General features: G+C 66.7%; 37 protein-coding genes and 2 pseudogenes. 26 read left to right on the top strand and 13 right to left on the bottom strand.

Going from position 1 to position 50,150, the window contains the following annotated elements:
* On the bottom strand, positions 1-1,335 hold a 1,335-nt coding region (locus tag HMPREF2581_RS12930; RefSeq protein ID WP_083329337.1), incomplete at its 3' end, for a RimK family protein.
* A gap of 190 nt (positions 1,336-1,525) precedes the next feature.
* Here HMPREF2581_RS12930 and HMPREF2581_RS12925 point away from each other — a divergent pair.
* From HMPREF2581_RS12925 to HMPREF2581_RS12910, 6 genes are all read left to right on the top strand, one after another.
* Positions 1,526-2,623 (top strand): GNAT family N-acetyltransferase/peptidase C39 family protein, encoded by a 1,098-nt coding sequence (locus tag HMPREF2581_RS12925; protein WP_003139794.1) that lies wholly within the window; start codon positions 1,526-1,528, stop codon positions 2,621-2,623.
* 157 nt (positions 2,624-2,780) lie between these two features.
* Positions 2,781-2,915: a hypothetical protein gene (locus HMPREF2581_RS33550; protein WP_003088290.1), complete on the top strand. Its 135-nt coding sequence runs from the start codon at positions 2,781-2,783 to the stop codon at positions 2,913-2,915.
* 310 nt (positions 2,916-3,225) lie between these two features.
* Positions 3,226-5,121, top strand: a complete 1,896-nt coding sequence (locus tag HMPREF2581_RS12920) for a di-heme-cytochrome C peroxidase (RefSeq protein ID WP_003139800.1) — start codon at positions 3,226-3,228, stop codon at positions 5,119-5,121.
* 178 nt (positions 5,122-5,299) lie between these two features.
* Complete coding sequence (locus HMPREF2581_RS12915) at positions 5,300-6,439, top strand: catalase family protein (RefSeq protein WP_003139801.1); 1,140 nt, start codon at positions 5,300-5,302, stop codon at positions 6,437-6,439.
* Positions 6,440-6,883: 444 nt separating this feature from the next.
* Positions 6,884-7,660 carry a hypothetical protein gene (locus HMPREF2581_RS32050; protein WP_003139802.1) on the top strand — a complete coding sequence of 259 codons (777 nt, stop codon included), beginning with the start codon at positions 6,884-6,886 and terminating at the stop codon, positions 7,658-7,660.
* A 240-nt stretch (positions 7,661-7,900) separates the two neighbouring features.
* Positions 7,901-10,054 (top strand): AAA family ATPase, encoded by a 2,154-nt coding sequence (locus tag HMPREF2581_RS12910; RefSeq protein WP_003139803.1) that lies wholly within the window; start codon positions 7,901-7,903, stop codon positions 10,052-10,054.
* Between the two features lie 883 nt (positions 10,055-10,937).
* On the opposite strand, the gene HMPREF2581_RS12905 is transcribed toward HMPREF2581_RS12910, so the two are convergent.
* The 6 genes and pseudogenes from HMPREF2581_RS12905 to HMPREF2581_RS33835 all read right to left on the bottom strand — a co-directional run.
* Positions 10,938-11,318 (bottom strand): DUF4354 family protein, encoded by a 381-nt coding sequence (locus HMPREF2581_RS12905; protein ID WP_003111130.1) that lies wholly within the window; start codon positions 11,316-11,318, stop codon positions 10,938-10,940.
* Positions 11,319-11,812: 494 nt separating this feature from the next.
* Positions 11,813-14,017: a xanthine dehydrogenase family protein molybdopterin-binding subunit gene (locus HMPREF2581_RS12900; protein ID WP_003139804.1), complete on the bottom strand. Its 2,205-nt coding sequence runs from the start codon at positions 14,015-14,017 to the stop codon at positions 11,813-11,815.
* Entirely contained in the window at positions 14,014-15,003 is a 990-nt protein-coding gene (locus HMPREF2581_RS12895) for an FAD binding domain-containing protein (RefSeq protein WP_003102358.1), read from the bottom strand. Before HMPREF2581_RS12895 ends, HMPREF2581_RS12900 begins: the two co-directional genes overlap by 4 nt.
* Entirely contained in the window at positions 15,000-15,512 is a 513-nt protein-coding gene (locus tag HMPREF2581_RS12890; protein WP_003088271.1) for a (2Fe-2S)-binding protein, read from the bottom strand. The genes HMPREF2581_RS12895 and HMPREF2581_RS12890 overlap by 4 nt, the downstream gene beginning before the upstream one ends.
* A 169-nt stretch (positions 15,513-15,681) precedes the next feature.
* Positions 15,682-16,026, bottom strand: a pseudogene (locus HMPREF2581_RS33840) (methyl-accepting chemotaxis protein); the annotation flags it as partial.
* Between the two features lie 183 nt (positions 16,027-16,209).
* Positions 16,210-16,977: pseudogene (locus HMPREF2581_RS33835) on the bottom strand (PAS domain-containing protein); the annotation flags it as partial.
* 308 nt (positions 16,978-17,285) lie between these two features.
* Between HMPREF2581_RS33835 and HMPREF2581_RS12880 the strand changes: the two are divergent.
* Both HMPREF2581_RS12880 and HMPREF2581_RS12875 read left to right on the top strand, forming a co-directional pair.
* Positions 17,286-17,582 carry a DUF7660 family protein gene (locus tag HMPREF2581_RS12880; protein ID WP_003088248.1) on the top strand — a complete coding sequence of 99 codons (297 nt, stop codon included), beginning with the start codon at positions 17,286-17,288 and terminating at the stop codon, positions 17,580-17,582.
* 46 nt (positions 17,583-17,628) lie between these two features.
* Positions 17,629-18,198, top strand: coding sequence for a GNAT family N-acetyltransferase (locus tag HMPREF2581_RS12875; RefSeq protein ID WP_003139808.1), 570 nt, complete (start codon positions 17,629-17,631; stop codon positions 18,196-18,198).
* 61 nt (positions 18,199-18,259) lie between these two features.
* Here HMPREF2581_RS12875 and metE read toward each other — a convergent pair whose 3' ends face one another.
* From metE to HMPREF2581_RS12845, 6 genes are all read right to left on the bottom strand, one after another.
* Positions 18,260-20,560 (bottom strand): 5-methyltetrahydropteroyltriglutamate--homocysteine S-methyltransferase, encoded by a 2,301-nt coding sequence (gene metE / locus HMPREF2581_RS12870; protein ID WP_003139809.1) that lies wholly within the window; start codon positions 20,558-20,560, stop codon positions 18,260-18,262.
* Between the two features lie 132 nt (positions 20,561-20,692).
* Positions 20,693-22,963, bottom strand: coding sequence for an OsmC domain/YcaO domain-containing protein (locus tag HMPREF2581_RS12865; RefSeq protein ID WP_024082579.1), 2,271 nt, complete (start codon positions 22,961-22,963; stop codon positions 20,693-20,695).
* A gap of 80 nt (positions 22,964-23,043) precedes the next feature.
* Positions 23,044-23,370 carry a DUF2149 domain-containing protein gene (locus HMPREF2581_RS12860; protein ID WP_003088238.1) on the bottom strand — a complete coding sequence of 109 codons (327 nt, stop codon included), beginning with the start codon at positions 23,368-23,370 and terminating at the stop codon, positions 23,044-23,046.
* Complete coding sequence (locus tag HMPREF2581_RS12855; protein WP_003088234.1) at positions 23,370-23,846, bottom strand: MotA/TolQ/ExbB proton channel family protein; 477 nt, start codon at positions 23,844-23,846, stop codon at positions 23,370-23,372. The genes HMPREF2581_RS12860 and HMPREF2581_RS12855 overlap by 1 nt, the downstream gene beginning before the upstream one ends.
* Positions 23,843-27,688: a cobaltochelatase subunit CobN gene (gene cobN, locus HMPREF2581_RS12850; RefSeq protein WP_003139813.1), complete on the bottom strand. Its 3,846-nt coding sequence runs from the start codon at positions 27,686-27,688 to the stop codon at positions 23,843-23,845. Before cobN ends, HMPREF2581_RS12855 begins: the two co-directional genes overlap by 4 nt.
* Positions 27,688-29,649: a TonB-dependent receptor domain-containing protein gene (locus tag HMPREF2581_RS12845; protein WP_003139815.1), complete on the bottom strand. Its 1,962-nt coding sequence runs from the start codon at positions 29,647-29,649 to the stop codon at positions 27,688-27,690. The genes cobN and HMPREF2581_RS12845 overlap by 1 nt, the downstream gene beginning before the upstream one ends.
* A gap of 167 nt (positions 29,650-29,816) precedes the next feature.
* Between HMPREF2581_RS12845 and HMPREF2581_RS12840 the strand changes: the two genes are divergently transcribed.
* The 18 genes from HMPREF2581_RS12840 (at position 29,817) to HMPREF2581_RS12755 (ending at position 50,092) form a co-directional block, all read left to right on the top strand.
* On the top strand, positions 29,817-30,626 hold the full coding sequence (locus HMPREF2581_RS12840; protein WP_003088221.1) for a class I SAM-dependent methyltransferase: 810 nt from the start codon (positions 29,817-29,819) through the stop codon (positions 30,624-30,626).
* A gap of 157 nt (positions 30,627-30,783) precedes the next feature.
* Positions 30,784-32,811: a ribonucleoside triphosphate reductase gene (locus tag HMPREF2581_RS12835; protein WP_003088215.1), complete on the top strand. Its 2,028-nt coding sequence runs from the start codon at positions 30,784-30,786 to the stop codon at positions 32,809-32,811.
* 43 nt (positions 32,812-32,854) lie between these two features.
* The gene (gene nrdD, locus HMPREF2581_RS12830; protein WP_003088212.1) at positions 32,855-33,001 is read left to right on the top strand and encodes an anaerobic ribonucleoside-triphosphate reductase; all 147 of its coding nucleotides are present in this window, start codon (positions 32,855-32,857) and stop codon (positions 32,999-33,001) included.
* Positions 32,998-33,696, top strand: a complete 699-nt coding sequence (locus tag HMPREF2581_RS12825; protein ID WP_003139818.1) for an anaerobic ribonucleoside-triphosphate reductase activating protein — start codon at positions 32,998-33,000, stop codon at positions 33,694-33,696. The genes nrdD and HMPREF2581_RS12825 overlap by 4 nt, the downstream gene beginning before the upstream one ends.
* A gap of 193 nt (positions 33,697-33,889) precedes the next feature.
* The gene (locus tag HMPREF2581_RS12820; RefSeq protein WP_003105844.1) at positions 33,890-35,290 is read left to right on the top strand and encodes an NAD(P)/FAD-dependent oxidoreductase; all 1,401 of its coding nucleotides are present in this window, start codon (positions 33,890-33,892) and stop codon (positions 35,288-35,290) included.
* A 12-nt stretch (positions 35,291-35,302) separates the two neighbouring features.
* Positions 35,303-35,650: a cupin domain-containing protein gene (locus tag HMPREF2581_RS12815; protein ID WP_003139820.1), complete on the top strand. Its 348-nt coding sequence runs from the start codon at positions 35,303-35,305 to the stop codon at positions 35,648-35,650.
* 44 nt (positions 35,651-35,694) lie between these two features.
* Positions 35,695-36,927, top strand: a complete 1,233-nt coding sequence (locus HMPREF2581_RS12810; RefSeq protein WP_003139822.1) for an aromatic amino acid transport family protein — start codon at positions 35,695-35,697, stop codon at positions 36,925-36,927.
* Positions 36,928-36,990: 63 nt separating this feature from the next.
* Positions 36,991-38,538: a PucR family transcriptional regulator gene (locus HMPREF2581_RS12805; protein WP_003139824.1), complete on the top strand. Its 1,548-nt coding sequence runs from the start codon at positions 36,991-36,993 to the stop codon at positions 38,536-38,538.
* Positions 38,539-39,105: 567 nt separating this feature from the next.
* Positions 39,106-40,332, top strand: a complete 1,227-nt coding sequence (locus tag HMPREF2581_RS12800; RefSeq protein WP_003112111.1) for a DUF2599 domain-containing protein — start codon at positions 39,106-39,108, stop codon at positions 40,330-40,332.
* Positions 40,333-40,438: 106 nt separating this feature from the next.
* Positions 40,439-41,119, top strand: a complete 681-nt coding sequence (locus HMPREF2581_RS12795; RefSeq protein WP_003088189.1) for a hypothetical protein — start codon at positions 40,439-40,441, stop codon at positions 41,117-41,119.
* 91 nt (positions 41,120-41,210) lie between these two features.
* Complete coding sequence (locus HMPREF2581_RS12790) at positions 41,211-41,717, top strand: sigma-70 family RNA polymerase sigma factor (protein WP_003088185.1); 507 nt, start codon at positions 41,211-41,213, stop codon at positions 41,715-41,717.
* Positions 41,714-42,664, top strand: coding sequence for a FecR domain-containing protein (locus tag HMPREF2581_RS12785; RefSeq protein ID WP_003139826.1), 951 nt, complete (start codon positions 41,714-41,716; stop codon positions 42,662-42,664). The genes HMPREF2581_RS12790 and HMPREF2581_RS12785 overlap by 4 nt, the downstream gene beginning before the upstream one ends.
* A gap of 207 nt (positions 42,665-42,871) precedes the next feature.
* Positions 42,872-45,286: a TonB-dependent receptor gene (locus HMPREF2581_RS12780; protein WP_003139828.1), complete on the top strand. Its 2,415-nt coding sequence runs from the start codon at positions 42,872-42,874 to the stop codon at positions 45,284-45,286.
* Positions 45,287-45,326: 40 nt separating this feature from the next.
* On the top strand, positions 45,327-46,478 hold the full coding sequence (locus HMPREF2581_RS12775) for a PepSY-associated TM helix domain-containing protein (RefSeq protein ID WP_003088170.1): 1,152 nt from the start codon (positions 45,327-45,329) through the stop codon (positions 46,476-46,478).
* Entirely contained in the window at positions 46,475-46,663 is a 189-nt protein-coding gene (locus HMPREF2581_RS12770) for a hypothetical protein (protein WP_003088166.1), read from the top strand. Before HMPREF2581_RS12775 ends, HMPREF2581_RS12770 begins: the two co-directional genes overlap by 4 nt.
* Position 46,664: 1 nt before the next feature.
* The gene (locus HMPREF2581_RS12765) at positions 46,665-47,876 is read left to right on the top strand and encodes an MFS transporter (RefSeq protein WP_011666695.1); all 1,212 of its coding nucleotides are present in this window, start codon (positions 46,665-46,667) and stop codon (positions 47,874-47,876) included.
* A complete protein-coding gene (locus HMPREF2581_RS12760) occupies positions 47,873-49,513 on the top strand; it encodes an alpha/beta hydrolase family protein (RefSeq protein ID WP_003139832.1) in 1,641 nt (546 codons plus the stop codon). The genes HMPREF2581_RS12765 and HMPREF2581_RS12760 overlap by 4 nt, the downstream gene beginning before the upstream one ends.
* Positions 49,514-49,555: 42 nt before the next feature.
* Complete coding sequence (locus HMPREF2581_RS12755) at positions 49,556-50,092, top strand: HIT family protein (RefSeq protein WP_003139833.1); 537 nt, start codon at positions 49,556-49,558, stop codon at positions 50,090-50,092.
* The last annotated feature ends 58 nt before the right edge of the window (positions 50,093-50,150 follow it).

Genomic DNA, 50,150 nt, shown 5'->3' with positions numbered 1-50,150 from the left:
CTTCAGGTCCACCCCGTAGAGGCCGTCGCCGATCAGATTGGCGGTCTTCACCGCCAGCTCCACCACCTTGCGCGGCGCCTCGTGCACGGGCATGGTGCGGAAATCTCCGCTGACCTCCTCGGCGTCCGGGCTGTGGTCGTAGATCTGCCAGTGGCCCTTGGACATGAAGTACTGGCAGGCGAAGATCGGCTTGCGGTTGAGCACGCCGATACGCCAGTCGTACTCGGTATAGAAGAACTCCTGGGCAAGGATCAGCACCGAGCGCTCGAACAGCTCGGCGCTGGCCGCCAGCAACTGCTCCTGGTCCTCCACCTTGATCACCCCGCGCGAGAAGCTGCCGTCGGGAATCTTCAGCACCAGCGGGAAGCCCAGGCGCTCGCCGACCTTCTCCAGTTCCTGCGGGTTCTCCTTGTAGAGAATCTCCGTGGCCGGCATGCCCAGCTTGTGGCTGCGCAGCAGGTCGGCCAGGTACACCTTGTTGGTGCAGCGCAGGATCGACACCGGGTCGTCCATCACCACCAACCCTTCGCTCTCGGCCTTCTTGGCGAAACGGTAGGTGTGGTCGGCGACATTGGTGGTCTCGCGGATGAACAGCGCGTCGTACTCGGCGATCCGCGAATAGTCCTTGCGCTCGATCAGGTCGACGTCGATGCCGAGGCTGCGGCCGACCCGCACGAAGTTCTTCAGCGCTTTGGCATCGGACGGCGGGAACGCCTCGCCGGGGTCGTGGAGGATCGCCAGGTCGTAGCGGAACGGCTTGCGCGAACGCGGCTTGCGCCAGATCTGCCGGCTGAAGTTGTCCAGGGCGTTGGCGAAGAGGTCCTCCTGATCCTCGCGCAGCTTGTGGATGGCGCCGGGCTTGATGCCCTCGATGTGCCAGGTGCGGTTGCGCTTGAACTCCACCAGCAGCAACGGGCAGGGAAACGCCTCGAACAACTGTCGCGCCAGGTCCTGCAACGGCTCGATGTCGGTACGGCCGAAATACAGGGTCAGGGTGAAACCATCGGTGCTGCCGTAGGGGTGCGCGGCCAGGGCCTTGTCCAGGGTGCGGTCGAGGTCCTCCAGGACCAGGCTGTACAGCGACTTCCTGGCCAGCTCGCTGATGGTCCGCACCGAGGGGATCACCTTGTGCCCGCGCGCCTCGGCGAGCAGCGAGCAGTAGTAGCCATGGCGCAGGTACTTGTAGTGCCGGCACAGGTTGATCACCTGGACCCGCTTGCCAGTGTCGTCGTCGATGGGCAGTTCCAGGTATTCCTGGGCGGTGACCACATCCTCGCTGGGGTAATAGGACGTCCAGTCTTCCTTGCGTTCCACGATGATGAACAGCTTGCTCACGACACCTCCCGGGGGGACAGCGAAACCACGGCGCATTCGGAACCGGCTTGCCGGCGCACGCATCCCGGCCAATACTCGGCGGGAATCCCTTGCGAAACCGCTCTATGGCGCCTGCCAGCAAACCGAAGCGTACAGCACCCATTACAGCACGCCCGCGCGGAAGTTCCCGCCCGCGGCCGTGGAGACCGCTATGAACCTGACCCTCCGCCCGGCCGGCACGGACGACCTGTCCGCCCTGGTCGAGCTGGAAAACCGCTGCTTCGACTACGATCGCCTGTCCCGCCGCAACTTCCAGTGGATGCTCACCCGCGCCCACGCCAGCCTGACGGTAGCCGAGGGCGACGGCGGCGTGCTCGGCTACGCCCTGGTGCTGTTCCACGAAGGCACCTCGCTGGCCCGCCTCTACTCCATCGCCATCGACCCGCGCGCCCGCGGCATCGGCCTCGGCCAGAAGCTGCTGGAAGCCGCCGAGCAGGCCGCGCGGGACAACGACCGCGCCTACATGCGCCTGGAAGTGCGCCCGGACAACCGTGGCGCCATCGCCCTCTACGAGCGCAACGGCTACCGTCCCTTCGCCACCGTGCGCGACTACTACGAGGACCACAGCGAAGCGCTGCGCTTCGAGAAACGCATCCGCAACCCCGGCCACGACCAGCGCCGCCACGTGCCCTTCTACCGGCAGACCACCGATTTCACCTGCGGCCCGGCCTGCCTGCTGATGGCCATGGGCGCGCTGCAACCGGAGCGCCAGTTGACCCGCCGCGAGGAACTGCGCCTGTGGCGCGAGGCGACCACCATCTACATGACCGCCGGGCACGGCGGCTGTAGCCCCCAGGGCCTGGCGCTGGCCGCCTGGCGGCGCGGCTTCCGGGTCAAGCTGGTGCTGTCCGCCAGCGGCCCGCTGTTCCTCGACGGCGTACGCAACGAAGACAAGAAGGCGGTGATGCGCCTGGTCCACGAGGACTTCTGCGAGGAACTGGACGCCTCGGGCGTCGAGCAGAAGCGCTCGGCCAGGCTCGACATCCCGCGCCAGCTGGCCAGGGGCGGCCAGCCGCTGGTGCTGATCAGCAGCTACCGCCTGACCCGCTCCAAGGCCCCGCACTGGGTGCTGGTCACCCACTACGACGAGGACTTCGTCTACCTCCACGATCCCGACGTCGACCACAGCCAGCACCGCCAGCCGCTGGACTGCCAGCACATCCCGGTAAGCCACGCCGAGTTCGACAAGATGAGCCGCTTCGGCCGCAGCAAGCTGCGCGCGGCGGTGATCCTGTTCAACCCGGAATGATCCGCATCGCCCCGCCCTGCGGCGGGGAGATGTTCTCGCCTATCAATCAATTCCATCGATAGTGGCTAGTGAGACTATCCATTTTTCATTCGCCAACGCCGATGTTTACATAGTCGCCAGATCCCCGAATAACCAGAACGGAACTGGAGACGACACCATGAGCTACTCCGCCAAATCCTTCTCGGCCCTGATCAATGCCATGCGCGCCGACGGCATCACCCGCCTGGAACAACTGGCCCGCCAGCCCTTCCGCAACGCCCAGGGTTTCTGGAGCGCGGAGGCGAAGAAATGAAAGCCCTGCTCGACCGCCGTACCGATCCCACCTGGATGCTCTACGCCGCAATCATCGCCTGGCTGGCCTTCTCCGGTCTCTGACCGGCAGGCCGCCGGCGCCTCGCCCTGCCGTTCCACGACGCTCCGGCGGCCGCCTTTCTCCGGTGAAATACCGAGCTTTCGTCGCCAACATCGCCAGGCGAGGCCTGCGCAAACGTTTTACCCGTTCGCTGTCAAGAAAACCTTGTCAAAAAAGCTGATAGCAGCTTGCCAATATGCCAACGCCTTGGCATAACGGTGCCAAAAAAAGGCCTACAAGGACGTTCCTGATGCGCACCGTGAAAAAGGCTCTGCTGGTTGTCGGCGTGATCGTGCTGGCGGTCGTCGGGGTGGTGGTCTACTACGTCGCCAATCCCAACCTGCCCCACTACCAGGCGCCGAGCGAGGTACGCTACCTGCCGCAATGGAAGGACGAGGCCCGCCAGCGCTTCTACTACACGCCCCAGGGCACTCTGGTGAAGGGCCTGCACTACGACTGGTTCACCGCCCTCGAACTGCCCTTCTCCGAAGAACCCTTCGCCGCCCCCGAATACCTCGCCCGCTTCGGCTTCCTCGTCGATCCGCAGCAGAAGGCCAGCGACCTCAACCCCGGCAACCTGCCGGTGGGCTTCAGCCAGCACCGCGACGAGAAGACCGGCACCCGCTACCTGGACATCACCTGCGCCGCCTGCCACACCGGCGAACTGCGCTACCAGGGCAAGTCGCTACGCATCGACGGCGGTGCCGCCATGCATTCCATCGCCGCCACCGTGCCGACCCTGCGCGGCGGCGCCTTCGGCCAGGCGCTCGGCGCGAGCATGGCCGCCACCTACTACAACCCGTTCAAGTTCAACCGCTTCGCCAGGAAAGTCCTCGGCGAACGCTACGAACAGGACAAGTCGCAACTGCGCGCCGACTTCAAGGCCGTGCTCGACACCCTCCTGCGCACCGCCTGGAACGACACCCGCCGCCACCTCTACCCCACCGAGGAAGGCCCCGGCCGCACCGACGCCTTCGGGCGCATCGCCAACAGCGTCTTCGGCGATGCCATCGACCCGGGCAACTACCGCGTCGCCAACGCCCCGGTGAGCTATCCGCAGGTCTGGGACATCTGGAAATTCGACTGGGTGCAATGGAACGGCTCGGCCATGCAGCCGATGGCGCGCAACATCGGCGAGGCCCTCGGCGTCGGCGCGCGCCTGCAGATCTTCGACGAGCACGGCCAGCCGCTGCGGGGCGAGCAGCGCTACGCCTCCAGCGTACGCCTGCACGACCTGCACGCCCTGGAAGAAACCCTGCAACAGCTGAAACCGCCGACCTGGCCGGAAGACCTCTTCGGCCGCATCGACCTGCAACGCGCCTCCCAGGGCCGCGCCCTGTTCGAAGCCAACTGCGCCTTCTGCCATGCACCCAAGGTGCAACCGGCGGAATACGCCGCCCCCGGACGCAATCCCGAGTGGCGCATGCACATGGTGCCGACCGAGGTGATCGGCACCGACCCGACCACCGCCGACAACATCGCCGACCACCGCTACGACCTGCGCAAGCTCGGCTGGAGCGTCGACGAACTGGCGCGGATGAACGTCCAGCTGATCGGCGCCGATCCGCAGCAACTCGACCTCTCGCAACTGTCCTCGGCCAAGGGCCTGGCCTACATCACCGCCTTCGTCGAGCAGCGCGCCTACCGGGACGCCGGCATCCCGCCGGAACAGCAGAAGACCATGAACGGCTTCGACCTACCGATCGGCGTACAGGAACTGCGCGCCTACAAGGCCCGCCCGCTGGACGGCGTCTGGGCGACCCCGCCGTTCCTGCACAACGGCTCGGTGCCCAACCTGTTCCAACTGCTCTCCCCGGCCGCCGAACGCTCGCCGCAGTTCTACGTCGGCACCTTCGAATTCGATCCGAAATTCGTTGGATTCCGCACCGAGAAATTCCCCGGCGGCTTCCTCCTCGACACCCGTCTCACCGGCAACCGCAACAGCGGCCACGAATTCCGCGACGGCTGCCGGCAGAACGGCGTGATCGGCCGCGCCCTCAGCCCGGAAGAACGCTGGGCGCTGGTGGAATACCTGAAGGTGCTCGGCAACCCCGAGTTCGAGCGCCGCCTGGTCCCGGCCCAGACCCCACCCTGGACGCCCGGCCCGAAATGCCCGGCGCCGGAGCAACGGACCGCGCAACGCTGAACCTGGGAAATGGAGAAGCGCGAGGCATGGCGCCGCCGCCCCTCTCCACCCCGAGCAGCCCCTCTCCCTTCAGGGGGGACGCCTAGCCAGAGGACGGGGAGAAGCAATCGTGGCGCACTCCCCGCCCAAGAAGAATAAAAGCCCACAGCCAACGCACACCACCAAGGACACCCACTCCATGCGCGCACTCCTCACCCACGCCTGGCTGTTCCTCGGCAAATGGCTCGGCCGCCTGCTCCTCCTCCTGCTGGCCGTCGGCCTCGGCGGCTGGGCCATCGGCAGCCTCTACTACGCCTGGAAATTCTCCGGCCCGGTGTCCGCGGAAGAGCAGATCGCCCCGGACGAAGCCCGCATCACCCAGGCGATCATCCAGGACGCCATCCGCGTGGTCGAACAGCACCGCGACAACACCCGCGTCCTGCGCGATGCCCACGCCAAGGCCCACGGCTGCGTGAAGGCCGAATTCAAGGTACGCGCCGACCTCGACCCGACCCTGCGTCGCGGCGTGTTCGCCGAAGCGGGCAAGAGCTGGAACGCCTGGGTGCGCTTCTCCAACGGCAACGCCTACCCGCAGTTCGACAGCAAGAACGACGCGCGCGGCATGGCCATCAAGCTGCTCGACGTGCCCGGCGAAAAACTCCTGCCCGGCCGCGGCCATGACGGCGAGCAGGACTTCGTTATGTTCAACCAGCCGGTGTTCTTCATCCGCGACATCGCCGAATACCGGCAGAACTTCGCCGCCCAGGCCGACGGCAAGAAAGCCCTGGCCTTCTTCCCCAACTGGAACCCCACCAGTTGGGAACTGCGCCACCTGCTGATCGCCCTGCGCACCCTCGCCCCCGCCCCGGACAGCCCGCTGCACGCCGGCTACAACGGCATCTCGCCGTACAAGCTGGGCGAACACAACATCAAGTTCCGCGTCGTCCCCGCCCCGGAGAAGTGCCCGGCCTACCAGCTACCGAAGCAGAACCAGGACCTGCCCAACTTCCTCCGCGCCGCCCTGTACCAGCAACTCTCCATCGACCGCACCCCCGCCTGCTACGCCTTCCAGGTGCAGCGCCAGGACCCGGCCAAGTACATGCCCATCGAAGACACCAGCGTCGAATGGAAGGAGTCGGACGCGCCCTTCGCTACCATAGCCGACATCATTGTGCCAGCTCAGGATTTCGATAGCCGGGAACAGAACCTGTTCTGTGACAACCTTTCGTTCAACCCCTGGCACGCGTTGCCGGAGCATCGGCCGATCGGCGGGATCAACCGGTTGCGGAAGGCGGTTTACGAGGCGGTCAGTGGGTATAGGTTGGGGAGGAATGGGTGAGGGATTGGGTGGAAGGTAGCTGCGTATGGAGGCTCTTATTGGTATGGATTTCGCCAATCTGGACTGGCAGAAAACGGCCAGAAGCGGTCTCTCACCTATTCACCCAGCAGCTAAAAAACCGCAGGTTTGCGGTACTCGCATGTCCACCTCAACGTCTGCGCCAACCTCCAATTGCTTTGCTGTCTGACAGTCGCCATTCAGATTTCTGCCATTCTGTCTACGATATCAATGGCTTTTTCTTGCCCACTGCTAGCGATCCGGACTAATTTCGGAATGTTCCAAAACGACCAAACAGGGAAAGGACGCAATGACAGTAGCCTCCCCCCAGTTCTGACTCCAAAAAAACAGGTCTAACGGATCGACACTGGAGATTATGCGACACACCATCGCAATGGAGATTGTAATATACCGTATCAATGACAATTTAGGTTATGGGCGAGACTTATGCCAAGTTTTGTTTGGGACAGAGATACAGAGGAAGCGTGGAGTGAACCCTATGAGTATGGTGGGCAGGAGCAGTTCCACCGAGAGGCTTATAAGGTTCTATCGCTAATAAAACTTCACTATGCAGAAAAAGATATGCACTTTGACCGAGATGAAAAAACTCTCGACAAAGCAATCTGGCTAATACAGATAGATGCTTTAGAAGCGCTAATTGATGCCTTGAAATTAACAGAGGAGAAGAGACACCGAATTGCCTCGCGCTTATTTCGTGATGCGGTCGAGACAATGGATATTTCGGCCTACTTTTATTTGGCTGGTGATGAAGCAAGGAAAGATCTCGCCAAATGGTACAATAACGAAGTGATTCCACATAAGGTTTTTAGAGAATTTATAAAAAAGTATGAATGCCAAGATAAAGCTAAAAATTTAAGCAACCTTTATAGCGATCTCAGCAAGTATACACATCGGACATATAGCGCGATAACCAAAAGCTACCTGCTCGGCAGGAATAACAAAATTGCCTATGATGGATTTTCTGAGGCCGGCTTCAGGGTGCTTCCACACGTTATATCCCTTTCGTATGCAATAATCGCAGCATTGATAAAAAGATTTGTCACGATTGCCGAAAACAGCCAGCAAATTGATTCAGCCAAAATTTGCGATATTTGGGCGGCATCATTGGAGCGAGAGACAGTACCGAGACGCTTTGGCCCAAGGCCAGGTCAGGTGCTCAGAAGTGCTCCTATAGCGTTTGACCTGAGGTTGGATGAAGATTAATTGAGTTGTCGCTACTTTTGCTGATGGATTGAGTGTCTGCTTTTGTCCGGTTGTTGCCTGTCACAATCGGTGGTTTGGGTCGATCTCAGCCTGTCATGACGGTTAGAGTTCGAACCGGAGTTGCCCTTCGCATAGGGTAGGCATCCTGCGAGACCGATCAGACAGCACAGTATCACTACGCAATCACAAATGTTCCATTTAGCTTTGAGTTGGGTCTGCTCACGCCAAGGATTTTGCCGCATGATCGAAAAAATTCTGCTTCGCAACGTCTCCAGCTACTCTCCAGACTCAGCGGTATCCATTGCCCCGCTTAAGCGCGTGAGTTTGTTCTATGGCCATAACGGGACGGGCAAGACCACTATCAGTAACTTCCTTCAGGCCCCTGATGAGGCCTGCTACAGCGTTTGCGGCGTGGAGCCAGTAAAGGTTGGCCGGGAGATCCTAGTCTACAACCATGCATTCATGGAGAAAAATTTCCATGAAGCCGCATCCCAGCCAGGGGTCTTCACCCTCAATGAGGGCAACATTGAGGCGGAAGCTGCCCTCGCAGTGGCCGAGAAAGCAATCGCTGAGCTGACGATCGCCCATGATACTGAAATGGAGAAGGGCATTAACTGCAAGAATGCTCAGCAGCAAGCTCATGAGGCGCTACTGGACAGTGTATGGAAGCCTAAGCGTGGCTTCGATAACACCGCTTTGGCTTACTGCTTCAGGTCGCTCAACACCAAAGAGCGTTTACTTGATGCAGTCCGAAGCGTCCAGCTTGTGGCAACCTCTGACACCGCTCAGGGGCTACTCAGCGAGGCGGCAGAACTTAACGAGGCCAGTGATAAAGAGCTGCCCGGAATCGCGCCAATCACCTTCCAGGCGGGTAAGCTAGAAACCGATCCGATCATGCAGGAAGTCATCACTGGGTCAGGCGATTCCTACCTTTCTGCGTTCATTCAGCAACTGGGAAATTCGGATTGGGTCAAGCAGGCACTGCGCTATGAGGTCGAGGCAAAAGACCAGTGCCCACTATGCCAGCAGTCCTTGCCGCAGGATTTCTATACTGAAATTCGTAAAGTCTTCGATAAAACCTATCAGCAGCGCATTGATTTGCTGCAGCAATTCGAAAGCCAATACCGAGACGCGGTGGATCAATTTCTGCGACGGTACGAGGCTCCGGAATATCAGCTGCAAGCCATAAAGCTCCGTGTCACCAGACTTCACGCTGTCTTCCAGAAAAACCTGCAATCCCTCGCTACAAAGCTCGCCAGTCCATCCCTTATGATTACGTTGGAGTCCACTGCAACATTGGTCGCAGAGTTGAACAGTGAGATCGCGGCTGAGCAACTGAAAATCGACGCTATCAATGCGAGGATAAAAAACAGGAAGCAGCATGAGGAGGACATCAAGCGACGCTTCTGGAGCTGGTACAGAGCTTCGTGCGACGCGGCTTTCGTGGCATTCGAAAAGGTCGATAAGGAGCAGGGGCGCCAACGCCAGGCCGCCAAGGATGAGGTTCAGTCTCTGCGGGATCGCATTCAGGCACAACGCGATATCATTGCCCAATCCAGGGCGGCCATCAGGAACATCGACCAGTCGGTCGAGAGTATCAATAATTGGTTGCGGGTGTTGGGTCTGAAGGGCTTCGCGCTGATTAAAGAAGAGGGCCCGGTGCCACAATATCGTCTTGAACGTCCTGGCCAGACTGAAGGGGTGTTCAGAACGCTAAGTGAGGGCGAAAAAACGCTGATCTCGTTCCTCTACTTCCTTGAGGTCTGCAATGGCGAGCTGGACACAGCTAGTGGGACGCTCAAGCGTGATCGCATCATCGTCATCGATGACCCAATATCGAGCCTCTCCCATAACTATGTCTACGATATTGCGTCGCTGATCAGGCGGCAGGTGCTCATCCCGAGAGACCGGTTCAAACAGGTGATCATTCTGACGCACAACCTTTTCTTCTTCCACGAAATGGTCAAGCTCTTGAAGGATGACGGAGAAAAATCCTTGGCAATGTTCCGGATCACCAAGTCCGAATACAGCTCGGTCGTGACCATGGAAGAGCGCGAAATCCAGAACGACTACCAAGCCTTCTGGCAAACCATCAAGGACGCGTTGCAAGGCCGAACTTCCCCTAACGTGATCCCGAACATGATGCGCAATATCTTGGAGTACTACTTCAGCTTCGTGCATCAGACGCAAAGCCTGCGCCAAGCGTTGACTGATCTTAGCGAGGAGAATCCAGAGTTCAGAGCGCTTTACCGATACATCAACCGTGAATCACATGCTGACTCGGTTAACCTAACTGACTTCGGCGAGATCGATCCGGAGATCTTCGTCGCGCGGTTTAAGGATGTGTTCATCAGAACCAATTTCGAATCTCACTTCGACAAGATGATGGCATAGCTAGCCATGTATTCTGGGATGGCTGCGTCAAGGCGTATGTGTTCGCTCCTTCTACCGGGAACGACCGGATAACCTGGAATTGCAGGAGGGCTGATCTTCCCATATTCGGCATCAACCGATAGCATTTAGCCTGCAGCTACCACCCAAGGGCTCTCCTTCCTGCCTGGCACTCATCTGCTCGCTTTGCACGTGGGGTGTAAAGGCTATCAGCGGCCCGCTGAGATCAGATGGAGAATACGCCATGACCGATCATGGGAAAGTTGTCTTGGTTCGCCAGTACAACCGTTTCCGGTTTGGGCAATGGGAAACCGTGTGCATGCACATGCGCTCCCTACCGCGCCGGTAATTGAACGTACCTAGGTGGTAGCTGCACTTCTTTTTCTAGACCTTCTTCGCTACCTAATCAGCGTTCCTTTCGATTTGCTTCCAACGCGCTATAGACAGGAAATCGAATGACTGCTTCTGGCCGTATACAGCCCCTCCCTAAGCCATAGCCCTTCCCCATACCTGAACGGCACACCTATTGCCACCCGCAAAACCACAACCTCCCCCGCTGCTAACCGCAATAGCTGCGGCTTGAGTGTCGCGGATCGGTTTTTGGAATGTGGTGTTGGCCCTCACCCCAACCCTCTCCCGCACGCGGGAGAGGGGGCCGGGCGTGCCTTGTGGGTCGAGCGCCTCGCTCGGGCGCAGCCTGGAACGATGTCTACCCTCCCCTAGGCCCCGGGTATCTGGAATTCGGCCCCCAGCCCAGGCAACCAAAAGCACCGGAAACGCGCCCTGAATGATTTCAGATTCGCGCCGAAACCTTCGAAAGCCGTTTCCTCGCACCCGAAAGCCGCCGAGGCTGCCCTGCGGCTTTCGCTGCGCAACGGCTACCCGCCTACTTGCACCGGTCGCTCAGCCTGACCAGCGATGCGCCGTACACCGCGTCGTCCTCGGAGGCGAAGATCGCCTCGCCTTCGACGGTGGCCCCCGGCTTGAGGGTCTCGGCGGTGAGTTCCTCGTCCACGGTATCCAGCCTGAAGGACTGGCCGGCGGCGGACTGCGCCACCAGGCAGCTGTTCTTCAGGCTGATCTCGCTCTTCGCCGCATTCACCAGGCGGACCTTGAAGGCCTGGGTGCGGAAGTGCTTGTCGCCGACGGATACGCTGCCCTTGTCGCCCTGGCGGGCGAAGACCATCACTGCGTCCGGCGCGGCGGCGAAGCCGAGGGAAGGAGCGGCCAGCAGGCCGGCCAGGGTCAGGGCCATTGCGTTCTTCATACTGATTTCCTTTGGCAAAGACTGAACGACCCGGTGATTTTCCGTGGGTCTTTTCGCCGCGATCAAGCGCAGTGCCAAGGAATGCGGGGCGCCTCGTGTTCTGCAAGTCGGAGGGTTTCCAGCGGAACTTTTCCCGCAACCGTGCTTCCAGGCGAAAACCGCTCGCTACGCGGAACGCCGGTCTTCGAACCCACACCGTCCTCGCGCCCGCCAGGCTGCCCTCGAACGCTTGCAACCACAGGCCGGACGCTCGGCCCAGGCGATGGCCCAATGGGCGCCGGGCAGGTTCGCTTCGGCGTGGCCGCGATGCAACAAGTGCGCCTGGACCGGCATCGCGGTAGCGCTCGGCGAGGGCGTCACCGAGGCTGTCGGCGGCATGTCGTGTTCGACTCCGTTGCGGGTGGCGAGCGGGGCCTGCGATCTTCCCCTTGGGGGAGAGTCAAGCCCGGCGACCCGGCGGGTGGCCGCCAAGCTGCTTGCGCAGGCTGCCGGGCTCAGCCGAGCAACTTGTCGACGGTCAGCGGGAAGTCGCGCAGGCGGCGGCCGGTGGCGTGGTACACGGCATTCGCCACTGCGGCGGCGACGCCGACGATGCCTATTTCGCCGACGCCCTTGGAGCCCAGTTCGTTAACGATATCGTCGGGTTCGTCGACGAAGATCACCTCGATATCGCCAATATCGGCGTTAACCGGGATGTGGTACTCGGCGAGGTTGTGGTTCATGCAGCGGCCCAGCGCATGGTCGACCTGGGTTTCCTCCTGCAAGGCCATGCCCAGGCCCCAGACCACCCCGCCGAGTATCTGGCTGCGAGCGGTCTTCGGGTTGATCACCCACCCCGCCGCGACCGCGCTGACCACCCGGCTCACACGCAGGGTACCGAGGGCTTCATCGATCCGCACCTCGACGAATACCGCCGAATGGGTCGCGGTGGCGTAGCCTTTGCGCCGCGCCGAGGGTTCAGCTTCCACCTCCACCTGCAACGCGTCTTCCGGCAGCCCTTGCAGCAGGTCGGCCAGGGCGTATCGCGTATCGCCCGCTTCCAGATGGCCACGGCATATGCGGAAGCGCTCTTCGGCGGCGCCGGCCAGCTCCGGATGGCGGGCCCTGGCATGGGCGACCAGGGCCTGGCGCAGGCGCAGGCAGGCCAGGCGGACGGCGGAACCGACCGACGAGACGGTGAACGAGCCGCCCTGCAATGGAGCCTTGGGCAACGCACTGTCGCCAAGCTGGAAGCGCACCTCTTCCGGCGCCATGCCAGCGGCGTCGGCGGCGATCTGGGTCATCACCGTGTAGGTGCCGGTGCCGATATCCGTGGTCGCGCTGGCCACCCGCAGCAGGCCGTCCGCCTCCAGCCGCGCCCTCGCGCTGGCCTTGCTCTGCATGGCCTCCCAGACGCCGCCGGCCATGCCCCAGCCGAGCAACTGGCGCCCTTCGCTCATGCTCCGTGGCCGTGGGTCGCGGGCCTGCCAACCGAAGCGCCGGGCGCCCTCCTCGTAGCAGGCCAGCAGCGCCTTGCTGGAGTACGGCTTGTCCTCGTTGCCGTTGCGCTCGGCGAAGTTGAACCGGCGCAGCGCGATGGGGTCCATGCCGAGCCGCACCGCCAGTTCGTCCATCGCGCATTCCAGCCCGATCAATCCCAGCGCCGCGCCGGGGGCGCGCATGTCCAGCGGGGTATAGACGTCCAGCGGCACCAGACGGTAGGCCAGGGAAAGGTTCTCGCAGCGATAGAGCATGCCGCTCCACTCCACCACGTGCTCGGTGAAGTCTTCGAAGCGCGAGGTCTGCGCTGTCGCCTGGTGGCCCAGCGCAAGCAGGCGCCCCTCGGCATCGGCGCCCAGTTGCAGGCGCTGCAGGGTGCGCGGCCGGTAGCCGAAGGTGAACATCTGCTGGCGGGTCAGCACTACGCGCACCGACCGCCGCAGTTGCAGCGCCGCCATCACCGCCAGGGTCAACTGGTATTGCGGACGCAGGCCGGAGCCGAAGGCGCCGCCGACGTAGGCGGCACAGACCCTTACCTTGTCGGCGGGCAGGCCGAAGACCTTTTGCAGGTAGGCCTGGCTGTTCTGCGTCCCCTGGGTCTTGTCGTGCACCAGCAGGCTGCCGTCGGGCTGGACGATGACCGTGGACGCGTGCGGTTCCATGGGATTGTGGTGCTCGATCGGCGTGCTGTAGCTGGCCTCGACCCGAATCGGCGCGGCGCGGTAGGCGGTGTAGAAATCGCCGCGCTCGGCGGGCAGTTCGGCGGGAGCCTCATGGGCCTGTTCGAGGGCGGCCAGCAGGTCGGTCTGGTGCGGCTCGGGCTCGATATCGATGCGCAGCAGCGAGCCCGCGTAGCGGGCCAGTTCCAGGCTCCGTGCCAGGACCAGGGCAAGGGGCTGGCCGCTGTACAGGACGCGGTCGTCGAACAGCGGGCGGAAGGGTTCGCCTTCGGCGGCATCGGCGTCCTTGTAGGGCTCGTCGTCGCCCGCCATCGGCGGCCGGTTCAGGTGATGCAGTACCGCGACCACCCCGGGTACCGCCAGGGCCGCCGCACAGTCGATGCCGCGCACCCGGCCGCGGGCGACGTCGCTGCTGACCACGCTGCCGTGGAGCAGGTCGGCGGCAGGATATTCGGCGGCGTAACGAGCCTGGCCGGTGACCTTGGCTGGCCCGTCGACGCGATCCAGGGCTTGCCCGGTGCTGTGTGGCAGGCTGCTCATTGGCCGATCCCTCCCGAGTGGGCTTCTTCCAGTGCGCGAACGATGGCGTTGCGCGCCAATCCGATCTTGAAGGCGTTGTGGGCCAGCGGCCTGGCGTCACGCAGCAGCGCTTCGGCGAAGCGGACATAGCTGTCCCGGTTCGCCGGGTGGCCCCTGAAACGTTCCTCCAGCTCTGCGACGCGCCATGGCTTGTGGGCCACGCCGCCGAGCGCCAGGCGCAGTTCGCCAATGCGCTCGCCGTCCGGTTCCAGGGCCGCCGCCACCGAGACCAGGGCGAAGGCGTAGGAGGCCCGGTCGCGCACCTTCAGGTAGTGGCAATGCCGCGCGAAGCGCGGCGCTGGCAGCTCGATGGCGGTGACCAGTTCGTCGACGGCCAGGCAGTTGTCGCGCTCGGGCGTGTCCGCCGGCAGGCGATGGAAGTCGGCGAAAGCGACCCGCCGCTCGCCAGCGCGGCCGCGCACCAGTACCTGAGCCTCCAGCGCCGCCAGCGCCACGCACAGGTCGGATGGATGTACCGCCACGCAGTGTTCGCTGGCGCCGAGGATCGCATGGTTGCGGTTCAGCCCGCTGCGCGCGGGGCATCCGCTGCCCGGCTCGCGCTTGTTGCATGGCGTGCCGGTGTCGTAGAAATACTGGCAGCGGGTACGCTGCAACAGGTTGCCGCCGGTGCTGGCCATGTTGCGCAACTGCGGCGATGCGCCGGCGAGGATCGCCTGGGCTAGCAAGGGATAGTCCGCCTCCACGGCGGGATTCCAGGCCAGTTCGGCGTTGCTGACCAGGGCTCCGACCAGCAGGCCGCCGGTGGGCGTCCGGCGGATGTCGCGCAGCGGGAGGCCGGTGATGTCGATGAGTCGCCGGGGCCTGGCAACGTTTTCCTTCATCAGGTCGAGCAGGTTGGTGCCGCCGGCGATGTAGCGCGACTCCGGGCCGGCGAGGCCCAGCGCCTGCTCGATGTCGGCCGGCTTGGCATAGGCGAAGGGCGTCATGCGCGCTGCCCTCCCTGTCCGTCGCGATCGAGCAGCGGCAAGGCGTCTTCCACGGCGTCGAGGATATTGCCGTAGGCGCCGCAGCGGCACAGGTTGCCGCTCATGCCCTCGCGGATCTCCGCCCGCGAGCGCGCCCGCCCCTCGCTCGCCAGGCCAAGGGCCGAACAGATCTGTCCGGGCGTGCAGTAGCCGCACTGGAAGGCATCATGGCGGATGAACGCCTGTTGCAGGGGATGCAGGCGATCACCCTCGGCCAGACCTTCGATGGTAGTCAGTGCATCGCCGTCGCACATCACCGCCAGCGTCAGGCAGGCGTTGATCCGGCGACCGTTGCGCAACACCGTGCAAGCGCCGCATTGGCCGTGGTCGCAGCCCTTCTTGCTGCCCACCAGGTCGAGCCGCTCGCGCAGCAGGTCGAGCAGCGTCAGCCACGGGGGTACTCTCAGCTCTCGGCGCTGGCCATTGATCAGCAGGCTGATCGGCAGGTCCGCCGGCTCCGGATTGGTCATGGTACAAGCCTCACGGTCGGTGCATCGGCGCGGCGGATGCCGCTTTTTCAGGTCCGACCGAACGGCTCGAAGATACGTTCAAAGTAAATGACGGCCATGGCCATGCCACAAAGGCGGGCGGATGCTCGACGCCTGCGCCGCTATCGGCCGCCGGAGGCCTGCGCCGAGGTCACTTGAACAGGCTCGACACCACCCGCGCCACGTGCTCGGCGCCCTTGCTGATCTCCTGCATGATGCCGGCCACGGTGGTGATCTGGTTGTTGTTCTCCTGGGCGCTGGACTCGATGGTCTGCATGTTGTGGTTGATCTGCTGGGTCAGCTTGACGTTCTCGGTGACCACGTTCTTGATCTCCACCGTGGCGCCGCTGGTGCGCGCCGCCAGTTGCCGCACCTCGTCGGCGACCACCGCGAAGCCGCGCCCCATGTCGCCGGCGCGAGCAGCCTCGATGGCGGCGTTGAGGGCCAACAGGTTGGTCTGTTCGGCGACGCTCTGGATGGTGGTGACGATGTTCTCGATGTCCTTGGTCTGGTGGGTGAGCTGGGAAATCAGGCCGACGGCGGTGTTGACCATCGACAGGGTCTTGGCCGACAGGGCGACGGACTGGTCGAGGGAGTCGATGCCGCGGGTGGAAATCTGCGCGGTCTCTTCCGCGGTGGAGAACGACAGCTCGGCGGCGCGCCGTACTTCCTCGTTGCGATTGACCTGTTCGGTAACGTCGATGGCGAACTTGATGACCTTGATTATCCGCCCCGAACCGTCCTTGACCGGGTTGTAGGTGGCTTCGATATGTACCCGCTCACCGGAGGCGGTGCGGCGCTCGAAATGCCCGCGGGAGAATTCGCCGTGCCGCAACCGGGCCCAGAAATCCGGGTTCTCCCGATAGAACTCGTCGAAGCAGAGCATGCGGTGGTGCTGGCCCTTGAGCGACTTGAGGCTGTAGCCGAAGAGACGCAGGAAGTTTTCGTTGGCATCGAGTATCTCGCCGTCCGGGGTGAACTCGATGACGGCCATGGACTGGCGTATGGAGTCGTTGATCGCGTTGAGCAGGAGCAGTTCGGAATGGTTGCGGGTCACGTCGGCGGCGATCTTCAGCACCTCGACGACCGCCCCTTCGGCATTCTTCACCGGGAAATAGGTGGCCTCCAGCCAGATCGGCGACCCGTCGCGTCGCAGGCGCTTGAACACACCGCGCTGGGGCGTGCCGCTGGCCAGTTCCTTCCAGAAGCGCACGTAGGCGGCAGAGGCCTGGTAGTCCTCTTCGCAGAAGATCCGGTGGTGCTTGCCGACCAGTTCGTCCGCCGAATAGCCGACCGCCGCGAGGAACAGCGGGTTGGCGGACAGTATCTGGCCATCGGGAGTGAATCGGATGGTGGCGACGTTCTGCCCGATGGCCTCGAGTCGCCACGCTACATCTTCATCCTTGGCGGCGCTTTCGACCGCCCTGCTTTTTCTGCCGAAGAGCATCGCGCACGACTCCTTGATGGCACCTGTCCATCGCGAGGGAGTGGAGAACCGGAGATAGTCGTCCTGCCGCTACACGCCAGTGTAGATCGGGGTCCGGCAATTTTCCTCGGCGCCCGCGGCACCGTCCGTCCCCTGCCGGGCGTGGCCCCGCGCCCGCGCCATCAGCCACGCAAGCGCCGGCCCGCGCTATGATCGCTACGCCCTGCCGATCGCGGTGGCCAAGGCCGGCATTGGCCAGAGGCGCCCGGCCTGACCGCGCTCCGACCTCGCGCCGTCGTCCCCCGAACCCCACCTCCAGGAGGAAGCACATGGCAACCGATCTCTACGCGCTGGCCGAACAGGTCGAGGACGAAGCGGGCTACCTGCGCTTCCTCGCCGCGCTGGCGGCGGACTGGGAGGAAGACCGCCGCCTCGCCGCCGCCAACCCGCCGAAGCCGTTCGGCCCCAGCCCGCTGGGTTGGGAGAACGGCAGCATCGGTGGCTTCCTCGATGCCGCCGCGACCTGGGGCGAGGACTCCCGCGACGGCCTGCCGGGCTATTCCAGGCCGGAGAATGCCTGGCGGCGCGCGGCGCAACTGATGCTGGCGGGCAAGTTCTATGAATGACTTCAAGTCCGCCCTGGCGCCCTTCCCGCCCGGCTACCCGAGGGGCTTGCCGGGCAACCGGCGGCAGGTGCCGATACTGCATCGCGACGCGGACTTCCTCCTGCGCGCGCTGCAACCCGACGATTTCGTCCGGACCAGCCGCTACGAGAACGCCAACCGCGAGTACCTGGCGCCATGGGAGCCGCTGCGCGACCCGGCGTATTTTTCCTTGGACAATGCCCGCGCCCGCACCCTGCTACAGGTGGCGAGCATGGACGAAGGCGAGGCGCTTCTCCTGCTGTTGCTCGATCCCGACGACGGCGAGGTGCTGGGGCGCTGCAGCTACACCAACATCGTCCGCGGGGTATTCCAGGCCTGCCACCTGGGCTTTTCCCTGGCCGCTGCGGCTCAGGGCCGCGGCCTGATGGCGCGTGCCCTGCGGGTAGCCAACCGGTATTGCTTCGAGCAGCTCGGCCTGCACCGGATCATGGCCAGCCACCTGCCGCGCAACGCACGCAGCGAGCGCCTGCTGGAAAGCCTCGGCTTCGAGAGGGAGGGCTACGCCCGCGCCTACCTGAAGATCGCCGGGGTCTGGGAAGACCATGTGCTACGGGCGCTGGTGGACGCTCCGCGCTGAACCGACGTGCAAATGCGCAACGGGACGCCAGGCGTCCCGTTCCGCTCACCAGGCCTGCCGGTCAGCCGCGGGCGAGGTCGCCACGCAGTTCGCGGGCGGCGGCGACCATGTTCACCAGCGCTGCCTCGGTTTCCGGCCAGGCGCGGGTCTTCAGGCCACAGTCCGGGTTGACCCAGAGCCGCTCGGCGGGTATCCGCCGGGCCGCCTTGCGCAGCAACGCGACGATCTCTTCCCGGCTCGGCACGCGCGGCGAATGGATGTCGTAGACGCCCGGACCGATCTCGTTCGGGTAGTCGAACTGCTCGAAGGCCTCCAGCAGCTCCATGTCCGAACGCGAGGTCTCGATGGTGATCACGTCGGCGTCCATGGCGGCGATGGACTCGATCACATCGTTGAACTCGCTGTAGCACATGTGCGTATGGATCTGGGTTTCGTCGCGGACTCCGGAGGCGCACAGGCGGAAGGCCTCGGTGGCCCATTCCAGGTAGTGCGGCCAGGCGTTGCGGCGCAGCGGCAGGCCTTCGCGGAAAGCCGCCTCGTCGATCTGCACGATCCTGATGCCGGCGGCCTCCAGGTCGACCACTTCGTCGCGGATCGCCAGGGCCAACTGGCGCGCCTGCACCTCGCGAGACACGTCCTCGCGCGGGAAGGACCACATCAGCATGGTCACCGGGCCGGTCAGCATGCCCTTCATCACCTTGTCGGTAAGGCTCTGGGCGTACCTGATCCACTCCACGGTCATGGCCCGCGGACGGCTCAGGTCGCCATAGATCACCGCCGGCTTCACGCAGCGCGAGCCGTAGCTCTGCACCCAGCCGAAGCGGGTGAAGACGTAGCCGTCCAGTTGCTCGGCGAAGTACTCGACCATGTCGTTGCGCTCGGCTTCGCCGTGTACCAGCACGTCCAGCCCCAGTTGTTCCTGGATCTGCACCGCATGGCGGATCTCGCTGTGCATCGCCTCGATGTACTCGGCCTCGCTCAGCTTGCCCTGCTTGAACGACTGGCGGGCCAGGCGGATCGACGAGGTCTGCGGGAAGGAGCCGATGGTGGTGGTCGGGAACGCCGGCAGGTCGAGCCCGGCACGCTGCCTGGCGATGCGTTCGGCGAACGGCGAGCGGCGCTGGGCGTCGCTTGCCTTGATCGCGGCCAGGCGCGCCTGCACGGCCGGCTTGTGGATTCGCGGCGAGGAAGCGCGGCTGGCCTGGACCGCACGGCTCTCTTCCAGGGCGGCAAGCACCTCGGCGGCTTCCGGCTCAGTGGCGGCACGGGCCAGCACCGCGACTTCGCGGCACTTCTGCACGGCGAAGGCCAGCCAGCTCTTCAGCTCGGCGTCCAGCCCGTCTTCGCGTTCCAGGTCCACCGGGCTGTGCAGCAGCGAGCACGACGGCGCGACCCACAGCCGCTCGCCCAGGCGCTCCCGGGCATGGCGCACCACCTCCAGGGCTTTCTCCAGGTCGCAGCGCCAGACGTTGCGCCCGTTGACCAGGCCCAGCGAGACGACCTTGTAGGCCGGCAGGCGGTCGAGGATGCTCGGATACTGTTCCGGCGCTCGCACCAGGTCGATGTGCAGGCCGTCCACCGGGAGGTTGGCGGCCAGGCCCAGGTTGTCTTCCAGGCCGCCGAAGTAGGTGGCGACCAGCTTCTTCAGCGGTTCGCTCTGTAGCAGGTTGTAGGCGCGCTCGAAGGCGTTCTTCCATGCCTGCGGCAGGTCGAGGACCAGGATCGGCTCGTCGATCTGCACCCACTCCACGCCCTGGCCGGCGAGACGACGCAAGATCTGGCCGTAGAGCGGCAGCAGGCGGTCCAGCAGGTCGAGCCTGTCGAACTCGGCGCCCTTGGCCTTGCCCAGCCACAGGTAGGTCAGCGGACCGATCAGCACCGGCTTCACCTGGTGGCCGAGGGCCCTGGCCTCGTCGACCTCCTCGAACAGTTGTTCCCAGCTCAGCTGGAACTGCTGGTCGGCGCTGAACTCGGGGACCAGGTAGTGATAGTTGGTGTCGAACCACTTGGTCATTTCCTGGGCATGGGCACCGCCGCAACAACTGTCGTCGCTGACGCCACGGGCCATGCCGAACAGGGTATGCAGGGTCGGCCCGGCCTCGCCGTGCGCCCGGAAGCGCTCGGGGATCACGCCGAAGGTCAGCGAATGGGTCAGCACCTGGTCATACCAGGCGAAATCGCCGACCGGCAGCAACTGGATGCCGGCGTCCTTCTGTACCTGCCAGTGGGCGGCGCGCAGCTGCCGGCCGACGGCCCGCAGGCCGGCCTCGTCCAGCTCGCCCTTCCAGAACGCTTCCTGGGCTTTTTTCAGTTCGCGATCGCGTCCGATGCGTGGGAAGCCGAGAGTGTGGGCCAGGGCCATGGGTGTTCCTCCAGTCGAAAGGTCGATGGAGGGATTCTCGGGAGACTCATGCCATGAGACAAACTCAATTTCTTCGTGATGAAATCAAGTTTCCCTCATGATCATCCTCGCACCCTGACCTCGGCGCCCTCCTCACTTGCGCTTGCGGATCGCCATGCGCCGAGGCTTGAGGCCGCCAGCCGCGGCAGCGCCGGCCTCGCCGTCGACCACGGGCTGCATCCTGGCTCGCGCCGCGTGCAGCTTCTTGTAGCTGTCGATCAGCCGCAGGTGCCGGTCGAGCCCTTCCAGCTTCATGCTGGTCGGCGTCAGGCCGAAGAAGCGCACGCTGCCGTCCACCGAGCCCAGCGCGGCGTCCATCCGCGCGTCGCCGAACATGCGGCGGAAATTGGCCTCGTAGTCGGCGATCTCCAGCTCGTCGTCGAGGAGGACCTCCAGCACCACGTTCAGCGCCTGGTAGAACAGGCCGCGCTCGACGCTGTTGTCGTTGTACTGGAGGAACGCCTCCACGCCTTCCTTGGCGTCTTCGAAGCGCTTCAGGGCGAGGCCGATGAGCACTTTCAGCTCGAGGATGGTCAGTTGGCCCCAGACCGTGTTGTCGTCGAACTCGACGCCGATCAGCGTGGTGATGTCGGTGTAGTCGTCCACCTCGCAGTCTTCCAGGCGCTCCAGCAACGCCCCGAGCGCAGCATCGTCGAGGCGGTGCAGGTTGAGGATGTCCTCGCGGAACGCCAGGGCCTTGTTGGTGTTGTCCCAGATCAGGTCTTCCACCGGATAGATTTCCGAGTAGCCCGGCACCAGGATCCGGCAGGCCGTAGCGCCGAGGTGCTCGTACACCGCCATGTAGACCTGCTTGCCCATGGCTTCGAGGATGCCGAACAGGGTCGCGGCTTCCTCGGCGTTGGCAGCCTCGCCCTGCCGGGTGAAGTCCCACTCGACGAACGGGAAATCGGCCTTGGCGCTGAAGAAGCGCCAGGACACCACGCCGCTGGAATCGATGAAATGCTCGACGAAGTTGTTCGGCTCGGTCAGCGCATGGCTTTCGAAGGTCGGCTGGGGCAGGTCGTTCAGGCCTTCGAAGCTGCGCCCCTGGAGCAGTTCGGTCAGGCTGCGCTCCAGGGCCACCTCGAAGCTCGGGTGGGCGCCGAAGGAAGCGAACACGCCGCCGGTGCGCGGATTCATCAGGGTCACGCACATCACCGGGAATTCGCCGCCCAGCGAGGCGTCCTTGACCAGTACCGGGAAGCCCTGCTCTTCCAGGCCGCGGATCCCGGCGAGGATGCCCGGGTACTTGGCCAGCACCTCCGGCGGCACGTCCGGCAGCGCCAGTTCGCCTTCGAGGATTTGCCGCTTGACCGCACGCTCGAAGATCTCCGACAGGCACTGCACCTGCGCTTCGGCCAGGGTATTACCGGCGCTCATGCCGTTGCTGAGGTAGAGGTTCTCGATCAGGTTGGAGGGGAAATACACCACCTGGCCGTCGGACTGGCGCACGAAGGGCAAGGCGCAGATACCGCGCTGCACATTGCCCGAGTTGGTGTCGTACAGGTGCGAGCCGCGCAGCTCGCCGTCGGGGTCGTAGATCGCCAGGCAATGGCCGTCGAGCAGTCCCAGCGGCAGCGCATCGTCGCGGCCGGGCTTGAACCAGCGTTCGTCCGGGTAATGGACGAACGCCGCATTGGCGATCTCTTCTCCCCAGTACTGGTCGTTGTAGAAGAAGTTGCAGTTCAGCCGCTCGATGAATTCGCCCAGCGCCGAGGCCAGCGCGCTTTCCTTGCTCGCGCCCTTGCCGTTGGTGAAGCACATCGGCGACTGCGCATCGCGGATGTGCAGCGACCAGACGTTGGGCACGATGTTGCGCCAGGAGGCGATCTCGATCTTCATGCCGAGGCCGGCGAGGATGGCCGACAGGTTGGCGATGGTCTGCTCCAGCGGCAGGTCCTTGCCCGGGATGCGCGTGCAGCCGGCGGCATCGGTGCCGGGCATCAGCAGCGCCTGGGCGTCGGCATCGAGGTTGTCGACCTCCTCGATGACGAACTCGGGCCCGGTCTGCACCACCTTCTTCACCGTGCAGCGGTCGATGGAGCGGAGGATGCCCTGGCGGTCCTTCTCCGAGATGTCGGCCGGCAGTTCCACCTGGATCTTGAAGATCTGCCGGTAGCGGTTCTCCGGGTCGACGATGTTGTTCTGCGACAGGCGTATGTTGTCGGTGGGAATGTTGCGCGTCTGGCAGTACAGCTTGACGAAGTAGGCGGCACACAGCGCCGACGACGCCAGGAAGTAGTCGAACGGCCCCGGCGCGGAGCCGTCGCCCTTGTAGCGGATCGGCTGGTCGGCGATCACCGTGAAATCATCGAACCTGGCTTCCAGTCGAAGGTTATCGAGAAAATTGACCTTTACTTCCACGGCGAGCACCAAGAGAAACGGAAACCGGCCATTATCCGGGAACTCCGGGCAAAAGTCCCAGCTCTCCGCCGTACGCGTCGCTACTTGCCGGCCTCCCCGCCGCTCTCCGGCACGTAGATCATCCGTCCGTCGGCCAAGCGGTAGGTCACCCCGGCGCGGCTGCCCTGCCCTTCGCCGATCTCGCCGCTGGCCTGGTAGCGCTTCAGCTCCTTGCCGTCCTTGACCAGCATGCGCATGTCCGCCTCGCCGGGATTCTCGACCACCACCACCTTGTCCTGGCTGAACGGGTTGAGCGGGTTCTGCACGATGACGATCAGGAGGATGCCGATCACCACCAGGAACAGGTCGATCAGGTTGACCATCGAGAGGATCGGGTCGTCCGCCTCGTCGTGTTCGAGGAAGCGCATCAGCCGGCCTCCCGCGCGCGTTCGACGGCGCGCAGTTCCTGGAGCAGCCAGCGGCGACGCACGGTGAGGATGAAGAAGGTGATGCTGGCGGCGACCAGGGCCAGGATCACCGCGGAAAACGCCACCACCAGGTTCTCGCCGATCCCCTGGGCGTCGTTGCGGGTCAGCGCCAGCAGCGCCGGCCCCATGGGGATCATGGTCGCCACCAGGCCGAGCATCGGCGCGCTGCGCGAGGTGATCCGCAGCCATTCCAGGCGCTGCATGATCCACAGTTCGAGGTCGTCGCTGTTGCCGCCATGCAGCGCCTGCCAGGCCGCCAGGCGCGAGCGGTAGCGCCCGCGACGGCGCTGCCAGGCTTCCATGGCGAAGCCGCCGAGGGCGACGAAGGCGTAGGCCAGCGCGGCGAGGATCAACAGCAGCACCGGCAGCAGGAACAGGCGGGTGAGTTCGTAGAGGCTGGTTTCCAGACCATTCATGAGCGATTTTCCATCGGACGACGATTGACTACGGATTGCCGGACGGCGCCGGCGGCGAACAGCGCGAGCAGCACGGCGGCGGCCAGCCGGAGCCACGGCTGCGGCTCGCCGGACGGCGGCGGCGCGACTTCTTCGAGGACGCGGCCGCTGACCGTTTCGCCGGCACCGGACGCGGCCGCGCCCTCTGCCTGCGCCGCGGCCTCGCCGAAACCGCCGGCCATCCGTTCGATGAATTCACGGGTGGTCGCCGCGCCGACCTCGCCGGCGCCGGCGGCCGCCAGTTGCCGCCAGCGCTCGGCCAGTTCGCGGCGGGTCTGCTCGCTGGCGTCCCAGTAGCCCTTGCGGATGGCCTCGGCCATGCGCGCGATGATCTGCGCCTGGGCGGTCGGATTGTGCGTTTCGAACCACTCGGCGAGACCCAGCTCGCGGCGGTCCATGACGAAGGTGTCGTGCAACGCCTGCCACTGGTCGGCGCGGACCATGGTGCGATCCGCCGCCTGCCAGCCCCACAGGTTGTTGGCCAGGTCGAGCATTTCCAGGCTGCCGGCGTAGCCCTCGCGCTGCATCGCGGCGATCCACTGCGGGCTGAGGTAGCGCCCGCGCAGCTCGCTGGCGAGGAACTGCGCGGCGGCCGCGGTGCGCGGCTGGCGCTGGCGCAGGTCGGCGATGTACAGCGCCGGGCTGGCGCCGTCGAGGTGGCGTACCGCCAGTGACAGGCCGCCAAGGTATTCGAACGGGTGGTCGGTGGAGAGCACGCCGTTGAGCGTCGAGGAGCGCGAGAGGATCGCCGCCTGTACACCCTTCAACTGTTCGGCGAACAGGTTGCCGCCATCCAGCTTCACGCCCCAGTCGCGACTGCCGTAGGCGTATTGCAAGCGCCCGAGGAACTGCTCGGCGAGCGCCGAGTCGTCGTCCCAGCGGGTGGAGTCGAGGGTCAGTTGCGTGACCCCGGTGCCGTAGTCGCCCAGCGCATTGCCGAACAGCCGCAGGCGCGACAGGCGCTGCGCCAGTGGCGCTTCGACGCCGCGTTCGCGCAGGCGCCGCTCCAGCGCCTGGCTGTTGCGCGCCAGCGGGTTGCCCGGCTCGTCCAGCGCGGCGAGGCGCTCGATGGCCTCGGCGAGCAGGCGCATGAAGCCGTCGAACTGGTCGCGGTAGACACTGGTCACCTGTAGCACCACGTCCACCCGTGGACGCCCCAGTTCCGCCGCCGGCACGATGTCCAGCGCCAGCAGGCGGCCACCGGCGTCCCAGCGCGGGCGCAGGCCGAGGGCGTGCAGCGCCTGGCTTTCGACGATGCCCAGGTGGCGCATGGTTTCCGACGACCAGAGGCTGAAGGCGAGCTTTTCCGGCGCCCTGCCCTGGTGCTCGGCGCGGTAGCTTTCCAGCAGTTGGCCGAAGGCCTCGGCGCCGGCTTCGTAGGCGGCGCGGGTCGGTACCTTGTCGGCCTCGAAGGCGAACAGGTTGCGCCCGCTGGGTACCTGTGGATTGCGGATCGGATCGCCGCCCGGCCCGGGCGCGACGAAGCGCCCGGCGAGGCCGGCGAGCAGCGCCTCCAGTTCGCCGGTGTCGGCGAGCTGGCGGTCCAGTTCGCGGGCGCGCAGCAACTGCTCGCGCAGGCGCGGATCGGCCACCTTGGCGATCTCGCCGCCGTCGCGCAGGTAGCGTTGCAGCGTGCGGTAGGCACGACCTTCCCGCAGCGCCCTGAAATCGGCGGCGAACAGTTCGTCGGGGTCGAGACCGAGCGCGCGGTAGTAGGGCTCGCCGAGCTGCTGCATGACGGTGCCCAGGCGCAGCTCCGGCGAGGCGGCGACACCGAAGGTGTGCAGCCCCAGCGGCATCGCCGAGCCGGCCAGTCGGTGCAGGTGGTCGTGGAGCACGCCGAGGAACGCCGGGAAATCCTCGCGCATCGCTGCCTCGCTCCAGCCCAGGTCGTCGTTCATGTGCGCCGCCCGCACCGCCGCGCGGATCTGCTCGGCGCTGCGTTCGCGCACCGCGCCCTCGTCCAGTTGCTGGTATTCGTGGATCAACTGGTGCAGGTCGCGCAGTTCGTCGTACAGCCCGGCCGGGGCGAACGACGGCGTCTGGTGGCTGACGGTGACCGCGCGCCCGCGCCGGCGCGCCTGGATCGCCTCGCCAACGTTGTCCTGGATGTACGGGTAGAACACCGGCAGGTCGCCGAGCGCCCGCAGCGGGTAGTCGCCCACCGCCAGCCCGCGGTCCTTGCCGGGTAGCCATTCCTGGGTGCCATGGGTGCCGAAATGGATCAGCGCGTCGGCGCCGAAACCCTCGCGGACGAACTGGTAGACCGCCAGGTAGAGATGGTCCGGCGGCACCGCGCTGTCGTGGTAGGCCTCGCCCGGACGGCCGGCGCGCGGCGGCTGCGGCAACAGCAGCAGATTACCCAGGCGCGCCGCCGGGAACACGAAGCGTCGCTGGCCGTCGATATCGCGCAAGGCCCAATGTCGACGCGGGTCGCCCCAGCGCGCGCGCATCTCCTCGCGCAGATCCGCCGGCAGCGCCTCGAACCAGTGCAGGTAGGCGTCCAGCGGCAGGCTCGCGGCGAGGCCGTCGCGATACAGCGCGTCCAGGGTCTGCGGCCGGTAGTAGCCGCCGAGCAGGCGCTGGGCGGTATCGATCAGCGCGCTTTCGTCGCTCGTCGCAACCCGGTAGCCGGCCGCCCGCAGCGCTTCGCCGAGACGGGCCAGGCTGGCCGGTACATTGAGATGCGAGGCGGCGACGTTCTTCTCGCCCTCCGGGTGGTTCCAGAACATCAGCGCCAGGTGCTTGTCCGCCGCCGGCAGGCGACGCAGGCGCAGCAGCCGGTCGAGCTTGTCCAGCAGGGCCTCGGCCTGCCCGGCCATCAGCTTCGGCTCGCCGTTCTCCAGGGCGCTGATCACCAGCGGATCGCTCATTCCCCAGGTTTCCGGCATGCCGAGGAAGGCCGCCGCGGTACGCGGCGCCACCCCGCTGGCGGCGGCCAGCCAGTCGGCCTCGTTGCCGTCGCGGTAGCCGAGGGTCTGCAATACCGGCACGTCCAGCGCGAGGAACTCGGCACGGCGCGCCGGGCCGTTCTGCAGGTGCTGCAGGTTGACCAGCGCCTGGACATCGGCGCCAGCGAAGGACTTCCTCAACGCTTCCGGATCGCTGTCGTCGAACCACACCGCCAGCGGCGCCTGGCCGTGCCGCTCGCTACGCCGCAACAGTTCGTCGATGGCGCCGGTCTGGGCATCGGCGATGGCGCCGCGCGGGATCAGGAAGGCGATGCGCGGGGCGTCGCTGGCCCAGCGCGAGGCGCCCCAGGCCAGGTAGTCGGCGAGGCCGGCGAACGGCGCCGGTGCGTCGGGATGATAGAAGCCGGCCTGCGCCAGGGGCTGCGGCGCCGGCAACGCGTCGACGGGCAGGCCGGCATGCCAGCGTCGGACCGCCTCGAACAGCCGGCGCAGGTTGGCTTCGCCGCCGTTCGCGTAGTAGCCGACCAGGCGCCCGCCCAGCGCCGCCGGCAGGTCGCCGAAACCCGGCGGACCACCGCCGACGCGGATCCAGGGTTGCGTCCCGCCTTGCAAGCGCTCGCCCAGCGCCTGCTCGACCTGGGCGCGATCGGTCGGACGCGGTGTGTCGAGGATCAGCAGGTCGCCGCCGTCCAGCCAGTCGCCGGGCGGCGCCTCGCCGATGCCGAGGCGCAGGCCGCGCAACTCGACACCGGCCTCGCGCGCCCAACCGGCTAGGCGCTGGTGCTTGCCCGGGAGGACGAAATCGCTGCTGAGCAGACGCACCTGGGCCGGCTCCGCCCAGGCACAGAGACTGGCCAGCAGCGCGCCGCAGAAGAGTAGCGAACGGCGCATCAGAAGCTCGCCACCAGGCCGAGATGGAAGGTCCGCCCAGGTTCGGCATAGGTGAAGTGCGTGTCGTCGTCGGCCAGGCGCTGGTCGCCAAGGTTCTCGATGCCGCCGCGCAGCGTCAGGTTCTCGCTGAGTTTCTGGCTCAGCTCCAGGTGCCACAGGCTGTAGGCCGGCAAGGCGTAGCCGACGTTGCTGCTGTAGGCCACCTGGCTGCCGACGTATTCGGTACGCAACTGGGCGCTGAAGCGCGCATTGGGGCTCCAGCGCAATTGGCTGTTGGCGAGGTGCCGGGAGCGGTCGCCGAGGCGCTGGCCGGCGGTGCGGTTGCGCGCGTCGAGGTAGGTGTAGTTGAGTTCCCAGCGCAGGTCCGCCGGCAGGTCCACGCCGCCGCTCAGCTCGAGGCCGCGGATCCGTGCCCTGTCGACGTTCTCGTAGTTGCGTATCTCGCCGCCGCGCACCCCGCAGCGCGCTACGCAGACGGTCTGGATCAGGTCGCGGACATCGTTCTCGAACACCGTGCCCTTCAGCGACCAGCCGTCGCCCTGGTAGTCGGCGCCCAGTTCGTAGGACGTATTGGTCTCCGGCTTCAGGTCGGGATTGCCGTAGATAGTGAAGCGCCCGCCGCCGCCGACCGCCGCATACTCCGGCGATAGCTGCTTCAGGCTCGGCGCCTTGTAGCCGCGGCCGACGCCGGCGCGCAGGGTCAGCGCATCGGAAAGGTGGTGCAGCAGGTACAGGCGCGGACTGCTTTCCCAGCCGAACGCCTCGTGCTTGTCGAAGCGGCTGCCGAGGGTCAGCGACCAGTCCGGGCCGAAGGCGATCTCGTCCTGCAGGAACAACGCCTTGTGTCGCGCGCTGGCGTCGCCGGCGGTATTCACCGAGCGATCCTCCAGTTCCTCCTTGCGCCATTCGCCGCCGAGGGTGAAGAGATGTCGCTCGAAGGCCGGCACGCTGAGGTGGCCGTCGACCACGCTGTCGGTAAGGCGCTGCGGGTTGCTCGGCGGTTGTCCGTCGGAACGCGCGTTGTGCCGCTCCAGGCGGTTGCGGTAGGTGCGCAGCTGGCTGCTGCCCCAGTCCCACTGGCCATTGTGGGCGAGCGACCAGCGCTCGCGTTCGATCACGTCGCGCGACTCGTAGTAGCGCGAGCGCGGCCCCCCGGTCTCGCTGTTGCGCCAGCGTCGTTCGCGCCCGCGCTGGTGGCCGAGGTCGATGCGCTGGGCGTCGTCCGGGGTCCAACTGAGGTTCAGCCCGCCGCTGTCGGCGTTGCCGCCTTCCAGCTCGGAGAGCCGGCGCTCGTCGGCGTCCGGGGTTTCCTGCTGGCGGCGGCTCTCGCCGTTCAGGGCGAGGCCCAGCTTGCCGGGGACCAGCGGCCCGGCGAGATAGGCGCCGAGCTGGTGGCTCTGCCCGCCGAGGCCGTCCTCGCGCACGCCGCCATCGAGCAGGCCGCTGCCCGTCCAGGTATCGGTGGCGCGCCGGGTGATCACGTTCACCACTCCGCCGAGGGCTTCCGAACCGTAGAGCGAGGACATCGGTCCGCGTACCACCTCGATGCGCTCGATGCTCTCCACCGGCACCCAGCCGAGGTCGAAGTCGGAATGGGCGATGGCCCCGGACGAGGTGGAGATCCGCTGGCCGTCCACCAGCACCAGGGTGTGCTCGCTGGACATGCCGCGAACGCTGATGCCCCGCCGGGACATGCCGACGCCGTTGAACTGCAGGCTTTCCGAACCGCGCAGGGCTTCCTGCAGGTCGCGCACCGGGCGCCGCCGCAGGTCCTCGGCGGCGATCAGCGAAACGCTGGCCGGGGCGTCGCGCAGCTTGCGCTCGGTAGTGGTGGCGCTGACCACCGTCGGCTCCAGGTCGACCGGCGCGGCCAGCGCCAGGCAGGGAAGCAGGTAGAGGAACGGCACGGCGCGGGCCAGCCGCAGCGGAGGAAGACGGTGCGGGGAGGAATGGGGGGTCATGGTCGGCAGGTATGAATTATGAATATTTATAAGTTATAACATAACATTTAATCAAATGAAGAATGCCCGCCGTTTCTTCTTCATCGAGGCGAGGGAACGTCTCGCTCGCCGTATCCCTCGAAGCACAGGCCCCCACTCTCAACCGGGCATGCCCCACAGGAGGAAAGATGACCGCAACCGAGCAGATCATGGCGCTCCTCGAACGCTGGGACCGCCAGCAGGAAGGCTACATTCGCCAGCGCGAGGAGCGCTACGAGGCGATGTTCCAGTTGCTCGAAGACCTCTTCGGCCGCGACGGGCGCTTCACCGCCATCGACGCCGCCTGCGGCCCGGGCTCCCTCGGCCGGCGCCTGCTCGAACGCTTCCCGGCGGCGCGGGTGGTGGCGCTGGACGCCGACGTCATGCTGCTGGAGATCGCGCGTACGGCGCTGGCCGGCTTCGCCGAACGGGTCCGCGTGGTGGAGTGCGACCTCACCGATCCAGGCTGGACCGAACGGGTCGCCGAAGCGCGCGAGTCCCTCGCCGGCGAACGGCCCGCGGCGCTGCTCTCTTCCACCGCGTTGCACTGGCTGTCGCCCGCCGAACTCGCCGGGTTCTACGCCCAGGCCGGCGAACTGCTCGCCCCCGGCGGCGTGCTGCTGAACGCCGACCACATGCGCTACGACCGACGCTGGCCGGGACTCGCGGAATTGTCCCGGAAGCACCGCGAGCGGGTCCTCCAGGCGTCCGTGGCCAGCGGCGCGGACAGTTGGGAAGACTGGTGGCAACGCGCCGCGCAGATCCCCCGGCTGGCCCCGCTGAAGGCGCAGCGCGACGCCCATTTCGCGCGGCGCCCGCTCAGGCGCGCCAGCGAAGACGAAGACTGCTCGCTCGATTTCCATCTCGCCGCCCTGCGCCAGGCGGGCTTCGCCGAGGCCGCCACGGTCTGGCAGCAGTTGGACAACTACGTGGTCTTCGCCCGCCTCGCCCAGGCCTGATACGCCGTCACCCGGGCACGGGGAATACCTCCAATGGAACCCGGGCAATCCGCCGGACGTTGACGCAGATCAACGCCGGCTCGGCGTCGCTCGCCAGAATCCACAACATCTTGTTGTTTTGCAAAATCAAAACACATCATGTTGTGGAGAAGTTGAAATGATCCAGCCCCGGAAGGCTACCTGGCCGGCCACCCTGCTCAAGCGCAACGGACGTGAAGTCCCCTTCGATCCCGGCAAGATCGAACGCGCCATCGCCGCCGCCGGCCAGGCCACCGGCGAGTTCGACCCGCAGCAGGCGCAGGCGCTCGCCGAACGCGTGGTGGAACGCCTGCCGGAACGCGCCTGCCTGGATATCGAACGGGTCCAGGACCTGGTCGAACGGGTGCTGATGGAGGCCGGCCACTACCCCACGGCGCGCGCCTACGTGGTCTACCGCGAACGCCACGGCCGGCTGCGCCGCGAGCGCAAGACCCTGGTGGACGTCGCCGCGTCGATGAACGAATACCTTTCCCGCGAGGATTGGCGGGTGCGCGCCAACGCCAACCAGGGCTATTCCCTCGGCGGGCTGATCCTCAACGTATCCGGCAAGGTCACCGCGAACTACTGGCTGGACGAGGTCTACGATGCCGACATCGCCGCCGCCCACCGCGACGCCGACCTGCATATCCACGACCTCGACATGCTCGCCGGCTATTGCGCCGGCTGGTCGCTGCGCACCTTGCTGAACGAAGGCCTGAACGGCGTGCCGGGGCGGGTCGAGGCCGGTCCGCCGAAGCACCTGGGCAGCGCCCTGGGGCAGATGGTCAACTTCCTCGGCACCCTGCAGAACGAATGGGCCGGGGCCCAGGCCTTCAGTTCCTTCGATACCTACCTGGCGCCCTACGTGCGCAAGGACCGCCTCGACTACGCCAGCGTGCGCCAGGCCCTCCAGGAGTTCATCTACAACCTCAACGTGCCGTCGCGCTGGGGCACCCAGACGCCCTTCACCAACCTGACCTTCGACTGGGTCTGCCCGGACGACCTGCGCGACCAGGTGCCGCGCATCGGCGGCGAGGAGATGCCCTTCGCCTACGGCGAGCTGCAGGCCGAGATGGACCTGATCAACCGCGCCTACATCGAGGTGATGCAGGCCGGCGACGCCCATGGCCGGGTGTTCACCTTCCCGATCCCGACCTACAACATCACCCACGACTTCCCCTGGGACAGCGACAACGCCACGCGCCTGTTCGAGATGACCGCGCGCTACGGCCTGCCCTACTTCCAGAACTTCCTCAACTCGGACATGCAGCCCAACCAGGTGCGCTCGATGTGCTGCCGCCTGCAACTGGACGTGCGCGAACTGCTCAAGCGCGGCAACGGCCTGTTCGGCTCGGCGGAGCAGACCGGCTCGCTGGGCGTGGTGACGATCAACTGCGCGCGCCTGGGCTATCGCCACCGTGGCGACGCCGCCGGCCTCTACCGCCAGCTCGACCACCTGCTCGAACTCGCCTTCGCCAGCCTGGAGCTGAAGCGCAAGGTGATCCAGCAGCACATGGATGCCGGCCTCTATCCCTACACCCGACGCTACCTGGGTACCCTGCGCAACCATTTCTCCACCATCGGCGTGAACGGCCTGCACGAGATGGTGCGCAACTTCAGCGACGACCGCGAGGGACTGCACAGCGAAGCCGGGCGCGAGATGGCCCTGGCCCTGCTCGATCACGTGCGCGCGCGGCTGGTGGGTTTCCAGGAGAACAGCGGGCACCTCTACAACCTGGAAGCCACGCCCGCCGAGGGCACCACCTATCGCTTCGCCCGCGAGGACCGCAAGCGCTATCCGCGCATCCTCCAGGCCGGCACGCCGGAGGCGCCCTACTACACCAACTCCTCGCAACTGCCGGTGGGCTTCACCGACGACCCGTTCGAGGCGCTGGAGCTGCAGGACGCCCTGCAATGCAAGTACACCGGCGGCACCGTGCTGCATCTCTACATGGCCGAGCGGATTTCCTCCGCCGAAGCCTGCAAGACCCTGGTGCGCACCGCCCTCGGTCGCTTCCGCCTGCCGTACCTGACCGTCACCCCCACCTTCTCGATCTGCCCGCGGCACGGCTACCTGGCCGGCGAGCACGAGTTCTGCCCGAAGTGCGACGAGGAGCTGCTGCAACGCTCCACGCCCAAGAGCTGTTGCGGCGGCTGCGGCGGTTGAGTCGCCTGTCGTTCCTTTCATCCACCAGCAAGGAGTACCACCGATGAACCCCAACCAGTTGCCCGAAGGCCAGCGCCAGCGCTGCGAAGTCTGGACCCGCGTGATGGGCTACCACCGTCCCGTGGCAGCGTTCAATGCCGGCAAGCAGTCCGAGCATCGCGAACGCCGCCATTTCCGCGAGACGCGATGAGCGCCACGCTCAGGGTCGGGGGCCTGGTGCCCCTGACCACCCTCGACTACCCCGGCCTGCTCGCCTGCGTGCTGTTCTGCCAGGGCTGCGCCTGGCGCTGCCGCTACTGCCACAACCCGGAACTGATCGCGCCGCGCGGCGCGGAGGAAATCCCCTGGCCACGCCTGCTCGACTTCCTCCGCCGACGCCAGGGCCTGTTGCAGGCGGTGGTCTTCAGCGGCGGCGAGGCGACCCTACAGGCAGCCCTCGGCGACGCCATGCGCACGGTCCGCGAACTGGGCTTCCGCGTCGGCCTACACAGCGCCGGCATCAACCCCCGCGCCTTCGCCCGGGTGCTGGCGCAGAGCGACTGGGTGGGCTTCGACGTCAAGGCGCCGGCCGAGGACGTCGCCGCCATTACCGGCGTGGACGGCAGCGGCGCGGCCAACTGGCGCAGCCTGGAATGCCTGCTGGACAGCGGCGTGGCCTACGAATGCCGGACCACGGTGCACTGGCGCTTGTTCGATAGCGAACGCCTCTGGCGCCTGGCGATGCGCCTGCGCGCGATGGGCGTGGAGCGCTTCGCCGTACAACTGGCGCGCCCGGCCCGCCAGCTCGATCCGCAGCTTCTCGCGAAGCCCGCGCCGCAGGGCGCTGCGCAGCTATGGCGAGAACTGGAAGAGCTGTTTCCCGCCTTCGAACTGCGCGACGCCTGAGCCTCCGGTTCAGCGGCGCCGCTCGGGCCTGCCAGCTCGCTCGGACAGGGCGGGCAGTCCCGACCAGGCCTGCCCTTCACAAGACTCATACGATCGTACGAGAGCACCTCCTCGATTCCTAGTTGCGTCCAATTGTCGCGGACGGCGCCGCTCGCCACCCTTGCTCCAGATTCAGCGACCCCGGACCCGCGCCATGAAACTCACGCTCACCCCTCCCCTGACCCCCAGCCACTGGATGCGCTCGACCGACCTGGCCGACGCCGCCAGCGCCCCCCTCGTCGGCACCCACTCGGCAGACGTGGCGATAGTCGGCGGCGGTTTCGTCGGGCTCTGGACCGCCATCACCCTCAAGCAACTGGAGCCGGACGCACGGGTCCTGCTGCTGGAGCAGGACGTCTGCGGCGGCGGCGCTTCCGGCAGGAACGGTGGTTTCGTGATGTCCTGGTGGCCGAAGATCGGCACCTTGCTGGGCTTCTGCAACGAGGCGCAGGCGCGCTTCCTTGGCGAAAGCGCGGAGCGGGCGATCCAGGAACTCGGGGAGTTCTGCGCGCGGCATGACATCGATGCGCACTTCCAGCAGAAGGGCTGGCTGTGGACCGCCACCACGGCGCACCACCTCGACGCCTGGAACGATACCCTCGCCGCCTGCGAACGGCTCGGCGTCAGTCCCTTCGAACGCCTCGACGCCAGCGAAGTGGCACGCCGGACCGGTTCGCCGGTGCATCTCGCCGGGGTCTTCGAGCGCAGCAATGCCACCGTGCAACCAGCCTTGCTGGTGCAAGGCATGCGCCGCGTAGCGCTGGCCCTCGGCGTGGAAATCCACGAGCGCTGTGGCGTCAGCCAGATCGTTCCCGGCCAGCCGGCACAGCTGCTGAGCGCCGGGGCCCGGGTCCAGGCCAAGGCGGTGGTTCTCGCGACCAACGCCTGGTCGGCCGCCCTGCCCAGGCTCTCCAGGCTGATCGTGCCGGTGAACAGTTCCATCGCGGTTACCGAGGCGATACCGCAACGGCTGGAGCGAATCGGCTGGACCGGCGGGGAAGCCATCACCGATTCCCAACTGATGGTGGACTACTACCGCACCACCCGCGACGGGCGCATCGCCTTCGGCAAGGGCACCGGCGCCATCAGCTACGGCTCGCGCATCGGCCGGGTATTCGACGTCGACCGGGAGAGCCTGGCCCTGACCGAGGCCGACTTCCGCCGCACCTATCCCTCGCTAGGCGACATCCCGCTGGTCGACGGCTGGTCCGGCCCCATCGACCGTACCTACGACAGCCTGCCGGTCTTCGGCCACCTGCACGAGAACATCCACTACGGCATCGGCTGGAGCGGCAACGGCGTGGGACCGAGCCGCCTGGGCGGGCGGATCCTCGCCAGCCTCGCCCTCGGCCGCGACGACCCGTGGAGCCGTTGTCCGCTGGTAGAACGCCGCTGCCGGAGCTTCCCCCCCGAGCCGCTGCGCTACCTGGGTGGCTCCCTGGTGCGCAACGCCGTCCTGCGCAAGGAACGCGCGGAACTCGCCGGTACCGCGCCCTCGGCCACCGACCGCTTTCTCGCGCGCTTCGCCCCCGCCGGCCTTGAAGACAAATCCTGAGGAGCCCATGGCATGAACCCTTCGCTCATCCGTCTCGACGACGAAAGTCCTTTCACCTCGCCCACGCCCGTCGGCCAGCCCCTGGGCGAACCGGTAGCCCTGACCCGTACCGCGGCCCACCGCCCGCTCGCCGACGGCAACGGCGTGACCGGCATCTGGGAATGCACCCCGGGGCGCTTCCGCCGACAGGTCGAGCATGCCGAGTACAGCTACATCGTCAGCGGTGAAGGTCGCTTCACCCCGGACGAAGGCCAGGCCGTGGAGTTTCGCGCCGGCGACGCGCTCTATTTCGCCGCTGCCACCCAGGGCACCTGGGACATCCGCCAGACCGTGCGCAAGACCTACCTGATCTTCGACTGACCCCGAAGAACCGAACTCCACCGCCCTGACAGAGGAAACAAGAAATGGGTATGCGAGAAGCGAACGACAACGCATCGGGCCTCAAGGCCCATCCCCTGGGCTCGCTCGAGACGATCGCGATCATCATCGGCACCAACATCGGCGCCGGCGTGCTGAGCATGGCCTACGCCGCCCGCAAGGTCGGCTACGTGCCGTTGCTGGTATGCCTGGCCCTGACCTGCCTCTTCTGCATCGTCACCATGCTCTACGTGACCGAAGCCTGCCTGAGGACCCGCGGCAACAACCAGCTCAGCGGCCTCTCCCGGCGTTACCTGGGCCCGCTCGGCGGCTGGCTGATCTTCATCGCGGTGGCGGCCAACAGCTACGGGGCCCTGGTCGCCTACATGACCGGCAGCGGCAACATCATGCTCGAGTTCTTCGGCCAGTACGGCCTCACGCGCGAGGTCGGCAGCCTGATCTTCTTCGTCCCCTCGGCGCTGGTGCTCTACCTGGGCCTGAAGGCGCTCGGCGTGGGCGAGAAGCTGATCAGCGCCGGCATGGTGGCCATCGTCTGCATCCTCATCGGCGCTACCCTGATGCACGACGACGCCCGTCTCGCCCACCTTTGGCAGAGCCAGTGGCAATACGTGGTTCCAGTGTTCAACCTGGCGGTCTTCGTGTTCGGCGCGCAGTTCCTGGTTCCGGAGCTGGTGCGCGGCAACCTGGCAACCCCCGCGCGCGTGCCGCGCCTGATCGTGGTCGGCATGCTGCTGACCTTCCTGCTGGTGGCGGCCATTCCTGCCTCGGTCATCGCCCTGGTCGGCCCCGACAACCTCAGCGAGGTGGCGACCTTGAGCTGGGGACGCTCCCTCGGCCAATGGGCCTACTACGTGGCGAACACCTTCGCCTTGCTGGCGATGCTGACCTCCTACTGGGGACTCGGCGGGTGCCTGTTCACCAATATCTTCGACCACTTCCGCCTGGGCAGCGAAACCAACCGGCGCAAACGCCTGGCGGTGCTCGCCGCGGTCTCGGTCCCGCCGTTCCTGCTGGCCTATGCGGGGCTCGGCGGCTTCGTGAACGCGCTGTACTTCGCCGGTACCTTCGGCGGCGTACTGATGGGCATCATCCCCATCCTCCTGCTCAACGCGGCGCGACGCCACGGCGACCAACTGCCGGCATTCAGCTGCGGCTGGTATGCCCATCCGCTGATACAGGGGCTGATCGTCCTGGTGTTCGCCTCCAGCGGGGTCTACGCGATCGCCTCGGCACTGGGGATGCTGCCCGCCAGTTGGTGACAGGGCGCGCTGCCTGCGCCCGGGGCGATTACACTGAAGGCCCATGCCTGGAGTTTCCTGGACATGCCGCAGAGCATCCGCCACCTGATCGCCCTCCCCGAACTCCGTTCACGCCTGCTGAGCGGAGCCGGCGGCCTCGACCGCCCGGTTCGCTGGGCGCATGTCTGCGAACTCGACGACCCCACCGAATGGCTCGGCGAGGGTGACCTGCTGATGACCACCGGGCTGGGCATACCGAGCGACGCCGAGCGGCAACGGCGTTACGTCCGAAGACTGGCCGAGGCCGGCCTGGCAGGCATGATGATCGGCGAGAACATGGAAGCCCCGAGCGACCTCGATGCCCTGCGCGAGACGGCCGAGGCCCTGGGCTTCCCGTTGATTCTCACCCACTACGGCGTCCCTTTCGCCGCCGTGACCCGGGCCATCGTCGATGCGGGGCAGAAAGACGAATACGAGCGCCGCAACGCCCTGGCCCGGATATACGAAAGCGCCCGGCTGAGCATGCAGGGACTGGGCCTGCCGGCGCTGCTGCAACGCCTCGGCAAGGACGTGCGGAGCAGCCTCTACCTCATCGTTCCCGACACCCTGGCGGCTTGGCAGCCAGGCCTACCAGGGCTGCCCGTGGAGTTGGCCGACGCGCTGCGCAACCGCCGTCGCGAGCAGGCGGAGCCGCAGCCGATGGTCCTTCGCCATCCGCTCGCGGAAGGTGAAGCGCTCAGCATCGGCATTCCTTCCGACCGGAACTGCCTGCTGATAGCCCTGGGCGAGCGGCTGCCGGACTACAGTCTCCTGCACCACCTGACGGCAGTGCTCGGCATAGAGATCGAACGGCTGCGCGTCGAAAGCGAACGCCACCTGCGCCTGGGTTCGGAATTGCTCGACGACCTGCTGCAACGACGGCTATACCGGGAACAAGCCGAGGAGCGGCTGGAGGAACTGCTGCCCGGGCTCGATCTCGACGATGCAGTCGTTTCCGTGGCAAGTTCCGAGGGGCTCGCGACCGACCCTATCGGTCTTTTCCGGGGCCACGACTCACGCCTGCTGGTTCGCGCGCAAGGCCAGGAAATCATTCTGCTGCACCAGGCCGGCCTCGCCTCGACACTGCAGGAAGCCCTGGACAGCTCGCTGGGAGTGAGCGCTCCGCTCCGTCGTGCCGAACGTTGCGCCGAGGCCTTGCGCGAAGCGCGCCTGGCCCTGGCCCACAGCCATTCCCGGCGGCCGTTGTGTCGCTACGCGGAACTGGACGACGAGGCGCCCTGGCTACCCAGAAGCCTCGCCGAGGCTGAGCGGGCGTTCCGCCTGGTCCTCGGCGCCCTCCACGACTATGACGCGGCCAATGGCTCCGCACTGCTATACACGCTGCAGGTCTTTCTCGAGGAAAACAGGTCCTGGTTGAACGCCGCGCAGCGGCTACACATACACAAGCAGAGCCTGGTCTACCGGATACGCCGCATCGAGGAAATCAGCGGTCGCTCGCTGGACAGCACCGCCGATGTGGCGACCCTCTGGTTCGCCTTGCAGGCAACCCGGCTGTCGCCGGAAGCGAGGGGCAGGACGGCGAAGAGCAGCCTCCTGGAGCAGTCCGCGCACCATGGCGGCGACATGGACTGACGGCGGAGCCCGATACCTGGCGCTTGCAGGACGACGCCGCCGCCAACAGGCGCGGCCAGGAACGGTTGCCTGGCCGCGGCGTGGCCTGTGGATGCCGGACCACGGTGCATCGCAGCGAGCGTCTTTGCGAATGCATTAATCCCCCTTGCTAGCTAGCCACCCCGCCGCTGGAGCGGCGCGGCCCGCGCTTCTAGGCTCGAACGGTAAGACGGAAGCCCATCGGCGCGGCGCAAAGGAGGCCTGCGATGCGTAACGGAGTCCACGCTGTATCCGCCCCGCTACCCACCCTGTTCGTATCTCCGCCGGCGGTCTTCACCGCCTCCCTCGAGCGACTTCCCCCACGCGCTCGGCAGGCCCCCGCCGCCCAGCGCCCGCCGGGGTCGCCCGGCACTCCCGGCAGCGCCCGGTTGCAGACTGGCGCCGCCACGTCCCACTGACGTCCCAACGCCGACGGCCATGCCGTCGCAAGCGCTTCATCCCCCGCGATCCGCCCGTCGCGCTCGTCCCCATCGGGACCAACCGGGCCGCCCCCGGCCCGCTCCTTCGAACCTGCGTGGAGTCCATCCCATGAACGGAAGCAGATCCACCTTTCTCTACCTTCTCGCCGCCGCCGGCCTGGCGCTGACACCCGCGGCCCAGGCCGACCGGGGCAACGACGTGGTCGCCCGGCTCAACCAGTTGTACAACGACACCCGCCAGGATTGCGGCGGACCGTCGAAGCCGGCATTCCTCTGTTCCGGCGTGCTGTTCCGCGCCACCTGGCCTTCGACCGACTACATGTTCTACAGCATCAGTCCGAAGAGCCAGAAAAGCGGCGGCGTCTCCGCCTCCTACCTGCGCAAGGACGCCAAGTACCGCAAGCTCGCCTATGGCCTGAAGAGTGGCTTCATCTTCGACACCATCTTCGGTAATCCGAAGGACCACCAGGACTATGCGGTGCTCTGTTCCTTCCCCATCGACGCCGCCACCGACGACCGCGCCCAGCAGGGTTGCACCGATTCGCGGCGCACGCCGAACAGCGTCGAGAAGTCCTGCCAGGACATCAACGTCAGCACCGCCGAGCAGTGGGCGGCGAACTACCGGCAGAACCGCGGTGACCATTCGCGGCAGTGCTCCTTCGACGTCCGCGACGAGCGCAATACCGCCGCCGGCCCGGCCTTCTACCAGAGCATCCGGGCGATGGCGCAGATCGCCGACGAATCCTTCACCACCCAGAACGAACTGCGCCTGGCCAAGTGGGAGGAAAACCCGCCGAAGTCGCCGTCGATCCTCGCCGCGTTCTACACCGAGGACGCCGGCCTGGAGGGCGCTCGGCTCAACCAGATCCAGTGGTATCAGTCGGTCCAGGCATTCCTCCCGATCATCAACATGCGACTGCCGCAGACCCGCCAGCAGGACGCGCAGTTCGCCTACGACGGGCGTAAGCAGGCGATCTACCCGACCAGCGAGAAGAATGCCTGCGAGCGCTATGTGGAAAGCGCCACCTGGGTGGAGCGCGACGATCCGGGCTTCAGGAAGAAGATCATGACCCTGGAAGTGGTACCGACCGATTGCGGGCGCAAGATCCAGGACAACCAGACCAACAATTTCTTCAACGAGCTGGTGGTCGACCACTACCTGGACAGCGAATGGAAGGACAACCCGGACAACCGCGACAGCAATATCGGCAGCATGCGCCGACAACTGGTCTGCCACTTCAACGTCGCCCGCAACAAGCCCGAGTGGAACCTGGAACCCTCGCGGCCGTACACCTCCAACGAGGACTCCATCGCCAAGGGCTGCAATAACACCTGAGGCCGCTCCGCGGGGGCGCTACGGCGTCCCCTGCGAACAGCGATATGGCCTTTTGATATCACACGCTCTACCATGCCGTCTTTCCAAGCCGCCAGGGAACGAACGCATGGCTTTCGATGCCGCCCGCTATGTCCACCGCTACTACGCCAGCCTGGCGCCCGCCCCGGGCAACGAATACCCGCGCCTGAGGGCCTGGGAGTACCTCTGGGAGTATGTCTGGGACCCCAGTCGCAGCTGGGACGACCTGACCGCCCCCGAACAGCTCGACACCACCGCCCTGCACCTGGGTTTCTACCTGGCCAACTGGGGCATGTTCCGTGGCTCCTCGGGACTGCTGCAGAACAGCAACCTGGACCTGATGAAAGCGCTGGCCCGGCAGCTCTTCAGCGGTGCCGGAGCGGAACTCTTCGAGCTGTCCCTGGTGGATTTCGCCGGCAACGGCGCGCGCCTGGCGCACAACCGCAAGCTGCTGGAAACGGTGCTCGGGTCGATGGATGCCCTCAGCAGCCGGGTGAGCTGGACCGACACCCTGAAGAGCAAGATCCTGCTCGGCGTCTGGGGCGAGTTTCCCGCCCTCGACCGCCACTACCTGGCCGCCTGTCGCGCGCTGTATCCACGCCGGGGCCTGACGAGCGTCAACGGCGGGACCCTCACCGCGCTGCACCGCCTGATCGGCGAAGAAAGGCTGTCGTTCCCGCGCCTGGAGACCGCCCGCAAGGGGCTCCTCTACCCCACCGGGCGCCTGGCCGACATGGCTTTCTTCCAGTACGGCCTGGAAAACGCCTGAGGCGCTGCGCCGCCGATCCGGGGGACTTGTAGGCATGCCCTCGCTGTAAGTAGTATGAGACTCATTCTCAATTACAACAGCGATCCCCTCCATGCCGCCGGCCGACGCCTCCCTGCACGACGCTGTGAGCCATCTCTATCAGGACCACCATGGCTGGCTGCAAGGCTGGTTGCGGCGACGCCTGGGCTGCGCGGAAAACGCCGCCGACCTGGCCCAGGACACCTTCGCCCGCCTGCTCGCCTCGCGCCGGGTACTGGATGCGCGCGAACCGCGCGCCTACCTGACCACCGTCGCCAAGGGGCTGATGATCAACTGGTTCCAGCGCCAGTCGCTGGAGCGCGCCTACCTCGATGCCCTGGCCAACCTCCCGGAAGACCTCGCGCCGCCGCCGGAACAGCGGTTGATGGTGCTGGAAACCCTGCATGAAGTAGACGCCCTGCTCGGCAGCCTGCCGGACAGGGTCCGCCAGGCGTTTCTCCTGGCGCAGATCGAAGGCCTGAAGTACGAAGCCATCGCCGAGCGCCTGGGCGTGTCCCTGGGCTCGGTCAAGCGCTACATGCAGCAGGCCTTCCGCCAGTGCCTGGAGCTGATGGAATGAATTCCGCGGGCGAAGGCCGGATTCCCTCGCCGATCCTCGACGAGGCCGCCGAGTGGCTGGTGCGCCTGCAGGACAGCGGCTGCACCGACGACACGCGCCAGGCCTGCGCCCAGTGGCGGCAGCGCAGCCCACAGCACGCCCATGCCTGGGAGCGCGCCGAGCGCCTGCTGCAATGCCTCGGCCGACTGCCGCCGGCGCTGGCCCTGCCGACCCTCGGCCGCGAGCGCGGGCTGGACCGGCGGCGCGCGATCAAGCACCTCGCCCTGGTCCTCGGCGGCGCCTCGCTGGGGCTCGCCACCTGGCAGGCCGAGCCGTTGCGCGACTGGCTGGCCGACCAGCGCACCGGCGTCGGCGAACAGCGCCGCCTGACCCTGCCCGACGGCAGCCTGCTGACCCTGAACACCGACAGCGCCGTGGACCTGGCCTTCGACGCCAGCCAGCGGCTGGTACGCCTGCTGCGCGGCGAGATCTTCGTCGATAGCCGCGCCGACCCGCGTCCGTTCCGCGTCGCCACCGCCGAAGCGCGGCTGCATGCCGGTGCCGCCCGCTTCAACGTACGCCAGGAGATGGCCGCGACCCGGGTCGCGGTACTCGCCGGGCGGGTCGAACTGAGCCCGCTCCACGGACGCGGGCGCTGGCTGGAAAGCGGCGAGTCGGTGCGCCTGGGCGCCGACGGCGAAGCGCGCCGGCTGGCCTTCGACGGCCTGCCGGACGCCTGGACCCGCGGCATGCTGATGGCCGACCGGATGCCGCTGGCCGAGGTGCTCGCCGAACTCGCCCGCTACCGTCGCGGCTTACTGCGCTGCGACCCGCAACTGGCCAGGCTGGCGGTGTCGGGCGCCTATCCGCTGCTGGACCTGCGGCGCACGCTGGGCATGCTGCAGGCCACCTATCCGCTGAAGGTGCGCGGGGTGACCGACTACTGGATCAGCCTGGTGCCGGCGTGACGGCGCGGCCGCCATCCCCGTGGCAAGCGCCCCTCGCGTCCACCCCGGCAGGCCGTCCGCCGCTGCGCCGGAACAGGCGTTGCCATCGACATACCGTGCTCCGCAGAAAAATAACCGCCTCGACCTGAGACCTTTTTCCTTCTCGGCTGGCAAGTAGAGGAATCCGCCCCGACCCAAGGTCCGCAGAGACCACGAGGAACCCTGTACATGCCCGTACGCACGCTTCGCCCCCGTTCGCTGTCCCTGGCCATCCACGCCGCCGCCATGACCCTCGCCCTCGCCGGAGCGGCCCCCGCCCTGCTTGCCGCCGAGGCGCCCGCCGCCAGCTCGGCGCGCAGCTATGACATCGCCCCCGGCCCGCTCGGTCGCACCCTGTCGGCCTTCGCCAGCGACAACGGGGTATCCCTGGCGTTCGACCCGGCGCTCACCGAGGGTCGCCGCAGCGCCGCCCTGCGCGGCCGCTACGCGCCGGTCGAGGCGCTGCACCGCCTGCTGCTGGGCAGCGGCCTGGAGTTGCAGCAGCGCAGCGACGGCAGCTACACCCTGGTGCCGGCAACCACCGATGGCGCGCTGGAACTGCAATCCTCGCTGATCACCGCCCAGGCCGCCGGTGCCGAGACCCTGCCCGCCGAGTACGCCGGCGGCCAGGTGGCCCGTGGCGCGCGCCTGGGCATGTTGGGCAACGCCGACGTGATGGACGCGCCATTCAGCATCACCAGCTACACCGCCAGGACCATCGAGCAGCAGCAGGCGCGCAGCGTCGCCGACCTGCTACAGGCCAACGATCCGTCGGTGCGGGTGGTCGGCGGGCGCGGCGACCTGGTGGACAGCTACACGATTCGCGGCTTCAGCGTGCAGAACGCCGACGTCGCCTTCAACGGCCTCTATGGCCTGCTGCCGTTCTGGCGGGTACCGATCGAATTCGCCGAGCGCGTGGAAGTGCTCAAGGGACCGAACGCCCTGCTCGGCGGGATTTCCCCCGGCGGCAGCGTCGGCGGCACCATCAACCTGGTGCCCAAGCGCGCCGACGACCAGCCGCTGACCCGCGTCAGCGTCGACTGGACCCAGCGCGGCCAGCTCGGCACTCACCTCGACATCGGCCGACGCTTTGGCGAGAACAACGCCTTCGGCGTGCGCTTCAACGGCGTCTACCGCAACGGCGATACCGCCGTCGACCATCAGAGCCGCGAGTTTCCCATGCTCTCCCTGGGCCTGGACTTCCGTGGCGAGCGCCTGCGCCTGTCCAGCGACCTGCTGTACCAGAAGGAAAGCCTGGAAGGCGTGGTGCGCCCGCTGCTGACCGGCCCGGGAACCACCCACATCCCCCACGCCCCGGACTCGAAGACACGCTTCGGCCTGCGCGATTCCTACCTGGACCAGGAGGACTACTCCATGGTCAACCGCGGCGAGTACGACCTCGCCGACAACCTGACGGCGTTCGCCAGCATCGGCGGCCGCCAGAGCAACTACGAAACCATCGCCGCCAACAGCATCCTCATCGGCAACCAGGGCGATATCGTCAACAGCCTGGCACGCCAGCGCGGCGACCGCCGCACCTATTCCGCCGAGGTCGGCCTGCGCGGCAACTTCGACACCGGCCCGCTCCGCCACGACTGGACGCTCAGCGCCAACCGCCTGCACGAACGGCTGGGCATGGTCTATGCCTTCACCGGGATGCAGCCGGGCAACCTCTACCAGACCTCGCCGCATACGCCGCTGCCGGACTTCTCCAGCCTCGACGGGAGCATTCCGAAGACCAATGAAACCGACCTCGGCGGCGTGGCGCTGGCCGACAGGCTGTCGTTCCTCGAGGATCGCGTGCAGGTCACCCTGGGCGTGCGCCGCCAGCAGATCGAGTCGCGCAACTACGACCAGACCAGCGGCGCGCGCACCAGCCACGACAAGCGGCACGTGTGGACGCCGATGGCCAGCGTGCTGGTCAAGCCGCTGCAGGACCTGTCGCTGTACGCCAACTACATCCAGGGCCTCAGCCAGGGCGAGGCGGCGCCGATGACCGCGGCCAACGCCGGCCAGGTGCTGGCACCGTACAAGGCCGAGCAATACGAGATCGGCGCCAAGTACGACCTGGGCGGCTTCACCACCACCCTGGCGCTGTTCGAGATCAGGAAACCGAACGCCTATACCGACGCCAGCAACGTCTTCCGCGCCGACGGCGAGCAACGCAACCGCGGCGTGGAGCTGAGCCTCTATGGCGAACCGCTGGACGGCGTGCGGGTGATGGCCGGCGCCACCTACATCAAGCCCGAGCAGAACAAGACCGGCGACCCTGCCAGCGAAGGCAAGGACGCGCCCGGCGTGGCCCGCCGCCAGGCCAACCTGGGGGTCAGTTGGGACACCCCATTCGTCGACGGACTGACCCTCGACAGCCGCTGGATCTACACCGGCTCGGCCTACGTGGACAGCGCCAACGCCCTCGCCGTGCCGCACTGGAACCGCGTCGACCTCGGCGCCGCCTACGCCTTCCAGGTCGCCGGCAAGCCGCTGGTGGCGCGCGCCAACCTGGAGAACGCGCTGGGCAAGGACTACTGGACCGCAGCCAACGGCTACCTGTCGATCAGCTCGCCGCGCACCCTTTCCCTTTCCCTCACGGCGGACTTCTGAGTCCGCCCCACCATAACCAGAAACCGCCGATGACCAGCCAATGACCGCGAAAACCCTGCGCACCTGGTACCTGGTGCACAAATGGACCAGCCTGATCTCCACGATCTTCCTGCTGATGCTTTGCCTCACCGGGTTGCCGCTGATCTTCCACGAGGAGATCGAGCACTACTTCGAGCCGCATCCGCAGCTCGAGCCGCTCACTGCCGAGTCGCCGCGCATCGACTACGACGACGTGATCGCCCGCGCCCTGGCCGCCCGGCCGGGCGAAGTGGTGCGCTTCCTGGTATTCGAAAAGGACGACCCGCTGGGCCTGGTGATCAGCGCGCCGAGCCTGGTACCGCCGCCGGAGAACGGTCACATGCAGCCGTTCGACGCGCGCACCGGGGAATTCTTCGACGCGCTGCCGCCGCCGGGCGGCTTCATGTACCTGATGCTGAAGCTGCATACCGACCTGTTCCTCGGCCTGCCCGGCTACCTGTTCCTCGGCCTGATGGGCCTGCTGCTGGTGGCCTCGCTGGTGTCCGGGGTGGTGGTATACACGCCGTTCATGCGCAAGCTGGACTTCGCCACGGTACGCGCCGAACGCAGCCGTCGTCTGAAGTGGCTGGACCTGCACAACCTGCTGGGCATCGTCACCCTGTCCTGGGTACTGGTGGTCGGCGTGACCGGGGTGATCAACACCCTGGCCCTGCCGATCCTGATGCTCTGGCAAGGCGGGCAGTTGGCGGAAATGACCGCGCCCTACAAGGACGCGCCACCGCTACAGCGCCTCGGCTCGCTCGACGCGGCCCTGGCCACGGCACGCCGGGCGGCGCCGGACATGGAGGTCAGCTTCGTCGGCTTCCCCGGCACCCAGTTCAGCAGCCAGCATCACTATGCGGTGTTCATGCGCGGCAACACGCCGCTCACCGAGCGCCTGCTGAAGCCGGCACTGATCGACGCGCAGAGCGGCGAACTCACCGACATGCGCGAGATGCCGCTGTACGTGAAGACGCTCCTGCTGTCGCAGCCGCTGCACTTCGGCGACTACGGCGGCATGCCGCTGAAGATCGTCTGGGCGCTGCTCGACCTCGTCAGCATCGTCATCCTCGCCAGCGGTCTCTACCTCTGGCTCGGCCGACGCAAGACGCCATTGGAGAAGCGCCTGGCGGAACTGCCGGACGGCAGCCTGGCGACGGAGGGCAAGGCATGAGGCGCGGTCTCTGGATGATCTTCCGCTGGCCCCTGCTGCTGGCCCTGCTCGGCCTCTTCGGGCTGCTCTCGGCGCTGCTCGGCGACGGCCTCTACGACCTGCTCTCCTGGCTCGCCCTGGGCACTCCGCTGGTGCTGGTCGGCTGGGTCTGGCTGCGCCTGCCGCGAACCCGAAGGAATCCCTGAGATGACCACCCCGCCGCCCTCCGCCAACACCCTGGACCTGCGTCCGCTGATGTTCGAGACCTTCGTCTGCACCCTCGCGGTGATGTCCTTCGTCGCCCTGGTCGGCCCGCTCGCCCGCAAGCTCGGCCTGGCGCCCTGGCAGGCCGGCGCCGCGGTGACCGTCGGCGGCATCGCCTGGATGCTCGCGGCGCGGCCCTGGGGCATCGCCAGCGACCGGCATGGGCGACGGCGGATACTGCTCGGCGGGCTGGCCGGCTTCGCCCTCTCCTACGCCTCGCTCTGCCTGTTCATCGTGCTCGCCTTGCACTGGACGTTGCCGACCCTGCTCGCCTTCGCCGGTATCGTTCTCCTGCGCGGCCTCGCCGGCGGTTTCTACGCCGCGGTGCCAGCCTGCACGGCGGCACTGGTGGCCGATCACGTCGAGGCGCAACGACGCGCCGCGGCGCTGGCCGGACTCGGCGCGGCCAGCGCGATAGGCATGGTGATCGGGCCGGGGCTGGCCGGACTGCTGGCGACTCACGGGTTGGTCCTGCCGTTGCTGGTCACCGGCGCGCTGCCCCTGGTCGCCCTGCTGGCGCTCTGGCGCTGGCTGCCGCGCGAGGAGCGTCGCCAGCCGAACCGCGGCGCCGCCCTGGCGATCGGCGACCGCCGCCTGCGGCGGCCGCTGGCGGTGGGCTTCGTGGCGATGTTCAGCGTCACCGTGGCGCAGATCACCGTGGGCTTCTTCGCCCTCGACCGGCTGCGCCTGGATTCCGCCGACGCCGCGCGGGTGGCCGGCATCGCCCTGACCGCCGTGGGCGTCGCGCTGATCCTGGCCCAGCTCCTGGTGCGCCGCCTGGACTGGCCACCGCCGCGACTGATCCGGGTCGGCGGGCTGGTCGCCGCCATCGGTTTCGCCGCCGTGTGCTTCGCCGACTCGCCGCCGCTGCTCTGGCTGGCCTTCTTCGTCGCCGCGGCGGGCATGGGTTGGGTGTTCCCGGCAGTCTCGGCGCTCAACGCCAATGCCGTGCGCGCCGAGGAACAGGGTGCCGCCGCCGGCACCCTGGTGGCCGTACATGGCTTCGGCCTGATCAGCGGGCCGCTGCTCGGCGCGCTGCTCCACCAATTGGACAGCCGCGCCCCCTACGCGCTGGTCGGTCTGCTGCTGGCGCTGGCGGCGTTCTGGCCGAGCCAACCGACGCGCCCCGTGGAAACGAGGAGCGAAGCACCATGACCGCTGTCGACCTGCTGCTGGTCGCGACCCTGCTGGCGGCCCTGCTCGCCTGGTGGATACCCGCCCTGCCCGGCCGCCGTGGCCTGCTGGCGCTCGCCTCGACGCTGGCGCTCGGCGCCGGCCTGTACGCTGCATGGGACGACCGCTGGCAAGCCGGCGTCGGCGCCTTCGCCGGTTTCTCCCTGCTGCTCGGCGCCTGCCTGCGCCGGAAGCCCGTGCGCGGCCTGCCGTTCCGGACCGGTTCGCTATACGGCCTGCTGGTGCTGCTGGCAATCGCCGCGCTGTACCTGTTCCCGGTCGCGCCGCTGCCGGCGCCGAGCGGCCCCTATGCGGTCGGCGTGCGCGATTTCGAACTGGACGACCCCAGCCGACCCGGCCTGCTCGGCGCCCCGGCCGGACAACCGCGGCGCCTGCTGGTACGCGCCTGGTACCCGGCACGCCCGATCGCCGGCGCCGCGCCGCGTCACTATTTCGACCCAGGCGAGGCACGCAGCACCGCGCGAGGCTTCGGTGAAATACTCGGCTTTCCGCCGTTGCTCACCTACCTCAAGCACCTGCGCACCAATTCCTATCCGGACGCCCCGCTGCGCGACGATTCCGCTCGCCTGCCGGTGGTGTTCTACAGCCATGGCTACAGCGCCTTCGCCGGCGGCAACTGGACCCTGATGGAAGAACTGGCCAGCCACGGCTACGCGGTCTACGCCATCCAGCACAGCGGCGACGCGTCGCCGACCCGCCTGCCCGACGGCACGCTGCTGCCCATGGACCCCGGGCTGGTCGAACACCTGCGCCGGGCCGCCCACGACGGCTTGCCGCAGGCCATGCGCCAGGGCTATGTCAGCGACGATCTCGACCAGCGCCTCGACGGCCAGTTGCACACCGCCCTCGACCTGCCCGCCCCGGCCAACCGCGCCGTCAACCTCAGCGCGCCGGTATGGCTGGCCGACCGCCTGTTCGTCCATGACCGCCTGCAGGCCGGCGAGGTCCCGGACAGGGTCGCCGACCTGGTGGCCGCCAGTGACTTCGCGCACACCGGCGAGATGGGCATGTCCTTCGGCGGCTCGACCACCGGCGCGGTCTGCATGGTCGACCGACGCTGCGCGGCGGCCGTCAACCTCGACGGCGGCGACTTCGACTTCGCGCCCTTCGATAGCGATTTCCCGGCGCCGCTGCTGATGCTGCACGCCGACCTTGGCAACTTCTACCGGCTGTTCGGCATCGAAGCGCCGGCCCGCCCGAGAAGCTTCAACGACTTTTCCTACGAACGCTTCGAGCACGCCGGCCAGCGCCAGGACATTCATCGCCTGGTACTGCGCGATTCGGCCCATGCCGGGCTTACCGACAATCCGCTGTTCATCCGCCGGCCGCTGCGCGACGGGCTGCTCGGCTCGGCACCGACGGAAGTCCTCATCCAGGCTCCCAATGCCCTGGTGCTGGGTTTCTTCGATCACTACCTGCGCGGCCGCGCCAACGACTTTCCGCAAGCGCAGATGGCGCGCTTCCCCGCCTGGCTGACGCGCTACGACAACTCGGCGGTGCGCGACTGGTGGCTGGCCAAGCCGGAAGCCCAGCGCCTGGCGCTGCGACAACGCATCGACGATATGAAACGGCGCAAGACCGGGCTGGATCTTCCCTGACGACGGGTTACAGTGGGCGCCCCATCTGCGGAGCGCCGCCCCATGCATATCCCGCCCGAGCTGATCATCCACCAGACCCGCCACTGGACGCTGAACCAGCGGATCGACTCGGCCCTGCCCGGCTACTGCATGCTCGGCTCGCGGCAACCGGCGACGGCCTTCCACCAACTGCCGGAACAAGCCCTCGCCGAATTCGGGCCGCTGCTGGCCAGGGTCGAGCGCGAAATGGACGCGCTGCTGCGGCCGCGACGCATCTATGTCGGTCGCTACGGTCACATGCCCGGCCTGCCGGTGCATTTCCACCTGATTCCACTGTACGACTGGGTCGAGGAACTGTTCTGGGAGGACACGCGCTACCGGACGCTCCAGCAGTTCGGCGTGCCGACCACCGAACCCCTTACCGATGGCGCCGAGCTGACCCTGTTCGTCTGGCGCGAATTCTGCGAACGCGCCGATCCACCGGCCGTGCGCGGCATGGATCGGCAACAGGCGATCGCCGGATTGCGCCGGGCCTTCGGCCACGGCGTCCAACCCCGAACATCGCCTGGGCCGGACTCCGAGCCCGCGCAGGGCGCATGACCGCGTGCGGTTGGATGGGCTCCAAGGCCGCGTAGGGCGAATAACCGCTTGCGGTTAT

Origin of the sequence: Pseudomonas sp. HMSC057H01, from assembly GCF_001836405.1 — a bacterium.
Taxonomy (GTDB): domain Bacteria; phylum Pseudomonadota; class Gammaproteobacteria; order Pseudomonadales; family Pseudomonadaceae; genus Pseudomonas; species Pseudomonas aeruginosa.
Note: the sequence above shows the minus strand (reverse complement) of the source record. Positions and strands in the feature narration are given on the sequence as shown.

Bases quoted from the DNA above. Each gene is read 5' to 3' on its own strand.
- HMPREF2581_RS12920 (WP_003139800.1), top strand. From the start codon at position 3,226: ATGCGCACCGTGAAAAAGGCTCTGCTGGTTGTCGGCGTGATCGTGCTG.
- HMPREF2581_RS12775 (WP_003088170.1), top strand. From the start codon at position 45,327: ATGACCGCGAAAACCCTGCGCACCTGGTACCTGGTGCACAAATGGACC.
- HMPREF2581_RS12770 (WP_003088166.1), top strand. From the start codon at position 46,475: ATGAGGCGCGGTCTCTGGATGATCTTCCGCTGGCCCCTGCTGCTGGCC.
- HMPREF2581_RS12780 (WP_003139828.1), top strand. From the start codon at position 42,872: ATGCCCGTACGCACGCTTCGCCCCCGTTCGCTGTCCCTGGCCATCCAC.
- HMPREF2581_RS12755 (WP_003139833.1), top strand. From the start codon at position 49,556: ATGCATATCCCGCCCGAGCTGATCATCCACCAGACCCGCCACTGGACG.
- HMPREF2581_RS12890 (WP_003088271.1), bottom strand. From the start codon at position 15,512: ATGACCAATCCGGAGCCGGCGGACCTGCCGATCAGCCTGCTGATCAAT.
- nrdD (WP_003088212.1), top strand. From the start codon at position 32,855: ATGAACCCCAACCAGTTGCCCGAAGGCCAGCGCCAGCGCTGCGAAGTC.
- HMPREF2581_RS12910 (WP_003139803.1), top strand. From the start codon at position 7,901: ATGATCGAAAAAATTCTGCTTCGCAACGTCTCCAGCTACTCTCCAGAC.
- HMPREF2581_RS12845 (WP_003139815.1), bottom strand. From the start codon at position 29,649: ATGACCCCCCATTCCTCCCCGCACCGTCTTCCTCCGCTGCGGCTGGCC.
- HMPREF2581_RS12785 (WP_003139826.1), top strand. From the start codon at position 41,714: ATGAATTCCGCGGGCGAAGGCCGGATTCCCTCGCCGATCCTCGACGAG.
- HMPREF2581_RS12905 (WP_003111130.1), bottom strand. From the start codon at position 11,318: ATGAAGAACGCAATGGCCCTGACCCTGGCCGGCCTGCTGGCCGCTCCT.
- HMPREF2581_RS12855 (WP_003088234.1), bottom strand. From the start codon at position 23,846: ATGAATGGTCTGGAAACCAGCCTCTACGAACTCACCCGCCTGTTCCTG.
- HMPREF2581_RS12840 (WP_003088221.1), top strand. From the start codon at position 29,817: ATGACCGCAACCGAGCAGATCATGGCGCTCCTCGAACGCTGGGACCGC.
- HMPREF2581_RS12825 (WP_003139818.1), top strand. From the start codon at position 32,998: ATGAGCGCCACGCTCAGGGTCGGGGGCCTGGTGCCCCTGACCACCCTC.
- cobN (WP_003139813.1), bottom strand. From the start codon at position 27,688: ATGCGCCGTTCGCTACTCTTCTGCGGCGCGCTGCTGGCCAGTCTCTGT.
- HMPREF2581_RS12765 (WP_011666695.1), top strand. From the start codon at position 46,665: ATGACCACCCCGCCGCCCTCCGCCAACACCCTGGACCTGCGTCCGCTG.
- HMPREF2581_RS12820 (WP_003105844.1), top strand. From the start codon at position 33,890: ATGAAACTCACGCTCACCCCTCCCCTGACCCCCAGCCACTGGATGCGC.
- HMPREF2581_RS12895 (WP_003102358.1), bottom strand. From the start codon at position 15,003: ATGACGCCCTTCGCCTATGCCAAGCCGGCCGACATCGAGCAGGCGCTG.
- HMPREF2581_RS32050 (WP_003139802.1), top strand. From the start codon at position 6,884: ATGCCAAGTTTTGTTTGGGACAGAGATACAGAGGAAGCGTGGAGTGAA.
- HMPREF2581_RS12925 (WP_003139794.1), top strand. From the start codon at position 1,526: ATGAACCTGACCCTCCGCCCGGCCGGCACGGACGACCTGTCCGCCCTG.
- HMPREF2581_RS12805 (WP_003139824.1), top strand. From the start codon at position 36,991: ATGCCGCAGAGCATCCGCCACCTGATCGCCCTCCCCGAACTCCGTTCA.
- metE (WP_003139809.1), bottom strand. From the start codon at position 20,560: ATGGCCCTGGCCCACACTCTCGGCTTCCCACGCATCGGACGCGATCGC.
- HMPREF2581_RS33550 (WP_003088290.1), top strand. From the start codon at position 2,781: ATGAGCTACTCCGCCAAATCCTTCTCGGCCCTGATCAATGCCATGCGC.
- HMPREF2581_RS12835 (WP_003088215.1), top strand. From the start codon at position 30,784: ATGATCCAGCCCCGGAAGGCTACCTGGCCGGCCACCCTGCTCAAGCGC.
- HMPREF2581_RS12815 (WP_003139820.1), top strand. From the start codon at position 35,303: ATGAACCCTTCGCTCATCCGTCTCGACGACGAAAGTCCTTTCACCTCG.
- HMPREF2581_RS12795 (WP_003088189.1), top strand. From the start codon at position 40,439: ATGGCTTTCGATGCCGCCCGCTATGTCCACCGCTACTACGCCAGCCTG.
- HMPREF2581_RS12810 (WP_003139822.1), top strand. From the start codon at position 35,695: ATGGGTATGCGAGAAGCGAACGACAACGCATCGGGCCTCAAGGCCCAT.
- HMPREF2581_RS12880 (WP_003088248.1), top strand. From the start codon at position 17,286: ATGGCAACCGATCTCTACGCGCTGGCCGAACAGGTCGAGGACGAAGCG.
- HMPREF2581_RS12915 (WP_003139801.1), top strand. From the start codon at position 5,300: ATGCGCGCACTCCTCACCCACGCCTGGCTGTTCCTCGGCAAATGGCTC.
- HMPREF2581_RS12760 (WP_003139832.1), top strand. From the start codon at position 47,873: ATGACCGCTGTCGACCTGCTGCTGGTCGCGACCCTGCTGGCGGCCCTG.
- HMPREF2581_RS12800 (WP_003112111.1), top strand. From the start codon at position 39,106: ATGAACGGAAGCAGATCCACCTTTCTCTACCTTCTCGCCGCCGCCGGC.
- HMPREF2581_RS12860 (WP_003088238.1), bottom strand. From the start codon at position 23,370: ATGCGCTTCCTCGAACACGACGAGGCGGACGACCCGATCCTCTCGATG.
- HMPREF2581_RS12790 (WP_003088185.1), top strand. From the start codon at position 41,211: ATGCCGCCGGCCGACGCCTCCCTGCACGACGCTGTGAGCCATCTCTAT.
- HMPREF2581_RS12900 (WP_003139804.1), bottom strand. From the start codon at position 14,017: ATGAGCAGCCTGCCACACAGCACCGGGCAAGCCCTGGATCGCGTCGAC.